Source organism: Mycobacterium sp. SMC-17 (assembly GCF_045310915.1).
Lineage (GTDB): Bacteria > Actinomycetota > Actinomycetes > Mycobacteriales > Mycobacteriaceae > Mycobacterium.
The window spans coordinates 56,840-99,859 of record NZ_JBJIAK010000021.1 but is presented as its reverse complement, the minus strand read 5'-3'; the positions used below and the strand labels follow the sequence as shown (position 1 = coordinate 99,859).

Annotated in this window: 44 protein-coding genes and 1 pseudogene (1 of these 45 running past the window's edge); 25 read left to right on the top strand and 20 right to left on the bottom strand. The window is 66.0% G+C overall.

Going from position 1 to position 43,020, the window contains the following annotated elements; translation table 11 throughout:
* Positions 1 to 64: 64 nt before the first annotated feature.
* Entirely contained in the window at positions 65 to 373 is a 309-nt protein-coding gene (locus tag ACJH7A_RS15710) for an HNH endonuclease (RefSeq protein WP_406802303.1), read from the top strand.
* A 28-nt stretch (positions 374 to 401) separates the two neighbouring features.
* Here ACJH7A_RS15710 and ACJH7A_RS15705 read toward each other — a convergent pair whose 3' ends face one another.
* The 3 genes from ACJH7A_RS15705 to ACJH7A_RS15695 all read right to left on the bottom strand — a co-directional run bounded on the left by ACJH7A_RS15705 (position 402) and on the right by ACJH7A_RS15695 (position 2,867).
* The gene (locus tag ACJH7A_RS15705; protein ID WP_406802299.1) at positions 402 to 1,424 is read right to left on the bottom strand and encodes a hypothetical protein; all 1,023 of its coding nucleotides are present in this window, start codon (positions 1,422 to 1,424) and stop codon (positions 402 to 404) included.
* Complete coding sequence (locus tag ACJH7A_RS15700) at positions 1,421 to 2,647, bottom strand: AAA family ATPase (protein ID WP_406802298.1); 1,227 nt, start codon at positions 2,645 to 2,647, stop codon at positions 1,421 to 1,423. Before ACJH7A_RS15700 ends, ACJH7A_RS15705 begins: the two co-directional genes overlap by 4 nt.
* 76 nt (positions 2,648 to 2,723) lie before the next feature.
* Positions 2,724 to 2,867: a hypothetical protein gene (locus ACJH7A_RS15695; RefSeq protein WP_212808174.1), complete on the bottom strand. Its 144-nt coding sequence runs from the start codon at positions 2,865 to 2,867 to the stop codon at positions 2,724 to 2,726.
* A gap of 134 nt (positions 2,868 to 3,001) precedes the next feature.
* Here ACJH7A_RS15695 and ACJH7A_RS15690 point away from each other — a divergent pair, with 134 nt between their 5' ends.
* From ACJH7A_RS15690 to ACJH7A_RS15675, 4 genes are all read left to right on the top strand, one after another.
* Complete coding sequence (locus ACJH7A_RS15690) at positions 3,002 to 4,399, top strand: threonine/serine exporter ThrE family protein (protein WP_406802297.1); 1,398 nt, start codon at positions 3,002 to 3,004, stop codon at positions 4,397 to 4,399.
* Positions 4,400 to 4,405: 6 nt separating this feature from the next.
* On the top strand, positions 4,406 to 4,771 hold the full coding sequence (locus tag ACJH7A_RS15685) for a hypothetical protein (RefSeq protein ID WP_406802296.1): 366 nt from the start codon (positions 4,406 to 4,408) through the stop codon (positions 4,769 to 4,771).
* A 94-nt stretch (positions 4,772 to 4,865) separates the two neighbouring features.
* On the top strand, positions 4,866 to 6,908 hold the full coding sequence (locus ACJH7A_RS15680; RefSeq protein ID WP_406802295.1) for a DUF4185 domain-containing protein: 2,043 nt from the start codon (positions 4,866 to 4,868) through the stop codon (positions 6,906 to 6,908).
* A 2-nt stretch (positions 6,909 to 6,910) separates the two neighbouring features.
* Entirely contained in the window at positions 6,911 to 7,402 is a 492-nt protein-coding gene (locus tag ACJH7A_RS15675; RefSeq protein WP_212808170.1) for a hypothetical protein, read from the top strand.
* A gap of 4 nt (positions 7,403 to 7,406) precedes the next feature.
* Here the strand turns inward: ACJH7A_RS15675 and ACJH7A_RS15670 are convergent, their stop codons facing one another.
* Positions 7,407 to 8,405 (bottom strand): AraC family transcriptional regulator, encoded by a 999-nt coding sequence (locus ACJH7A_RS15670; protein ID WP_406802294.1) that lies wholly within the window; start codon positions 8,403 to 8,405, stop codon positions 7,407 to 7,409.
* Between the two features lie 150 nt (positions 8,406 to 8,555).
* Here ACJH7A_RS15670 and ACJH7A_RS15665 point away from each other — a divergent pair, with 150 nt between their 5' ends.
* From ACJH7A_RS15665 to ACJH7A_RS15655, 3 genes are all read left to right on the top strand, one after another.
* Positions 8,556 to 9,986, top strand: coding sequence for a DUF1254 domain-containing protein (locus ACJH7A_RS15665; RefSeq protein ID WP_406802293.1), 1,431 nt, complete (start codon positions 8,556 to 8,558; stop codon positions 9,984 to 9,986).
* Positions 9,987 to 10,042: 56 nt separating this feature from the next.
* Complete coding sequence (locus tag ACJH7A_RS15660; protein ID WP_212808167.1) at positions 10,043 to 10,315, top strand: hypothetical protein; 273 nt, start codon at positions 10,043 to 10,045, stop codon at positions 10,313 to 10,315.
* Positions 10,316 to 10,473: 158 nt separating this feature from the next.
* A complete protein-coding gene (locus tag ACJH7A_RS15655) occupies positions 10,474 to 10,998 on the top strand; it encodes a DUF1254 domain-containing protein (RefSeq protein ID WP_318984653.1) in 525 nt (174 codons plus the stop codon).
* Here ACJH7A_RS15655 and ACJH7A_RS15650 read toward each other — a convergent pair.
* Entirely contained in the window at positions 10,995 to 12,902 is a 1,908-nt protein-coding gene (locus ACJH7A_RS15650) for an acyl-CoA dehydrogenase (protein ID WP_318984654.1), read from the bottom strand. The two genes, ACJH7A_RS15655 and ACJH7A_RS15650, sit on opposite strands and share 4 nt — an antisense overlap.
* 66 nt (positions 12,903 to 12,968) lie before the next feature.
* Between ACJH7A_RS15650 and ACJH7A_RS15645 the strand changes: the two genes are divergently transcribed.
* Together ACJH7A_RS15645 and ACJH7A_RS15640 are read left to right on the top strand one after the other, a co-directional pair.
* On the top strand, positions 12,969 to 13,601 hold the full coding sequence (locus ACJH7A_RS15645; protein WP_318984655.1) for a TetR/AcrR family transcriptional regulator: 633 nt from the start codon (positions 12,969 to 12,971) through the stop codon (positions 13,599 to 13,601).
* A gap of 17 nt (positions 13,602 to 13,618) precedes the next feature.
* The gene (locus ACJH7A_RS15640; RefSeq protein ID WP_318984656.1) at positions 13,619 to 14,668 is read left to right on the top strand and encodes an oxygenase MpaB family protein; all 1,050 of its coding nucleotides are present in this window, start codon (positions 13,619 to 13,621) and stop codon (positions 14,666 to 14,668) included.
* Here ACJH7A_RS15640 and arsB read toward each other — a convergent pair.
* Together arsB and ACJH7A_RS15630 are read right to left on the bottom strand one after the other, a co-directional pair.
* Positions 14,665 to 16,133, bottom strand: a pseudogene (gene arsB, locus ACJH7A_RS15635) (ACR3 family arsenite efflux transporter). The gene ACJH7A_RS15640 and the pseudogene arsB sit on opposite strands and share 4 nt — an antisense overlap.
* Complete coding sequence (locus tag ACJH7A_RS15630) at positions 16,130 to 16,555, bottom strand: ArsI/CadI family heavy metal resistance metalloenzyme (RefSeq protein ID WP_212808161.1); 426 nt, start codon at positions 16,553 to 16,555, stop codon at positions 16,130 to 16,132. Before ACJH7A_RS15630 ends, arsB begins: the two are co-directional and overlap by 4 nt.
* A 101-nt stretch (positions 16,556 to 16,656) precedes the next feature.
* On the opposite strand from ACJH7A_RS15630, the gene ACJH7A_RS15625 reads away from it, so the two are divergent.
* Positions 16,657 to 17,010 (top strand): Rv2640c family ArsR-like transcriptional regulator, encoded by a 354-nt coding sequence (locus tag ACJH7A_RS15625; RefSeq protein WP_318984658.1) that lies wholly within the window; start codon positions 16,657 to 16,659, stop codon positions 17,008 to 17,010.
* Positions 17,011 to 17,048: 38 nt separating this feature from the next.
* On the opposite strand, the gene chrA is transcribed toward ACJH7A_RS15625, so the two are convergent.
* The 3 genes from chrA to ACJH7A_RS15610 form a co-directional block, all read right to left on the bottom strand.
* Positions 17,049 to 18,206 (bottom strand): chromate efflux transporter, encoded by a 1,158-nt coding sequence (gene chrA, locus ACJH7A_RS15620; RefSeq protein ID WP_406802292.1) that lies wholly within the window; start codon positions 18,204 to 18,206, stop codon positions 17,049 to 17,051.
* 38 nt (positions 18,207 to 18,244) lie between these two features.
* Positions 18,245 to 18,670 carry a lipoprotein LpqH gene (locus tag ACJH7A_RS15615; protein ID WP_406802302.1) on the bottom strand — a complete coding sequence of 142 codons (426 nt, stop codon included), beginning with the start codon at positions 18,668 to 18,670 and terminating at the stop codon, positions 18,245 to 18,247.
* A 131-nt stretch (positions 18,671 to 18,801) separates the two neighbouring features.
* On the bottom strand, positions 18,802 to 19,086 hold the full coding sequence (locus ACJH7A_RS15610; RefSeq protein WP_212808158.1) for a hypothetical protein: 285 nt from the start codon (positions 19,084 to 19,086) through the stop codon (positions 18,802 to 18,804).
* A 165-nt stretch (positions 19,087 to 19,251) separates the two neighbouring features.
* Between ACJH7A_RS15610 and ACJH7A_RS15605 the strand changes: the two genes are divergently transcribed.
* A complete protein-coding gene (locus tag ACJH7A_RS15605; RefSeq protein ID WP_212808157.1) occupies positions 19,252 to 19,572 on the top strand; it encodes a DUF732 domain-containing protein in 321 nt (106 codons plus the stop codon).
* Between the two features lies 1 nt (position 19,573).
* Here the strand turns inward: ACJH7A_RS15605 and ACJH7A_RS15600 are convergent, their stop codons facing one another.
* The 5 genes from ACJH7A_RS15600 to ACJH7A_RS15580 all read right to left on the bottom strand — a co-directional run bounded on the left by ACJH7A_RS15600 (position 19,574) and on the right by ACJH7A_RS15580 (position 23,811).
* Complete coding sequence (locus ACJH7A_RS15600) at positions 19,574 to 20,716, bottom strand: glycoside hydrolase family 76 protein (RefSeq protein WP_212808156.1); 1,143 nt, start codon at positions 20,714 to 20,716, stop codon at positions 19,574 to 19,576.
* A 15-nt stretch (positions 20,717 to 20,731) separates the two neighbouring features.
* Positions 20,732 to 21,418, bottom strand: coding sequence for an RNA methyltransferase (locus ACJH7A_RS15595; RefSeq protein ID WP_212808155.1), 687 nt, complete (start codon positions 21,416 to 21,418; stop codon positions 20,732 to 20,734).
* Positions 21,390 to 22,301, bottom strand: coding sequence for a hypothetical protein (locus ACJH7A_RS15590; RefSeq protein ID WP_212808154.1), 912 nt, complete (start codon positions 22,299 to 22,301; stop codon positions 21,390 to 21,392). Before ACJH7A_RS15590 ends, ACJH7A_RS15595 begins: the two co-directional genes overlap by 29 nt.
* A gap of 25 nt (positions 22,302 to 22,326) precedes the next feature.
* The gene (gene ttfA / locus ACJH7A_RS15585; RefSeq protein ID WP_212808153.1) at positions 22,327 to 23,139 is read right to left on the bottom strand and encodes a trehalose monomycolate transport factor TtfA; all 813 of its coding nucleotides are present in this window, start codon (positions 23,137 to 23,139) and stop codon (positions 22,327 to 22,329) included.
* Between the two features lie 66 nt (positions 23,140 to 23,205).
* Positions 23,206 to 23,811 (bottom strand): TetR/AcrR family transcriptional regulator, encoded by a 606-nt coding sequence (locus ACJH7A_RS15580; RefSeq protein ID WP_212808152.1) that lies wholly within the window; start codon positions 23,809 to 23,811, stop codon positions 23,206 to 23,208.
* Positions 23,812 to 23,880: 69 nt separating this feature from the next.
* Here ACJH7A_RS15580 and ACJH7A_RS15575 point away from each other — a divergent pair, with 69 nt between their 5' ends.
* Both ACJH7A_RS15575 and ACJH7A_RS15570 read left to right on the top strand, forming a co-directional pair.
* Positions 23,881 to 24,870: a Rieske 2Fe-2S domain-containing protein gene (locus ACJH7A_RS15575; protein ID WP_212808151.1), complete on the top strand. Its 990-nt coding sequence runs from the start codon at positions 23,881 to 23,883 to the stop codon at positions 24,868 to 24,870.
* Positions 24,871 to 24,874: 4 nt separating this feature from the next.
* Complete coding sequence (locus tag ACJH7A_RS15570) at positions 24,875 to 25,951, top strand: dihydrodipicolinate reductase (protein ID WP_212808150.1); 1,077 nt, start codon at positions 24,875 to 24,877, stop codon at positions 25,949 to 25,951.
* 230 nt (positions 25,952 to 26,181) lie between these two features.
* Here the strand turns inward: ACJH7A_RS15570 and clpB are convergent, their stop codons facing one another.
* The gene (gene clpB / locus ACJH7A_RS15565; RefSeq protein ID WP_406802290.1) at positions 26,182 to 28,728 is read right to left on the bottom strand and encodes an ATP-dependent chaperone ClpB; all 2,547 of its coding nucleotides are present in this window, start codon (positions 28,726 to 28,728) and stop codon (positions 26,182 to 26,184) included.
* Positions 28,729 to 28,915: 187 nt separating this feature from the next.
* Between clpB and ACJH7A_RS15560 the strand changes: the two genes are divergently transcribed.
* Genes ACJH7A_RS15560 through ACJH7A_RS15540 form a run of 5 tightly spaced genes read left to right on the top strand, consistent with a single transcriptional unit; the run spans position 28,916 to position 33,081 of the window.
* Positions 28,916 to 29,581, top strand: coding sequence for a GAP family protein (locus ACJH7A_RS15560; protein ID WP_212808148.1), 666 nt, complete (start codon positions 28,916 to 28,918; stop codon positions 29,579 to 29,581).
* A gap of 15 nt (positions 29,582 to 29,596) precedes the next feature.
* Positions 29,597 to 30,220 carry a CYTH domain-containing protein gene (locus tag ACJH7A_RS15555; protein ID WP_212808147.1) on the top strand — a complete coding sequence of 208 codons (624 nt, stop codon included), beginning with the start codon at positions 29,597 to 29,599 and terminating at the stop codon, positions 30,218 to 30,220.
* Positions 30,220 to 31,386 carry an FAD-binding oxidoreductase gene (locus tag ACJH7A_RS15550; RefSeq protein ID WP_212808146.1) on the top strand — a complete coding sequence of 389 codons (1,167 nt, stop codon included), beginning with the start codon at positions 30,220 to 30,222 and terminating at the stop codon, positions 31,384 to 31,386. The genes ACJH7A_RS15555 and ACJH7A_RS15550 overlap by 1 nt, the downstream gene beginning before the upstream one ends.
* Before the next feature lie 14 nt (positions 31,387 to 31,400).
* Positions 31,401 to 32,300 (top strand): aldose 1-epimerase, encoded by a 900-nt coding sequence (locus ACJH7A_RS15545; RefSeq protein WP_212808145.1) that lies wholly within the window; start codon positions 31,401 to 31,403, stop codon positions 32,298 to 32,300.
* A 37-nt stretch (positions 32,301 to 32,337) separates the two neighbouring features.
* A complete protein-coding gene (locus tag ACJH7A_RS15540; protein ID WP_406802289.1) occupies positions 32,338 to 33,081 on the top strand; it encodes a potassium channel family protein in 744 nt (247 codons plus the stop codon).
* Between the two features lie 150 nt (positions 33,082 to 33,231).
* Here ACJH7A_RS15540 and ACJH7A_RS15535 read toward each other — a convergent pair whose 3' ends face one another.
* Positions 33,232 to 34,011, bottom strand: coding sequence for a hypothetical protein (locus ACJH7A_RS15535; RefSeq protein ID WP_406802288.1), 780 nt, complete (start codon positions 34,009 to 34,011; stop codon positions 33,232 to 33,234).
* The gene (locus ACJH7A_RS15530; RefSeq protein ID WP_406802287.1) at positions 34,008 to 35,564 is read right to left on the bottom strand and encodes a helix-hairpin-helix domain-containing protein; all 1,557 of its coding nucleotides are present in this window, start codon (positions 35,562 to 35,564) and stop codon (positions 34,008 to 34,010) included. Before ACJH7A_RS15530 ends, ACJH7A_RS15535 begins: the two co-directional genes overlap by 4 nt.
* Before the next feature lie 281 nt (positions 35,565 to 35,845).
* Here ACJH7A_RS15530 and ACJH7A_RS15525 point away from each other — a divergent pair, with 281 nt between their 5' ends.
* From ACJH7A_RS15525 to ACJH7A_RS15500, 6 genes are all read left to right on the top strand, one after another.
* Complete coding sequence (locus ACJH7A_RS15525; RefSeq protein ID WP_162563296.1) at positions 35,846 to 36,151, top strand: WXG100 family type VII secretion target; 306 nt, start codon at positions 35,846 to 35,848, stop codon at positions 36,149 to 36,151.
* Between the two features lie 10 nt (positions 36,152 to 36,161).
* Complete coding sequence (locus tag ACJH7A_RS15520; protein ID WP_060999431.1) at positions 36,162 to 36,452, top strand: WXG100 family type VII secretion target; 291 nt, start codon at positions 36,162 to 36,164, stop codon at positions 36,450 to 36,452.
* Between the two features lie 75 nt (positions 36,453 to 36,527).
* Positions 36,528 to 37,373, top strand: a complete 846-nt coding sequence (locus ACJH7A_RS15515) for a hypothetical protein (RefSeq protein ID WP_406802286.1) — start codon at positions 36,528 to 36,530, stop codon at positions 37,371 to 37,373.
* Positions 37,370 to 38,524, top strand: coding sequence for a hypothetical protein (locus tag ACJH7A_RS15510; RefSeq protein ID WP_406802285.1), 1,155 nt, complete (start codon positions 37,370 to 37,372; stop codon positions 38,522 to 38,524). The genes ACJH7A_RS15515 and ACJH7A_RS15510 overlap by 4 nt, the downstream gene beginning before the upstream one ends.
* 1,397 nt (positions 38,525 to 39,921) lie before the next feature.
* On the top strand, positions 39,922 to 40,866 hold the full coding sequence (locus ACJH7A_RS15505) for a secretion protein EccK (RefSeq protein WP_406802284.1): 945 nt from the start codon (positions 39,922 to 39,924) through the stop codon (positions 40,864 to 40,866).
* Entirely contained in the window at positions 40,863 to 41,609 is a 747-nt protein-coding gene (locus ACJH7A_RS15500) for a hypothetical protein (protein ID WP_406802283.1), read from the top strand. The genes ACJH7A_RS15505 and ACJH7A_RS15500 overlap by 4 nt, the downstream gene beginning before the upstream one ends.
* Before the next feature lie 11 nt (positions 41,610 to 41,620).
* Here ACJH7A_RS15500 and ACJH7A_RS15495 read toward each other — a convergent pair whose 3' ends face one another.
* Both ACJH7A_RS15495 and dnaJ read right to left on the bottom strand, forming a co-directional pair.
* Entirely contained in the window at positions 41,621 to 41,992 is a 372-nt protein-coding gene (locus ACJH7A_RS15495) for a heat shock protein transcriptional repressor HspR (RefSeq protein ID WP_226520508.1), read from the bottom strand.
* A protein-coding gene (gene dnaJ, locus ACJH7A_RS15490) for a molecular chaperone DnaJ (RefSeq protein WP_133428483.1) crosses the window boundary here: on the bottom strand, positions 41,989 to 43,020 show its 3' portion. Its footprint extends 153 nt past the window's final position; only the last 1,032 of its 1,185 coding nucleotides appear in the window; the start codon falls outside the window, past its right edge; it ends in the stop codon at positions 41,989 to 41,991. The genes ACJH7A_RS15495 and dnaJ overlap by 4 nt, the downstream gene beginning before the upstream one ends.

Sequence of the window (43,020 nt, the reverse complement as noted above, 5' to 3'; positions counted from 1 at the left end):
TGTGATCATCCCCGGGAAGGCGCGCCCACATTCACGCCGCCCTACCAAGGCTCATCCACAGGTTCTGATCATTGCTCGGCTTGAAACGGGCGTCGGGCGAATCGACAGCCATCAAGGTCATTACATCCGGGATTATCTTCTCGGCGCTCAATCCGGCTGCTGCGCGATCTGCGGTGGAGACACAACCTGGCAGGACCTGCCGCTGGCGTTGGTCCTGGACCACATCGACGGCGACCCGACGAACAACCGTCGCGAGAACCTGCGGCTGATCTGCCCGAACTGCGACTCCCAGTTGCCGACGTACAAGAGCCGCAACCGCGGCAACGGCCGCCACTTCCGGCGCGAGCGGTACGCCAACGGCCAGTCGTACTAACGCAAAACGACGCGACCCTCGTACCTGCCTACTGCCGCGTGAAGCGACCTACCCAGGCCAGCACGAGGGTCATGATGAGCAGCATCGGCGCACCGATCTGCACCACCTCCAACTGGTGGGGGCTGACGACGGTGAGAGCTCCCAAGATCACCGCGACAACGACGACGACAAGGCGCACCGCCAGCAGTGGCCCGCTCTTCAGCGCCGAGGCCAAGGTCCGGCGCCCGACGGTGACAACGAGCTTTCCCAGCGCGGCGCCGAGACCGACAGTCGCCACAGCGATACCGATCCGTGGTCCCATACCCAGCGTGTTACCCGGAGCTGCTGTGACGAGCAGCAGCCACAGGAGGAACAACACTCCGGCAGTGCACCACCGCAGCCACCGGGCCATCGCGAGTGCGATGTTGCTGCGCGCCAAACCGCCGAGGGCCGGGTCCAGCGTGCCGGCGCCGAGGAAACCCCGCAGCGCACCCAACAGCCGGCCCCGCGACATCCGGTTGACCGCCAGGTTGTGTGTCGCTACCGCGTGATCGGGTTGCAGCTGCAGCGCGGCAGTGTATTCCGCATCGGACTCGGCGGTTCGCGACATCTTCCGAAAGATGTTCCCTCGTAGGACAAACAGCGAAGGATCGGTGGGTTCCAGGCGGATCGCTTCGGTGGCCTCCGCCAGTGCGGCATCCAGCCAGCCTTCGTCCGACAGGATCTGGGCGTACACCAGGTGGGTCCGGTACTCGTTCGGATCGACGCAGACGGCCCGCCATGCCATCCACTTCGCCTCGTTGAGTCGGCCCTGCCCTCGAAGTGCCAACGCGTACAAGCGAAGCGCGTGCTCGTCATCAGGGGCTGATTTCAGTGCCGCATAGAGCCGGCGCTCGGCACCGATGTAGTCGCCGAGCCCGACGGCGGCCTGGGCATCGAGGGTCAACAGCACCGGGTCATCCGGCGCCGTCGAAAGCGCGGCGGCCAGCACCTCGCGGGCGCGCTGATGGTTGTCGACGTCGAGGTACAGCCGCGCCTGCTGCAGCGCGGCCTCGACACTTTCGGCGGTCACCGAATCTTGTTGCGACGCAGGTACTTCGCCAGCTCGTCGTAGGTACCGTCCCGATTGCCGAATTCGACGACGTTGCGGGCCGTATCGAACCAGGGACCGGTAGACGGGCGGACCTGCCGCAGCGCCGCCTCCACATCGGACATCCGCACCGGCCGCACCTGCCCGGTGTGCAGCGAGTCCGCCATCGCCAATTGCGTTGCGGTGTCACAGACATGAGCCAGATCCGCGCCGGAGAATCCTGCCGTCCGGGCCGCCAATGCGGACAGGTCGATTCCCTCGATCGGGCGATCCTGCAGATGCAGCCGCCCGATGCTGGCCCGGGCCTCGGTGTCGGGCAGACCGACGAAGACCATCCGGTCAAAACGTCCCGGTCGGCGCAGCGCCGCGTCGACATCCCACGGCGCGTTGGTGGCGCCCAGGATGTACACACCGTCGTTGCTGGCCGATGCCGAATCCAGTTCTTCCAGAAGCGTGTTGACGATGGTCCGGATGCCGGACGTACCGCTCAACGCGGACCGGCGGTGGCCCAGTGCGTCGACCTCGTCGAAGAACAGCACACAGGGCGCGTTGCGCCGCGCGGTATCGAAGACCGAGCGGATGCTGCGCTCGCTCTCACCGAACCACCGGTGCAACACGTCCGCGATGCCGACCTGATAGAAGTTCGCGCCCAACTCGCCCGACACCGCCTTGGCGATGAACGACTTCCCGCACCCGGGCGGTCCGTAGAGCAGCAGACCGCCGCGCGCCGACATCTTGTAGGCCTTCATCAACTCGGGGTTGCGCAGCGGCCCGAGCAGCGAGAGCTCGAGTTGTTTCTTGACAGCGTCCATGCCACCGACGTCGGCGAGCCGGACTTCGCTGCGGGTAACCGCCTCGAAGTCGTCCTCACCCACTGCCTGAGTGGGTTCGTCGACGAACGCCGGCTTGATGATGTCGGATACCTGGTCCTCCGCCGCTTCCCAGTCGAACGATGGCTTTGGTTGCGGTGCAACAGATTCCGGCGGTGGTGCCGGGGCAGCAAGCGCCGCGGTGCATTGCTGCAACAAGCCCTGCGCCGTGGTGTCGGTCGGGTCGACGGCCAGCACCGCACCGCAGTGCGTCAACGCCTCGGCGTGCCGGCCCCGTTCCGCCAGCAGTCCTGCCAGGTGCAGGCGCAGAGCCAGTGCGTCCGGACTCTGCTCGACCGCTTGCAACAACTGCGCGATCACCGGATCGTCGGTCACCTTCATCCCCCTCGCCCCACGCTGACCTCAATCCTAGGTCGGCGGTTCCTGCACATGCCCGGTGATGCGGCGGGCATCACTTCAGCCGGTGACCGGCGAGGACCGCCAACCAATGCTCGCCGGCGATCGCGAGGGCGACCGTGACCAACAACGCCACCACCACCGGCCACCAGCGGGCCGACCGCCGCCACCATCGGCCGCCCGGCCGAAAGTCCCTCACGCCGACTCCCCTCTGAACGCGTTCGCAAGGTGTAGTCGGCGGACCGACGGCCAACCGAACGTCGCCCGGCCGTGATCTGGCACACGGCACCGCGCAAATGCTGGCGGTTCACACCTGGGACCTACGATTCTGTTGTGACACTGCGTGATCGCGTCGCCTCCGCGCGGCGGCGAATTCTCGGTGACCGGCCGTCCACCGCCGACACCGCGGGACTGCCCGTCATCGCACCGGCACAGCCCGTCGACCTGAGCGACGAGCGCGCCGTCACCGAAGTGGTCGAGCTGGCGATGAACGTCGGCGAGGTGCTGCTGGACTCCGGTACCGGTGCCATCGACACCAGTAAGCAGATCGCGTTCGTCGCCGCCACCTACGGGCTGCCGGACTGCGCCGTCGACGTCACCTACAACGCCATCCACGTCTCGGCCCGCCGCGGTCCGGGACTGCCGCCGACCAACTACATGCGCACGGTGAAGTACCGCTCGCTGGACTACACCCGGCTCGAGCAGGTGGACACGCTGCTGCGGCAGATCGGCCGCGGACACCTCGGCCTCAAGCCCGCCCGCGCGGCCTTGGACCACATTGTCGCCGCCGACCATCCGTATTCACGCAAGGTCGCGCTGTCGGGTTGGGCGCTGATGGCAGCCGCGGTGACGCTCATGCTCGGCGGCAGCCCGACGCTCGCCATCGTCTCGTTCGTCACCACCGCCGCGATCTACGGAACCAACGTCTCTCTCGGCAAGCTCGGGCTGCCCTACTTCTTCCAGCAGGTCATGGGCGGTTTCATGGCGACGGTCCCGGCCGCGTTCATCTACAAGCTGGCCATCGAGCACAGCGCCGTCGTCGCGCCGTACCGCATCATCGTGTCCGGCATCATCGTGCTCATGGCCGGGCTGTCGCTCGTCGGTTCGGTGCAGGACGCCATCACGGGTGCGCCCGTCACAGCGGCCGGCCGGTTCATCGAGGTGATGGTCTACACCGCAGGCCTGGTCGGCGGCGTGGGCATCGCGCTGCGACTGACCAGCACCCTCGGCGCGAGCCTGCCGCCGATGCAGCAGGAGGTGCTCCCCTATGCGCCGCTGCCGATCATGGTGCTCACCGGCGGCCTGGCGTCAGCGGCCTTCGCGCTCGCCAGCTACGCGTCGCTGAAGGCGCTCACCACCTCGTTCGCGTCGGGCGCGGTCGGCGCGGGTCTGGTCGGGTCGATCCTGAACGCGGGGCTCGGCCCGATCGTGGCCTCCGCGGTCGCCGCCACCGTCGTCGGTCTGGCCGGCGGCCTGCTGGCGCGGCGCGCCGTCGTCCCGCCGATCATCGTCGCCGTCGCCGGCATCACTCCGCTGGTGCCAGGTCTCGCCGTCTACCGCGGGCTGTCCGAGATCATGGCCGGACAGACCCTGGCGGCCATCTCCAATCTGTTCACCGCTGTCATGGTCGGTTGCACGCTGGCCGCCGGGGTGACCCTCGGCGAATGGGTGGCGCGCACCATGCGGCGTCCGCGTCTTCCCCGCCGACTGCTCGGCTCGCGCGTAGCGTAGGGCGCCATGTCCGAGACCGGAATCTGGATTGCCTGGGGACTGCCCACCCCGGGACGGGAACTGCAGGCCCTCGCGGCGCTGCGCGACGCCCGCGGCTACCTGCAGGCCCTCGTCGACGACGGCCGGATCGAAGGCTTCGACGTCACGGTGCTGCGTCCGCAGACTACCGAGCTGGGCGGGTTCATCCACATCAAGGGCACCCGCGTCCAGATCGACATCCTGCGCCGCACTGGGGATTTCGAGCGCTGGGCCACCGGAATCCAGCTGATCGCCGACCGGGTGGCCTTCGTCGACAGCTGGGTCGATCGCGGCATCGACCACGCCATCGAGTTGTACGAAGACGCACTCCGCGAGGCCGGGCTGCTTCGCTGACGGTGTCGAAACCGAAACAACCGTCCAAAAGTCTCCCGCGGTTCGGGCCGATGTTGTTCCATTAGTTAATTAGCTGGAACAGCAGGGAGACACGATGAGCGCCGCACGCTACGTCGGCCGGGTCGGAAGGCTCGCCGTCGCACTCGGCATCGGAACCGCGATCGCATCGGGCCAAGGCGTCGCATGGGCCGACCAGACTGAATCAGGAACGCCCGCCGGCCCGGCGGCCACGTCCACGACAGGCGAGAACGCCGGCGCGTCCGGCACTTCGGGCAGCCCCACCAAGCCGCGTCGCGACAAGCCCCGGCCCAAGAAGGGCGGCGACAAGACCGAGACTCCGGCCGCGGGCAGCACCGGCGACAGCTCGTCCGCCCCCAAGGCCGATCCCAAAGCTGACCCTGAGACCGAGACCACGCCTGACCCCAAGACCGACAAACCCACCAAGGCACCGGCCAAGGGCCGTGAGCGCACGAACAAGCCGAAGAACGACAACCCGAGCGACACCGCGACGGTCCCGAAAACCCCGAAACGTCCACAGCTGACTCCGGACAAGCCCGCCGCCAAGCCGCTGGCCGCCCAGCAGACCGCGGAGCCCAAGCCGGTCAGCGTGGCGGCCGTCGCACCCACGGTCATGAAGGTCACCACCAGTGCGGTCACGGCGTCGCCGAACCCGGTGTCGGCGACGACGAACCTGCTCACCCCCAACGTCACCGCACCCACGGTCAAGCCGACCAACCCGGTGGCCGCCGTGATGAAAGCCGTGTCCGGCGCGCTGAATTGGGCGTTCAATCCGTTCGGCAGCCCGGCCCAGCCGACGCTGGCGTGGACCGTGCTGGCGTTCGCGCGCAAAGAGATCGACAACCTCCTGACAGCGATCAAGCCGCAGAACGTCGTCAGCGCACTCACCACCACCGGCCAGGTGCTGAGCAATCCCATGGCCGCGCTCACCACGGTCATGAACCCGCGGCCGGCCTGGCCCACACCGGGTCAACAGCTCAGTCCCTCGACGAGTTTCGTCGACTGGGTGACGGGCAACTTCGCGCCCAACGACACCTACAACCGGTTCGGCGTCTGGGGCACCGACGTCGGCACCGCGTGGGACAACGGCATCGCCGACGATCCCAGCACCCCGATCAACGAGCACCAGGTGCTGATGGCGTTCGGCGACACCTTCAGCGGCCCCAACATGACCGGGAACTGGCTCAACAACATCCTGTTCCGCTCGTCGGATGCCAACCTCGCCGACGGCATCTCGATCCCGGCCGGTCAGTGGTTCAACGGCAACATGTTCGGCGGTACGCCGCTGTCGTCGCCGACGACAGCACGCCAGATCATCCTGCCCGCCAAACTCCCGGCGGGTCTACCGTCCGGGGTGACGCTGATCCCGACCTCCGGCATCTCGGTGCCGACACCGGGCACCCAGTTCGGCGCCACCCAGTACCTGAGCTTCATGTCGGTCAAGCAGTGGGGCGCGCCCGGGCAGTGGACGACGAATTACTCGGCCATGGCCTACTCGACCGACAACGGCGAGAACTGGACCATCGCACCGCAGAGCGTCCGCCAGAACTGGGGCGGCAACGCCAATTTCCAGCAGGCGGCCCTGGTTCGTCCGGGGGACGGCTACGTCTACTCGTATGGCACCCCGAACGGCCGCGGCGGAGCGGCCTACATCTCGCGAGTGGCCGAAGCCGACATCCTCGACGTGTCGAAGTACGAGTACTACAACAAGGGCAGCGCAGGCGGCTGGTTCGGCATCGGTGCGATCAAACAGGGCTGGTACAAGGACCCGTCGAAGGCCGGCGTGGTGTTCGGCAGGGACACCGGCGCGTGTGGCATCGGCAAGCCGGGCAACCAGGTCAGCGAGATGTCGGTGCAGTACAACCCGACGCTCGGCAAGTACGTGACGCTCTACGCCGACCAGTTCAACAACGTCGTGCTGCGCACCGCCGACGCCCCACAGGGCACGTGGTCGGCGGCCACCGTGCTGATACCGCAACAGAACGGCGGCATCTACGCGCCCATGATGCAACCCTGGTCGCCGTCGACCCTGGGCACGGGTACCGACTTGTACTGGAACCTGTCACTGTGGAGTGAGTACAACGTCATGCTGATGAAGACCGATCTGACGAAGCTGTAGCCATGATTCGCACGACCGTCGCGATGGCCGCAGTCGCCCTGGCGACCGCGGTCGCGCCCCTCTGCGCGGCTGATCCCGTTGCGCCACAACAGGATCAGCCGTGTCCGCCGACGGCGGACGAAGCCACCACCATGCCGACGACGCCGGCGCCCAGGTCGGGCGCCAACACCCCGCTGCAGTGCCACGAAGGGCGCTGGCAGCCCGTCGCACTACCCGCGGAACCCAGCGACCGTTGGTGGAGCACCGGCCCCGTCATCGCCCTGCACGGTCAGGGCATGCGTAATCCAAACCTGATGTCCGGCAAGTGGAGTGGCACGCCGCTCGGTCCTGGGAACCGATGCCATGTCGAGCAGCGCGCGGTGATCAGCGCCGGTGTGGTCAGCGCGCCCGTGGCGACCGACGGCGGACCGGACCAAACGCTGCACTTCGACGTGGCGCCCACCGCGTCCTCGGTCGAGTTCTCCGGCTATTGCCTCTGGACGCGGCTCGGCTGAGTCGTCAGCGCCGGCCGTTCCGGTAGGCCGTGGGCGTCGTGCCGAACCACCGCTTGCACGACCGCGTGAGCACGCTCTGTTCGGCATAGCCGAGATTCCGGCAGAGCTGGTCGAGGGTCAGTTCGGTATCGAGCAGTAACCGCTGCGCGGTCTCGCGGCGCGTCTGATCGACCAGGTCACCGAACGTCGCGCCCTCGGCCGACAGGCGTCGCTGCAGCGTCTTTGGGTGCAGGCCGACATGCCGGGCGATGTCCTGCAGCCCCACGGCTCCACCGGGCAGCAACTGACGGACCAGGGTGCGGACCAATTGCGTTGTGGCAGGCTCGGATTCACCGATGGTGTTCATGAGGTAGTCCATGGCCGTCTGATGCGCGATGCGGTCGGTGGGCAACGGCCGCTCCAAGTCGGCGGCGCGCAGTGTGAAGCCGGCGACCGGTTCACCGAACGACGGCGGGCAGCCGAAGTAGGACTGGTACTCGCCGGCCGGGGTGCGCGCCGAATGCGGCAGGTGCACCGCGAGCGGGCGGTAGTCCGGGCCCAGGAAAAGTCGCAGCACCTGCAGCGTGACACCGAGTGACAACTCGATGGCCTGCGCCTGCGGCGGCGCCGGGTCCAGAAGGTACTCGAACTCGAAGCGGCGCAGGTCGGTTCCGACGGGGACGGTGATCCGGGCACTGATCGCGGGGCTGTAGGCGGCCATGAACTTGTCGAAGATGACGAACGCATCGGCGACCGTTTCGGCGTTGCGGGCCGCCAGCCCGACGGGTCCGAGGATGTCGATGTTCTGGCGCAATGCAAGTCGACGTCCGAAATCGGGAGTGCGCAGTGCCACCGCCGCGGACTCGAGCGCCTGGGCGCCGCTGGGCAGGGAGATGAACCGATCGTGACGGCCGATGTCCGCGCTCGCGATATGCGCCGCGGCCAGCAGCGCGTCACCGTCGCCGCCGAGTTCAGCAACCAACTCGGGAAAGCACGTGAGCGCCGTACCCCGGATCATCGCCATGTCTCTAACTGTCAAAAATTTGTCGCGAAATGTCAAGACACAAACCGGTATGGTGCAGCACAGTCGAATCCCACGATCAGCCGGTGCAGCGTCGCGCCGCAGGTACAGGCAATGTGTCCTGCACAACAACGAAATAGGAGCACTTCCCGTATGCTGCACAGACATCGCCGGTGGACCCGGACGCTGGCTGCCCTGACCATCACAGCGCTGGCGGCCACAGCCGCCGGCTGTTCCACATCCAGCAAACCGTCGAAGCTGTCCGCCGACGAGGCCAAGGCCATCGCGGTCGACGCGTACGTCTACGGCTACGCCCTCAACACCGTCGAGATGACGCGGCGGGTCATGACGAACGTCGCCCAGGTGCAGGCGCCCCGGGCCCCGATGGGCCAGTTGATGCGTATGCGGGAGTACCCGAACGCCGCGTTCCGCGACGTCACCGCGCCCAACGCCGACACGCTGTACACAAACGGGTTCATCGACGTCAAAGACGAGCCGTGGATCCTGACGCTGCCCGACGCCCACGACCGGTACTACCTTTTCCCGATGCTGTCGGGCTGGACAGATGTGTTCCAGGTTCCCGGCAAACGCACGACGGGCACCGGCCCGCAGACCTACGCCATCACCGGCCCGAACTGGAAGGGCACGCTGCCCGCGGGCGTGACTGAGTACAAGTCGCCGACGTCGACGGTGTGGCTGATGGGCCGCATCTACTGCGATGGCACGCCTGCGGACTATGCCGCCGTGCACGCGATGCAGGACCAGATTTCGCTGGTGCCGCTGAGTTCATACGGAAAGCCCTACACCCCGCCGGCCGGGAAGGTCGACCCCAGCATCGACATGAAGACCCCGGTCCGTGACCAGGTTGAAAACCTCAGTACCGAAGCCTATTTCGACATGCTTGCCGCCCTGCTGAAGGACAACCCGCCCGCCGCGGCCGACAAGCCGATCATCGAGAAGATGGCCCGCATCGGCATCGTGCCCGGCGAGAAATTCGACATCACCAAGCTCGATGCCGATGTGGCTGCCGCGCTGAAGTCCGTACCCAAGGACGGCGTCGCGAAGATCATGGGCCACTACGGCACTCTCAACACCATCAACGGGTGGCAATTCACCACCAAGACAGGCGAATACGGCACCGATTACCTGCAGCGCGCCTTGATCACCGCCATCGGGCTGGGCGCGAACCGGCCCCAGGACGCGGTCTACCCGACATCGAAAACCGATGCCGCGGGCCAGCCGTACAACGGCGCCAACAAGTACGTGATGCACTTCGCCAAGGACCAGCTGCCTCCCGCCGAGGGCTTCTGGTCGCTGACGATGTACGACGAGGGCTACTTCTTCGTCGCCAATCCGCTCAACCGCTTCACGCTCAGCCAGCGCGACAACCTGGCCCGCAACCCCGATGGATCCGTGGATCTGTATCTGCAGCACGACAATCCGGGACCGGAGAAGCAGGCCAACTGGTTGCCCGCACCCGCCGGCGCCTTCAACCTCATGCTGCGCCTCTACTGGCCGAAGCAGAACCCGCCGTCGATCATCGATGGCACCTGGCAGCCACCGGCCGTGACAAAACTCCCGTAAGCCACGAAACGTACTCGACGCGAGCCGATTTCGCCTTGATCAACCCAAGGAGCACCATGACACCACGCATCACCGCACTGGTTTCCGTCCCACTGATGGGCGTGGCCCTGGCCGTGGCACCGTTGACGGTGGCCCCCACCGCCGCCGCGGATGTCTGCGCCAGCGCGGGCGGCCGGCACTTCTCCGCCGGCGGCTGCACCAACATCGCGGGCGACGTCGCCGTCGGCACTGCCATTGCGGCGGCGCACGTCCCGTATGTCGCGGGTGAAGTTCCCTGCTACACAGACGAAGGCGTGCCGTACTACACGCCGCCCGGCGCCCCTTGCTGATACTCGGCTGTTGCCCTGGATGGCGCTGTCCCGAACTGTCAAGAATCAGTCTCTAGATGTCAAGACTTCGGGCAGCGCCGTCCTGCACAGTGGGATGAGCGGACCGAACCCGGCCCGCGACCAACCATGGGCCACACCCGGATTGGAGCACGGCCGTCATGTCAGCAGCCGATGTCCTGCCGTGGTGCGGCACGTTGTCCATCGCCATGGCTGCACTGGTGATCCTGGCCGGCCCCACGGCTCGCCGGGCCTATCGCGCCGAAGGTGCGACCGCACCCCGCCGCTGCCCACTGCAGCAACTCATGCGGACGAGCATCACCGACGCCATGTACGTCGACCGGTTCCTCGACGTGAACGCCGAGCCCTGGGTGCTGACACTGCCGGACGCCGCCGATCGCAGATACCTGTTCCAGGTGCTCTCCGGCCGGGCCGACGTGTTCGATGACGCCGACGAGCACGTCGCCTGGACGACGCCGCAGACCTATGCCATCACCGGGCCGAGCTGGAACGGCGAACTGCCTGCCGGTGTCACCGAACACCGCTCGCTCGCCCCGATCATCTGGCTGCTGGGCCGCATCGAGTGCACGGGCACGGCCGAGGACCGCGCCGCCGCACAGGAGCTGCTGGACCGGATTTCGCTGGTTCCGTTGAGTGCCTACGTCACTCAGTTCGTGTCCGACTAGGGCGCCATCTCGTACCGACCTGCCAGGTCCCGCACCGTACGGACCATGCGCTCCAGGCGTTCCGGGTCGCCCACCGGTTCCGCGATCAGATCCAGCGCGAGCTTCTTCTGCGCCGCGGTGGCGGTCGGCTTGCAATGCAGCGTGGTGGCGTGCCGGGAGAAGTCGGTGACCAGAACCTCGAACAGCTGGTCCAGCACGTCGTCGTCGGTGTGGTCGATGATGGCCTGCTCGAGGATCAGCTGCGCGTAGGGCAGCAGCGTGAACAGCTCACCGATCGCGAACAGGAAGTCGACGTCGTTCTGCTGCTGCGCGTTCGGTGTGGCCGCGGCCAGCAGGGTCTGGAACCCGTTGGCCTGGTTGAGGAACACCGCGACGTTGGGGATGTGCACGAACTTCTCCAGGATGCCGCGCCAGTCCGCGAATGCCACCCGCCCGAGGCCGCGGCTGGGGCCCTGCCGGAACAGGAAGTCGTCGTTGGTGAAGTCGCGGCGGCGGCGCACCGCCGGCAGACGGTCGGATCGCAATGCCGCCGGCGCCACCGGAATCCGCGCCACCCGCGGGATGAGTGCCGAGCCGGCCGCACGTAGGCCGGTGGCCAGCGCCCGCGTCGCCACGTTGGGTGAGTACTCGACGGGAAGCTGTTGCAGCACCAGCAGTCCGGCGTCGGCGGGACGGAACATGAAGTTCTGCATGAACTTCAGCGACAGCGCCATGTTGACGTGGACGGTGCCCTCAAGGCGGGGCAGGCCGACCGAGCCGAGCAAGGCCATCGGGAAGAACATGTCGTTCTCGAAGCCGCGCGCGGCGATGGTGTCCGACAACAGCGTGATGATCTTCTCGCACTCGCGGGTGACGGTCATCTTCTCGATGGCGTTGAACAGCAGGTAGCGCCGATCCGTTGACGACGCCGACCGCATGTAGTCGACGGCGCGCTCGCTGTAGAGCTTCATACCGACCAGCCGGGCGTAGGCCTCGGTGAGCATGCGGCGAATCTGCGGGAACTCGGTGACGTGCTGTCCGAACAGGATTCGATTCTCGGCGTGCGTGATCGCCTCGTACATGGCGTGCTCACACGTGCCGATGGAGCCGAACCCGAGGTTGAACTTGCCGATGTTGACGGTGTTGATCGCGGCGTGGAACGCGCCCTTGCCGGCGTGCAGGATGTCGTCGGCGGCGACCGGGTAGTTCTCCAGATCGAAAGCGGCGACGTACATCTGGCCGTTGACGACGTTCTTGCGCAGCTTGTAGTCGGCATGCTGGCTGTCGGCCGCGAAGAAGAGATACCCCTCGAAATCCTCGTCGGGCTTGCCGCCGTCCAGCGCGGTCGAGCTGTCCAGGATCGGCTTGTCTGCCCGGCGGCCGAATACCGACACCATGCGGGCCAGGTTGCCGTTGCCGATGTAGTACTTGCCGCCGTTCGCCCGGTAGCCGTCGTCGACCGGCGTCAGCACCATGTCCGTCGAGTACACGTCCGCGCCGTGCTCCTTCTCCGATAGGCCGAACGCGAAGATCTCGCCGGCCTCGAGCAGCTGGGCGGCGCGCTTGCGGGCCGCGGTGTTGGATGACTGCCAGATGGGGCCGAGTCCCAGGATCGTGACCTGCCAGACGTACCAGTACTGCATGCCGTAGAAGCCCAGGATCTCACTGAACATCGCGTTGCGAGCGGTGTCCCAGCGCTTGTCGGGGTCACCGTCGGCTTCCGATGCCGGCGTCAGGAACGTCGCGAAAACCCTTTCCTTCTTGAGGAATTCGATGAACTCCGCGTACCAGACGCGGTCGCGGTCCTGCTGCGTCAGCCAGGCCTTGCCGTGGCTCTCGAAGAACTCGATGGTGGCGATGAAGATCTGCTGGGTCCGCTCGTCGAAGTCGGCGAAGTCCGGCTTGTGCGGGTTGAGCATGGTCATGGCGAGCAATCCTACAAGGATGAAGAAAAATTATTCAAACAAGAATAATCCTGCTACATTCAGTTCATGGCCACCGACGCCGCAACGAAGCCCCGCGAGCGGGCCGCCCACCTGGGCCCGGAGCGCCGCCGTCCGCAGATCCTCGATGCCGCACTACAGATCGCTGCGGAATTCGGCACCGCGGCGGTGACCATCGGTGCCGTTGCCACCCACCTCGGCGTCACCCGGCCGGTTGTCTATTCGTGCTTCAAGGACCGCGTGGAACTCCTTGCCGCCCTGCTGGATCGCGAAGGCGAGTCGTTGCGCGAAACCCTGTTGGCGGCGCTGCACACCGGCCGCGGCGACGACCCGGAGGCGGCGTTCATCGACGGCTATCGCGCGCTGCTGCACGCCGTCGAGGACCAGCCGGATACCTGGCGTTTCGTCTACCTGGCGCACGCCGACCCGGCGGTCGCCGACATGGTCGCGGAGACCCGCCGCGCACTCGCGAGCAGCTCGTCGCGCTGGATCGCACCGGCACTGACTACGTGGTGGCAGACCACCGACCTCAATCGCAAGATGCCGGTTCTGACCGAACTGTTCGTGTCGTCCAGCGAGGCGGCGGTCCGGTCCCTGCTCGACCCCGAGAACGACTGGGACGCAGACAATCTCGGTGAGTTTTACGGACGACTCATGTGCCGCGCGTTCGCCGCGGCCTGACGATCAAGGAGTAAGTCGTGCCCCAGCCAGTGCAACCCCTCGCCGACTACGGCTTCTTCGGCCCCGGCACCGTCACCTGGAAGGTGTGGGGACACACCACGACTCCAGTCACCGGCCTCCAGCGGGCCGTTGTGGTCGAGGAACTCGACCCGTCGCTGATCGCGGCCGTCGACGCCACACAGGCCAACTACGACCGACCGCGCACCCGCTATGACCGCACCGTCCGGTATTTCGCAACCGTCGCGTTCGGCGACAGCGAGTCGGTGGTCAAGGCCGCGGACGTGCTCGTGAAGGTGCATTCGAAAGCGATTGGCACAGAGCCGGTCAGCGGCAACAAGTACGACGCCAACAACCCGCACTCACAGCTGTGGATCCTGCTGACCGGATGGCATTCGGTCCTGACCGCCTACGAGATGTACGGCGGCGGCAAGCTCACCCCAGAGGAAGAGAACCAGTACTGGGAAGAGTGCGCCGTCGCGGCCGAATTCCAGACCTGCGACCCGGCCGACGTACCGCGTACCAGCGCCGGTGTTCGCGCGTACTTCGACGAGATGCGCCCACATCTGGCGGTCAGTGAAGCGGCCCGCGCCATGATGGACCACCTGCTCAATGCCAAAGTCGTGCTGCCTCCGGCGCCGTGGGTACTGAAGCCGGTCGTCGAGCTCATCAACCTCGTCCTGCGCGCGGGCACGATTGCCACCATGCCGCGTTGGATGCGCAAGCTCAGCGGTTTCGACCAGCCCCGCGTCGTCGACATCGCCGTGCGCCCGGTACTCAAGGTTGCCTACGGCATCGTCGATCGCAGCCCACGGCTGAAACTCGCAGTGGCGCAGCTGATCGCGCCGTCGGTGAGCCAGGTGGCCGCGCCGTACATCCTCGGTATCCCGGCGATCACCGATGCCGTGTTCACTCCCGAAGAGGCGCGCCGCCGCTACGGATTCGTCAAACCCGCTGACGCACACCACGATCTGCGGGCCAAGCAACAGCAACGGGTGTTCGGCGAAGGCCAGGCTCCCAGCGACGAGGGCTTGATCGAGTCGCAGGCGTACCTCGGGAGTCTCGCCTAGCGCGGCAGCAGTTCGGCGACCAGGTCCCGGACCCGCTCGGCAATGGCATCGCGGATGGGCCGGACGGCCTCAATGGGTTGCCCCGCCGGGTCATCGAGTTTCCAGTCCCGGTAGGACACCCCCGGAAAGTACGGGCAGGTGTCGCCGCAGCCCATGGTGATCACCACGTCGCTCGCTTCCACCGTGTCAGCCGTCAGCACCTTGGGCGCTTCAGCCGTGATGTCGATGCCGAGTTCAGCCATGGCCGCGACCGCGACCGGGTTGATCGCATCGGCGGGAGCCGTTCCCGCAGAACGTACTTCGATCTGCCCGTCGGACAGCTCAGTCAACAGCGCGGCCGCCATCTGCGACCGGCCGGCGTTGTGGACGCAGACGAACAGCACGCTGGGTTTGGGGCTCATGCGGGCACACTCCTCAGCCGCGGCCGCAGCGCCAGCGACAGATACACCAGCGCTACCAGAACCGGCACTTCGATCAGCGGCCCGACGACGCCGGCCAGGGCCTGCCCAGAGGTCGCGCCCCACGTCGCGATGGCGACGGCGATGGCCAGTTCGAAGTTGTTACCCGCCGCGGTGAACGCCAGCGTCGTGGTGCGTTCGTAGCCGAGTCCGAGGGCGGCTCCCAGCACGTAACCACCGACCCACATGATCGCGAAGTAGACCAGCAGCGGGAGCGCGATACGGGCGACGTCCCATGGGCGAGTGGTGATCTGATGCCCTTGCAGCGCAAAGAGGATCACGATGGTGAACAGCAACCCGTACAGTGCCCACGGCCCGATCCTGGGCAGGAACGTCGACTCGTACCAGGCGCGGCCCTTGGCCTTTTCGCCGAGCCGGCGCGACAGGTAGCCGGCAGCCAGCGGGATGCCGAGGAAGATCAGCACCGACTTCGCGATCTGCCACGGGGACGTCGCAATCGCGGTCTGCGGCAGGTGCAGCCAGCCCGGCAGCACCGACAGGTAGAACCAGCCGAGCACCGCGAACATCAGTACCTGGAACACCGAATTGAGCGCCACCAGAACAGCTGCAGCCTCCCGGTCGCCGCACGCCAGGTCGTTCCAGATGATCACCATGGCGATGCAGCGAGCCAGGCCGACAACGATGAGTCCGGTCCGATACTCGGGCAGGTCCGCGAGGAACAGCCAGGCCAGCGCGAACATCAGCGCCGGCCCGAGCACCCAGTTCAACACCAGTGAGGACAGCAGCAGCTTGCGGTCGGACGTGACGGTGTCGAGCCGGTCGTACCGGACCTTGGCCAGCACCGGGTACATCATGATCAGCAGGCCCAGCGCGATCGGCAACGAAATGCCGTCCACCTGAACCTTTTCCAGCACGACGTCCAGTCCGGGGACCCAGCGGCCGAGCAAGAGCCCGGCCGCCATCGCCAACCCGATCCAGACCGGCAGATACCGGTCGAGCGTCGAGAGTCGAGCTGTCGCCGGAGCGGCGTCAGCGGTCTGCGTCATGCCTGCGCCCCGCAGCACACCGCATCGTCCGATCCACTCGGGGCCGCGCCGAAGGTGTCACTGTCGGCGAGGACGGTGTAGACCTCCCAGCGTTCCCCGCCGGGGGCGGTCACCCACACCTTGTCCTGCGTGGCAAAGCAACAGGTGGTGCCGATCTCCTCTTCGGTGAACATCCCTGCGTCGGTGAGGCGGGCGATCTCCGCGTGCACGGCGTCGCTGGATTCGACCTCCACGCCCAGGTGGTTGACCGACCCGCCGTGTCCCGGGTTCTCGAGCAGCACCAGTTTGAGCGGCGGATTCGCGATCGCAAAGTTGGCGTAGCCGGGCTTCACCTTGGCCGGCTCGGCGCCGAAGAGGTTGCGGTAGAAGGCGATCGACTCGTCGAGGTTGTCGACGTTCAGAGCCAGCTGCACACGAGACATTGCAGACCTCCTGGGGTATGTGACGTATGTCGAATCTGCGCGCAAGACTGTTCTACGCACCTTTTCGATATATGTCAACAAGCTGGGGTATCATCGGCGCCATGCCCAAGGCACTGCCCGTGATCGACATGTCGGCGCCGTTGTGCTGCGCCCCGGTAGCCGCGAGCCCGACGGATGACGCCGCGGCCCTCGACCTGGCCATGCGGCTCAAGGCACTCGCCGACCCCGCGCGCGTGAAACTGATGTCGCTGCTGTTCACGTGTGACGAGCCCTGTACCACCGGCTCCCTCGCCGCCGCCGTGGGCCTGGCCGAATCGACGGTCAGTCACCACCTCGGCCAGCTACGCGCCGCCGGGTTCGTCATATCCGAACGTCAGGGCATGAACGTGCACCACACCCCGCGGCGCGACGCACTCGCCGCGCTGTGCCGGGTGCTCGACCCGAATTGCTGCTGACAGCCCTCGCAGGCCCTGCGGGCTTCCGACCGGGCAGATCAGCCCGGTAAGGGCAGGCCGAATGCGGTGGCGAGGACGCCGGCCCCGGCGGCCAGCAGCAAGGTGATCACGACGTTGACCCGGCTGAACACCGCGACCACCGCCACCGCCAGCACGACGTACTGCCAGGTCTGGCTGATCGACATGGCCAGTGGCACCGCCGAGCCGAGGATGGCACCGACAGCGGCCGGACCCGCGCCGTCCAGGAAGGCCCGCACGTATCCATTGCTGCGAATCCGGTCGAAGTGCCTGGCGCCCAACAGGATGAACAGGAACGACGGGCTGAAGGCCACCACCGAGGCCAGCACCCCGCCGAGCAGTCCCGCGGCGGCATAGCCGACGACGGCGACGGTCTGCACCACCGGTCCCGGCGTGATCTGGCCCAGCGCAACGGCATTGAGGAACTGAGCCCCGGTCATCCAGTGGTAGTGGTCAACGGCATCGGCCTGCATGAGCGGAATGATGACGAAGCCGCCGCCGTACGACAGTGCGCCGACCTTCAACGCCACCCAGCACAGCGAACCCAGCGTGCCCAGTGTCAGGGAGTGCAGCGCCAAGACCGGCATGCTGCGAGCACCGGACCGGGGCAGCGTCGTCGTCCGCACCAATTCGATTGCGCCACAGGCCAACAACACCACTACCAGCCACGGGCCCAGCAGCGCCGCCGCGGCCGCGCCGCATGTGACATACACCAGCCACCGGATGGAGCTGGTGCGCCGCTGCCAGCTCGCGGGGATCAATGCGGCCCCGGCATGGACGGCGACGGCGGCCACCGCCGCGCCCGCGCCGGCCCCGGCGGCCAGCACCCACCGTGGTGGGGAACCGACCAGGAACAAGGCCGCCAGGCCGAGGATGACGATGAGCCCCGGAATGATGAATGCGGCGCCACCGACCAGCGCACCCAGGCGGCCACGGACGCGCCAGGCGCAGTAGATCGACAGCTGCGTCGACGCCGGCCCCGGTAACAGGTTGCAGGTGGCGATCGCGTCTTCGAACTCGGTGGCACCGATCCAGCGGCGCCGCTCCACGCACAGGCTGCGCAACAGCTTGATGTGCGTGGGCGGCCCACCGAAACCGATGCATCCGATGGTGCCCCACTCACGCAGTACGGTGCCCAGGGACACTCGGGGCGATGCATCCTCTGCCGGGGTGGTCACGACCAATCATCCTGGCGGGTCACGCCGTATCGCGCACCTTACGGGCAGGCGACATCCATCTCGAAGCTCTTGCTCACCTGCTGCGGCGACCGCGGATTGCTCAGGTCGCTACCGCTGGCGGTGCCCTTGATCGCGTACGACTTGCCCCGCACGGCGGCGACGGCCTGATCCGCCTCGCCGGGCTCGGAGCTCGTGAACCCCAGCGCGACACCGTCGACGGTGCCGAGCCCGACGGTACGAACCTGTGGCGGGTCGCTCGTCGTCACCACCGCGCCGACCCCGCTGGAGATGTCGCCGATCCCGATCGTGACGTTGTCACCCGCCTGGTGGCAGGTCACCCCACCGCTCACCGGCCGCTGCTGTCCGTCAACGATGACCTGCGGCGCGCGCAAGCCCGAATTCGGTGAGCCGGCAGTCGGTTTGGAGTTCTCCGTGGAACAACCGGCCAGTCCTAGCGCGACCACACCGATCACGAGAGTCTTGCGTACCAACGTTCTCCTCCTTCGCGTCCGGGATATCTGGCGGTACAGGCCAGGGGTTCCCCAGAGCGAAGGAGCCGAATCGTCAGCGGCAGAGAATCGTCAGCGGCAAAAAGCTACGGGCAAACGGTCACGATGCCGGCGGGGCCGGTCACGCAGGGCAGGTTGACGTAGACCTCAGGGCCATCCCAGCCCGGACCACGCCAGCCGGGTGCACCCCAACCGCGGCCGGGGTGTCCGTCCCAGTCGTCGTGGCCGTGGCCCCAGCCGCGGTCCAGCGGGATCGTGGCGGGGTCGTGCGCCGGAGCAGCGCTCGCGATTCCGGCACCGACACCCAAAAGCGCAGCTCCCAGGCTTGCGGCAAGGGCTGTAGTCGACGCAATCTTCTTCATCGTGGCCATGGCCATCCTCCGAAATAAGCAAAAAATCAAAATGCAATATGCGGTCTAAGTATATGACGCTGACGCTGCTGAAGAAATTCCGGTGGTCGCACGCAAGCGACTCCACCCGGGATCGCCGAGCCTCGCGTAGCCTGTCAGCAAACCGATCTTGCATGGGGGATCCCAATGAAGCGCACACGCACAGCAGCTCTGTTCGCGGCGGTCTCGTCGGCGGCCGCCATCGTGATGGCCGTACCCGCCCACGCCGACGACCAGATCGACCCGATGTTCCTGCAGGCCGTGCATGACAAGGGCATCCTGATGCCGAACAGCACCGCCATCAAGCTCGCGCACGGCACCTGTAGTGCGATGCGCAGCGGCGGCGTCAACTCGGCACTGAGCTACCTGAAGAAGAACGCCGGCAACCTGTCCAATGACGACGCCGTCAAGTTCGGCGGGCTGGCCATCTACGCGTACTGCCGCGAGTTGACGCCGAAGGGGCAGTAGGTCAGGACTCCCCGGCCTCAGCGGTCAACGTGTGGGCCGCTTCCATCAGCATCCAGCCGGCCACCTGTACCGACAGGTCGCGTTCCGGGATATCAGACGAATTCACCGCGCCGTCAACGGATTTCGCCTGCTCGCCGGTGTCCTTCGGCAGCTCGGCCGCACGGTTCCAGAACGCGCCGAACAGCGGGATGCCGTTGACGGACTGCCGGTAGTCCCACGCCGATTCCGCTGATTTGAGCACCAGCTCGCGCGCGGTCGTCCTGGCCGCGTCGTCCGCCTCGGTATCCCCCGGCAAGGTCGTGGCCACCAGCGTCAGGTAGCGGGCCAGGATGGCGCCGAACAGGCCACCGTCGCCGCCTCCCGCGCCCCTGATCACGCCGTCGTCCAGCATGTGGTCCTTGACCGCTGCCACCAGGCGGTGCACCCGCTCCGCGTGCCGCGGATCGCCGGTACGCACGGCCAGCTCCACTTCCAGGCCCAGCACCACGCCCTGGCAGTACGTGTACTGGGCGCGCACCATGGAACCGCCCTTGATGCCGTCGAACACCAGGTGCGTATCGGGGTCGATCAGCGTGCCGTCGATCCAGTCGGCCATCTGCTGCGCCCGCCGCAGGCGGTCGTGGCGGGCCAGGAAGATGCCGGCCGGACCGTTCGCCGGTGCGTTGAAGAACTGGTCCTGTTTGCGCCACGGGATACCGCCGCCGTCCTCGGGCACCCACGCGTTGAGGAACTGGTCGGCAAACGTCTTGAGCGCCTTGGGCCGGGCCACCCCGACCAGCCGGCCGGACCGCTCCAGTGCGAGCGCCAGCCACGCCATGTCGTCGTAGTAGTTGTTGGTCCAGGACCCGTTGTTGCGCAGGCGATGTCCGCGGATCTGACGGCTGATGCGGGCAACGCGGTACTCCTGGGGGTCGCGCAGCTGCGCATCGACCATGCAGTCCAGCAGGTGCGCCTGCCACCAGTAGTCCCAGCTCTTGAACAGCCGGTCGGCACGCGTCGACGGCCAGGCCACCACGCCCAGCTGGGTGCCGGGTATCCCCCAGAGCCGCCGGATATGCCGGTTGAACACCGCCGTCTCGGCGCTGGCCGCACGGTTCGCCCAGACTGCATCCCCGTCGCTCCGCTCCACCGGACGCTGATCCATGCGTTCCATCCTGCCCTACCAGGCCCGATCCAGTCCTGCGTGTTGAGTGATCCAGGTGTGCATGACGATCCCGGCGGCCACCCCGGCGTTGATGCTTCGGGTCGAGCCGAATTGCGCGATGGACACCGTCATCATCGACCCCGTCTTGGCGTCGTCGGTGATGCCCGGCCCCTCCTGCCCGAAGATCAGCAGGCACGCGCGGGGCAGCGTCGTCTCTTCCAGCCGCACCGAGCCGGGCACGTTGTCGACGGCCACCGGCGTCAGCCCCTTGGTTTCGGCGAACGCCAGCAATTCCGCTGTGGTGGCGTGGTGCATGAGTCGCTGGTAGCGGTCAGTCACCATGGCGCCCCGGCGATTCCACCGCCGCCGGCCGACGATGTGCACGGTGTCCACCGCGAACGCGTTGGCGGTGCGGACCACCGCGCCGATGTTGGCGTCGTTGCCGAAGTTCTCGATCGCGATGTGCAGCGGGTGCCGGCGCTGGTCGATGTCGGCGATGATCGCCTCCCGCGTCCAGTACCGGTAGGCATCGACGACGTTGCGAGAGTCGCCCTCACGCAACAACTCCGGGTCGTAGCGCGGATCGTCGGGCAGCTCGCCCGGCCACGGGCCGACGCCGGGTCCAGCTCCCCATTCGGTGGGGCCGGGCACATCGGCGTGGTCGACGATCTGGTCAGTCACGCGAAATCCACACCGCCGCATGCGTTCCCACCACGGTGACGGTGGCGTACAGCAGCGCCTGGTTGATGTCACCCTGCGTACACAACGACGCGCGGGTGTTGATCGCCCCGACCTTCGAGTCGGGCAGCACCAGCAGCGTCGCACCGTAGACGTCGCACATGTGCGACAGGCCGGGCGGTGGCAACGTCGGCGCCACCGCGATCATCAGCGGCCCGCCGCGCTTGGCCGAGTCATCTTTGTACCTGCTTGCCAGGCCGCCGATTTCGAGGCCGAGCAGCATGTAGCCCTTGCCGGTGAACGCCGTCGGATCCCCCAGCGCCGCCGGGATCAGCTGCCCACCGTCGGCCCGGAACCCGTCGACGCTGGTGGCTTTGAGGGTCAATCCGGTGTCGGACTCATTGGTCGGCGTCAGCCCGACGGGGTACGCCGCACCGTAGGCGACGGTGGTGTCCTTGATCCGGTCCGCGGGCGAGTACAGGTAGACGCCACGCACCTGGGTCTGATCGCGCATCGGGCCCAAACAGACTGTGCCCGTGACCTTGTCCGGGTTCTGCACGACGGCCGGGTTGATCTTGAGGTTGGGGACGCCGACGCAGCCACCGATCAGGTTCGATTCGAGGGGGTGCGCCAATGCGCCGTACAGGCCGAAGCGCAGCGTCTCGGGCTTGGCGTGTTCACCGCCGGCCTTCGCGGCGGCCAGATCGACGTCGATCAGCACCTGATCGTCTTGAAAGCGCAGGTTGGACACCGAGACGTTCCAGCCCAGCAGCGCCTGCGACTCTCCGACTTTGGCGCTGGGCGCACCGAAGACGACAGAGCTGGCGGAACCATCGCTCGAACACGCGACCAGCACGCCGGCCAGCAGCACAGTCAGCAGCCGCGAGGCCAACCTGCGAAAAGACATGCGGCCAAGGTTAGCCGCAGGCGAATCAGCGCTGATAATTCGGCGCGGGACGGCCGTTACGGGCCGGCGCGAACTGCGTGTAGCGCCCGACGTCGGCGCGGCCGGGGGCCTGGTTGCTGCGGCCGGTGGGCAGTTCGTTCTGACGCATCGGGCCGGCGCTGAGCGGGCGGCTCGGCGAACCGCTGCGACGGGCGACGGCCTGACCGGCGACACTGTTCTGGCCGGACGGCACCGGCGGCAGCACCCGCAGCAGGTCGTTGAACTGGCGGACGGTGCGCAGACCCTCGTCCCACTGAGCGCGGGTGCTGGTGATCGGCATGGACACCAGCGTCCAGTTCTGCTCGTTCCACATGATCTCGGCGCAATCCGGGGCGGTGTGCGAGAACGTCACCATGCGGCGGTCACAGGCGCGACGGGCGGCATCGAGGTTCGTGGAGTAGACCATGCGGGGCCCGATGGCGCCGAGCAGCCAGATGTCGTTTTCCCGCGGCTCCGGGATGTCCTTGAGGCGGACGTCCATGGCCACGTTGGTGCCGACCTTGCGGTGCAGGGCGATGACGGTGGCCACGTCGTCGAGGTCGAAGATGAACACGGCCTCGCCGCGGATCTGTCCGAGGACGACATTGCGGGCGTGCACGTTCTCACCGACGGTCGACATGATGCCGCGGCTCCACCGCTTGACCAGGTCGGGAGTCTCGTGTTCGTAGTCGAACCCGTGCGACTTCGCCCATGACTTGCGGCGCCGGCCGAGGCCACGTCGACGGTCGATGTCGACATACAGCAGCACTGCCGCACCCACGAAGCAGAGTGCGGAAAGCGTGAACCAGAGCGGGACCATCGGACCAAGCCTACTGGTTGGTACCCGAAATGCTCGAACTCGAATTGGTTACAAGCTGGTCACGTGCTATTTGAGGTAGGCCACGATCGCGCTCGTGAGCCCCCGCCGGGCCACGTCGAGGTCGGTGTAGGTACCGAGCTGGCGTTCGGAGGCGATACCGCGCATCGCGCCGGGGATGAACGAGGCCACCTCGCGCACCCGCTCGGGGTCGACGTCCAGGTCGGCGAAGGCCTGTTGGCAGGTCTGCAGCCAGCTCTGCCCCCATGACGACAGTTCGGCGGCGGTCTTCGGGTACAGCCGTTCCAGCTCGGCGTGGTCTCGTGGCAGCGCCGCGCGCAGGTTCTCGATGGCCCGCGAATCGCCGATGGTCAGGCCGTCGTAGAGCAGGTCGATGATGGTCGCGACGCGTTGGTGCAGCGTAGTGGCGCTGTCGTGGTGGCTCAGCATGCCCGCGCGGCGCTCGGCGGTCCGGCGCAGGACGGCGGCCCAGAAGCCGTCGATATCGCCGAACTGGTACTTCACGGCACCCCAGGTGACGCCGATCTCCTTGGCGATCCGGTTGGCCGATACCGCGCCCGGATCGCCGGTGGCCAGCGCCTTGCGCGCGGCCTCCAACATGCTCTCCCGGGTGGCGTCACCGCGCTTGTTGGTTCGTCGTGCCGCCGCGGTCATCGTCCGAGATTAGCGCAGTTTCGCAGAACCCTCTTTCAAAGTTTCACAGAACCTCCTACGATTCGGCTCATGGCCAAACCCACGCTGCCCATGAAGCCGACGGGATGGTTCCAGGTCGCCTGGTCGGACGAGGTCGAAGTCGGCGTGGTGCACGCCATGAAGTACTTCGGCGAGGAGATGGTCGCCTGGCGCGCCGAATCCGGCGCCGTCACCGTCATGAACGCCTACTGCGAGCATCTCGGCGCACACCTCGGCTTCGGCGGCCACGTCGTCGGCGAGACCATCCAGTGCCCGTTCCACGGCTGGCAGTGGAACGCCGAAGGCCGCAACGTCTGCATCCCGTACCAGGACCGGCCCAACCGCGGCCGCCGGATTCGTACCTACCCCGTCACCGAGCGCAACGAGGCCATCTACATCTGGCACGACGTCGAGGGCCGGGAGCCGTTCTTCGAGGCGCCCGACGTGTTCGCATCGTTCAACGACGGCAGCAGCGCCGCCGACTACTACCCCCAGCAGCGACTGTTCCGCGAAACCCTCGAGCTGCATCCGCAGTACGTCCTGGAGAACGGCGTCGACTTCGCGCACTTCAAGTTCGTGCACCAGACGCCGATCGTGCCGGTGTTCACCCGGCACGACTTCGCGGCACCGGTCTCCTACGTCGACTTCACGATCACCTTCGAGGGCAGCGACCAGCAGTCGATCGAGGATGTCCGCAGCGGCGTCGAGGCGATCAACGGCGGTCTCGGCATCGCCGTCACCAAGAGCTGGGGCATGATCGACAACCGCACCATCTCGGCCGTCACCCCCGTCGACGAGTGCACCTCCGACGTGCGATTCATGGTCTACATCGGGCGGACACCGGGCAAGGACAGCCCCCGGGCCGCCGAGCGCGCCGCCGCCTTCGGCGACGAGGTGATCCGGCAGTTCACCCAGGACATCCACATCTGGTCGCATCAGCGCTATGCGGATCCGCCGGCGCTGGCCACCGCCGAATACGAGGGCTTCACCGCAATCCGCAAGTGGGCCATGCAGTTCTATCCCGAAACCCCGAAGGGCTGACCAGATGTCCAAGATTCGCGTCTTCCAGGTGGCAACCGGCAACGTCGGTACCGAGATGATCAGGCGCATCGGCAAGCGTCCCGACCTCGAGTTGGTCGGATTGCATTGCTATACAACGGAAAAAGTGGGACGCGATGCCGGCGAGATCGCGGGTATCGGGCCGATCGGCGTCATCGCCACCGGCTCGGTCGACGACATCATCGCCGCGAAACCCGATGTCCTCACCTTTCACGGCGTCTTCCCCGACGAGGATCTCTACGTGAAAGTCCTTGAGGCCGGGATCAATATCGTGACGACGGCCGACTGGATCACCGGCTGGCACCGCGACACCAACCACCCGCACCCCTCGGGCAGGCCGGTGTCGCAGCTGCTGGCCGAGGCCTGTGCCAAGGGCGGGTCGACGTTCTACGGCACCGGGATGAACCCCGGCGTCAACCAGATCCTGGGCGTGGTGTGTTCGGCGGACGTCGCCGAGATCGAGAACGTCACCACCATCGAATCCGTCGACGTGTCGTGCCATCACAGCAAGGACACCTGGATCGAGGTGGGATACGGCCTGCCCGTTGACGATCCGTCGATCCCGGCGAAACTGGAGAAGTACACACGGGTGTTCGCCGACAGTGTGCTGATGATGGCCGACTGCTTCGGGCTCGAGCTCGACGAGGTGACATTCAGCGCGGAACTCGGCGCCTGCACCAAGGATGTCGACCTGGGCTGGTACACGCTGCCGAAGGGCTCCCTTGGCGGCAACTACATCAAGTACCAGGGCATGGTCGACGGGGTGCCGCGCATCGAGACGCACCTGGAATGGCAGATGACGCCGCACACCGACCCGAGCTGGAACATCAAGGGCTGCTACATCACTCAGATCAAGGGTGACCCGTGCGTCTACAACAAGCACATGATCTACCCGAAACCCGGTGTGGACCTGTCGAATCCGGACAATTTCGCCTCGATCGGCATGACCGTGACGGGGCTGCCCGCACTCAACGTCATCGCCTCGGTGGTCAAGGCCCCGCCGGGACTGTTGACGAGCGCCGACGTGCCGCTGCGTGGTTTCGCGGGCCGCTTCAACATCTGACGCCCAGCGAAAAGTACGTAGCTTCAATCACTAGGCACTTGCATCCGGCCCGACAGAAGCCAGGGACCGTTCTGGGCCCTCAGACGTCCCTCAGTTCAATCTCCAACTGGAGATGGCAGTCCGGTTGAACTCATGCACTTTTCGTCGGCACTGTTGCGCACCCCAAGCGAAAACCCCCTATTTCCAAAGAAATAGGGGGTTTTCACGTCTACTCGGGAACTACCTGAGACTCAGCCGAGCACCAGGCTCTCGCCGTCTTCGCTGACGTTCACCGGGACGGTGTCGCCGTCGTGCACCTCGCCGGCCAGCAGCTTCTTGGCCAACTGGTCGCCGATCGCCTGCTGCACCAGCCGGCGCAGCGGGCGCGCACCGTACAGCGGGTCGAAGCCACGGTCGCCCAGCCACTTCTTGGCGTCCAGCGAGACCTCCAGCTGGAGGCGCCGCTGAGCCAGCCGCTTCTGCAGCTGCTGCAGCTGGATGTCGACGATGGACACCAGCTGGTCCGGGTTCAGCGCGTCGAAGATCAGCACGTCGTCGAGCCGGTTGATGAACTCCGGCTTGAACTTGGCACGCACCGCCGCCATCACCTGATCCGGAGTACCTCCGGCGCCCAGGTTGGACGTCAGGATCAGGATGGTGTTGCGGAAGTCGACCGTGCGGCCCTGACCGTCGGTCAGCCGTCCTTCGTCGAGCACCTGCAGCAGCACGTCGAAGACGTCCGGGTGGGCCTTCTCGACCTCGTCGAACAGCACCACCGTGTACGGGCGTCGCCGCACCGCCTCGGTCAGCTGACCGCCGGCGTCGTAGCCGACGTAGCCGGGAGGGGCACCGACCAGACGAGCCACCGAGTGCTTCTCGCCGTACTCGCTCATGTCGATGCGGACCATCGCGCGTTCGTCGTCGAACAGGAACTCCGCCAACGCCTTTGCCAGCTCGGTCTTACCGACACCGGTCGGGCCCAGGAACAGGAACGAACCCGTCGGGCGGTTGGGGTCGGCGACCCCGGCCCGGGCCCGGCGCACGGCGTCGGACACCGCAACCACCGCTTCGGCCTGGCCGATGACGCGCTTGCCCAGCTCGCTCTCCATCCGCAGCAGCTTGGCCGTCTCACCCTCGAGCATGCGGCCGGCCGGGATGCCTGTCCACGCCGACACCACGTCGGCGATGTCGTCGGGGCTGACCTCTTCCTTGAGCATGACGTTCTCGCGGGCCTCGGCAACGGGCAGCGCCGCGTCGAGTTGCTTCTCGACCGCGGGGATCCGGCCGTACCGCAGCTCGGCGGCCTTGGCCAGATCGCCGTCGCGCTCGGCCCGGTCGGCCTCACCGCGCAACGTCTCCAGCTGTTCCTTGAGCTCGCGGACGATGTCGATGGCGTTCTTCTCGTTCTGCCACCGGGTGGTCAGCTCGGAGAGCTTCTCCTTGTAGTCGGCCAACTCCGAGCGCAGCTTCTCGAGCCGCTCCTTCGACGCGTCGTCCTCTTCCTTGGACAGCGCCATCTCCTCGATCTCGAGGCGACGGACCAGTCGCTCGACCTCGTCGATCTCGACAGGCCGCGAGTCGATCTCCATGCGCAGCCGGGACGCGGCCTCGTCGACCAGGTCGATGGCCTTGTCCGGCAGGAAGCGGCTCGTGATGTAGCGATCGGAAAGGGTCGCCGCGGCCACCAGAGCCGAGTCCGTGATGCGCACACCGTGGTGTACCTCGTAGCGGTCCTTGAGGCCGCGCAGGATGCCGACGGTGTCCTCGACCGACGGCTCACCGACCAGCACCTGCTGGAAGCGGCGCTCCAGGGCGGCGTCCTTCTCGATGTACTTGCGGTACTCCTCGAGCGTGGTCGCACCCACCAGCCGCAGCTCGCCACGGGCCAGCATGGGCTTGATCATGTTGCCGGCGTCCATCGCGGATTCGCCGGTCGCGCCGGCACCCACGATGGTGTGCAACTCGTCGATGAAGGTGATGACCTGACCGGCCGAGTTCTTGATGTCATCCAGGACGGCCTTGAGCCGCTCTTCGAACTCGCCGCGGTACTTGGCGCCGGCCACCATCGAGCCGAGGTCCAGGGAGATGACGGTCTTGTCCCGCAGGCTCTCCGGCACGTCACCTTGGGCGATGCGCTGGGCCAGGCCCTCGACGATCGCGGTCTTACCGACGCCGGGCTCACCGATCAGCACGGGGTTGTTCTTCGTGCGCCGGCTCAGGACCTGCACGACACGACGAATCTCGTTGTCGCGACCGATGACCGGGTCGAGCTTGCCGTCCCGGGCGCGTGCTGTCAGGTCGGTGGAGTACTTCTCCAGCGCCTGGTAGCTGCCCTCGGGGTCGGGGCTGGTGACGCGGGCGCTGCCGCGGACCTTCACGAACGCCTCGCGCAGGGTCTGCGGCGCGGCGCCGTGGTTGACCAGCAGCTTGGCGACGTCGGAGTCGCCACTGGCCAGGCCGTACAGCAGGTGCTCGGTGGAGACGTATTCGTCGTCCATCTCGGTGGCCAGGTGCTGGGCAGCCGTCAGGGCTGCCACCGACTCACGAGACAGTTGCGGCGTCGAGTTGGCGCCACTGGCACTCGGCAGCTGGTCGATCAGCCGCTGGGCTTCGGCCCGGATGGCGGCGGGCTCGACACCGACGGCCTCCAGCAGAGGCGCGGCGATGCCGTCATTCTGGGTCAGCAGAGCCATCAACAAGTGCGCCGGACGGATCTCCGGGTTTCCGGCGGCAGTCGCCGCCTGCAACGCTGAGGTCAGCGCCGCCTGAGTCTTCGTGGTCGGGTTGAACGAGTCCACGACACCTCCCTTTCGTCTACAGAAAAATGCTTGTCGCTGAGTTCAACGTCGTCAAGGTTGAGTCTGTTCCGCTCAAGTCTAGAAAATTCCGACCAATTTTCAATACCGCCACAAGTCCTTTTCCACGCTGTCCGAATGCCCCTTGTCGGTGAAGGCATACTTGTCGCGACCGCGAAGGGGTGCACGCATGACAGATTGGGCTTCGGTCCTGACCGAACTGATTCCCCTCGCCTTGGTGATCGCCCTTTCTCCACTGTCGATCATTCCCGCGGTCCTGGTGCTGCAATCCCCCCACGCCCGCATCACCGGCCTGACGTTTCTCGCGGGCTGGCTCGTGGCCATCGGCGTACTCACCGGGGTTTTCGTCCAGCTGTCCGGCCTCATGCCCGAGGCCGGCCATCCGTCGACGACGGCGTCGTGGGTGCGCATCGTGATCGGCGTCCTGCTGGTCGTCTTCGGCATCTACCGCTGGGCCAACCGCAACCACGACGCTCCCGAGCCGGCCTGGATGCGGAAGCTGACCAGTGTCACCCCCGGCCGGGGCTTCGTGACCGCCGCGGTGCTCGCGGTCGTGAACCCGAAAGTGCTGTTCATGTGCGTCGCCGCCGGTCTGGCGATCAGCACCGACGAACTCCCCCACGCGGCTGCCTTGGCATCGGTGCTGTGTTTCACCGTGGTGGCGGGCAGCTCGGTCGCCATCCCGATCCTGACCTACGCCGCCGCCGGCGAACGGCTGGACCCGGCCATGGCCCGCCTCGGCGCCTGGCTGCACCGCCAGCACGCGGTGCTGGTCGCCGGAATCCTGATCGTCATCGGACTTCTCGTGGCATACAAGGGCCTGAGCCACCTCTAGGACTACCGTTTAACCATGTCCGAGTCCGGCTTCGGCGATTTCGAGTTCGAACGAAAGTTCCTCGTCCGCGACCTGCCCGCTGTCACAGCGTCCGACCCGAGCCCTGCCCTGATCGTGCAGGCCTACCTGTTCGCGTCCGATGGCTATGCCGTCCGGGTGCGCGTCCAGGGCCCCGCTCCGGCCGATCTCAGTGATCCGGCGCTGGACCTCATCGACGCCATCGGCAGCGACTCGATCGGCACCATGACCGCCAAGGGCCCGGCCACCGGCGGCACCCGCTATGAGGCCGAACGCGAACTCGATCCGTTGGTGGCCGGCGAAATCGTCCGTCGCGCCGAGCACGTCGTCACCAAGGTGCGGTATTCGGTGTGGCTGGGTGAGGACGGCTGGATCATCGACCGATTCACCGGCGGCAATGCCCCGCTCCTGCTGGCCGAGGTCGAGCGCGGCGGACCGGTGGTCGACCTGGCGATCCCGACGTTCTGTGTCACCGAGGTGTCCGAGGACGACCGGTTCCGCAACGAGTACCTGGCCCACCAGCCGTACGGCACGTGGGCCGACGCACACCGGCGCGAACTCGACCGGCTGGGCCCCAGCTTCGTCAACACGTTGGGGCAGAACCACTTCGACGATGCCTGATGGGACTTGACGACCGCGAAGCGCTGATGACGGTGCGGGCCGTGGTCGACCCTGCGCGCGGCGGGGACGACGTGATCGGCCGCTTCTACACCCGGTGGTTCGCCGGCGACCTGTCGGCGCGCGACCTCTTCCCACCCGACCTGGCCGGCCAGCGCACCGCCTTCAGCCAGGCGCTGTTCTGGGTGCTGGGCGAGTTCATCGAGCAGCGCGCCGAGGAGCCGGTGGCATTCCTGGCCCAGCTCGGCCGGGATCACCGCAAATACGGTGTGGGACATCAGCATTACGCGGCGCTGCAGGACGCGCTGCTGACCACCCTGCGCGATGAACTCGGCGACCGCTGGGATGCCCGGGTCGCCGAGGCCACCACGCATGCCGTGGACCTGATCGTCGGCGTCATGCGCGGCGCGGCCGATGCCGAACAGACGCCGCCCTATGTCGACGGCACCGTCGTCGAGCATCTGCGCGTCACCCGGGATGTCTCGGTGGTACGACTGCAGCTCGACCAGGCGCTGCCGTATCACGCCGGGCAGTACGTCGCGGTGCAGGTGCCGCAGTGGCCGCGACGCTGGCGACACCTGAGTCCCTCGATGCCGTCAGATGCCAGCGGCGCCATCGAGTTTCACGTCCGCTCCGTCAGCGGCGGCATGGTGAGCACCGCGATCGTCAACCAGACCGCGCCCGGCGACCGCTGGCGACTGTCCAATCCGCATGGCGGAATGCATGTTTCACGTTCCGACGGTGATGTGCTCATGGTGGCCGGCAGCACCGGACTCGCCCCGCTGCGGGCGCTGTTGATGAATCTGTGCCGCGAGGCCGAGAATCCGCGCGTGCACCTGTTCTTCGGCGGGCGCTACCCGTGCGACCTGTACGACCTGCGTGTCCTCTGGGAGATCGCGGCCACCAATCCGTGGCTGTCCGTCACGCCGGTGTCCGAGTACTCCACCGATCCGCCGTGGGCCGCCGACTATCCCGATGTGACGCCGCCGCGCGGGCTGCACGTCCGGCAGACGGGGCTGCTGGCAGACGTCGTGACGAGCTACGGCAGCTGGGGCGACCGGCAGATCCTGCTGTGCGGCGGGCCCGCGATGGTCACGGCGACCAAAGCCGCCCTGATCGCCAAAGGCGCACCACCAGAACGTATTCAGCACGACCCGTTGGCCCACTGACGCTGGAGGAATCGATGGCCGAACTCGACACCGTCGTCTTGCGCGACCCCGAGTCCGCGATGAGGGCGACGTTCGTCCCCGGTGCCGGCATGATCGGCACGTCGTTCGCCGAAGGCGATCTCGAGTTCCTCGGCCAGCGCCGCGGCCTCGACGCCTACCTGGCGAACGCCAAGACCATGGGTATCCCGCTGCTGTATCCGTGGGCGAACCGGTTGGGCGCCAACACATATGACGTCGACGGTGGCGTCGTCACGTTGACGCCCGGCTCCGGCGGTGTCCGTACCGACCCGCACGGCGCACCCATGCACGGTGTCCTGGCCGCGTACCCGGGTTGGGTGATCGTCGAGCAGTCCGCGAATTCGGTCACCGCCGCAGTCGATTTCAACCGGCCCGGCCTGTTGGCGTCGTTCCCGTTCCCGCATGTGCTGACGCAGCGGGCCACGTTGGTGGGTCGTGTCCTGTCGGTCGAGACGACCGTCCGGCCGTCGGCGTCCGCAGCGGTGCCGCTGTGCTTCGGGTACCACCCGTACCTGACGATTCCGGGTGTGCCCCGTGAGGATTGGGTACTGGAGACGCCGGCGATGCGGCACCTGCCGACCGATGATCGCGGATTGCCGTGCGGTGTTGTCGAACCGTGGCCGGCGCAGTCCGCGCCGCTCGGCGACACCGCCTACGACGACGGGTTCGACCAGGTGCCCGACGGCGCGCAGTTCATCCTCAGCGGTGGCGACCACCGGATCACGGTGACGTTCGAAACCGGCTACCCCGCCGCGCAGCTGTTCGCGCCGCCCGGCGACGCATTGGTGGCCATCGAGCCCATGGCCGCGCCCACCGACGCGCTGCGTCGTGGCGGCCACCGCGTCGCGGCGCCGGGTCGACCGGCGACAGCGCGGTTCTCGATCACGGTCAACTGAGTTCCGAAATCGCGGCCGGTGCCGCACACTTTCTGACGTGGATACGCAAGACCGCCTCGACCGGTGGGAACACCGCGCGGAGTGGCCCCTGGCCGCCGTCGCCGCCCTGTTCCTGGCCGCGTACAGCATCGAGGTCCTCGTCCAGCCGACGGGCCTGCTCGCCCGGCTTCTGACCCTGGTGACCTGGTTGGCGTGGGCGGTGTTCACGGCCGACTACGCGGCGCGGCTCTACCTGGCCCCCGACCGCAGGCAGTGGTTCTTCCGGCATCTGGTCGACCTCGCCGTCGTGCTGCTGCCGCTGCTGCGGCCGCTTCGTCTACTCCGGCTGGTCGTGCTCGTCGGTGCCCTGCAGAAGGCCATCGGCAACGCCATTCGCGGCAAGGTGATCATCTACACCATCTCGGGCGCCGTGCTGTTGGTGTACGTCGGGGCGCTGGCGGTGTACGAAGCCGAACGCGGTGCGCCGGACGCCCACATCACGAGCTTCGGCCTGGCGGTGTGGTGGGCGATGACCACCATCACCACCGTCGGCTACGGCGACATGTACCCCGTCACCACCACGGGTCGAGTCATGGCCAGCCTCATGATGATCGGCGGCATCAGCCTGGTCGGTTCGATCACGGCGACCATCGCGTCATGGATCGTGCAGAGCGTGTCGATCGACGATCAGAAACAAGACGCCGTGACGGCGGCGCACATCGAAGACCTGCGAGGTGAGATCGCGCAACTGCGGGAGTTGTTGCGTGACAAGGTGGCTGACCCTGCGGACGCCGGCCATTAGCGGACCAGTGAGGCGCCCCGCGATACCGTCAAGTTTGGTTGACGGTTCCAAACCGTTGCGCCACAACGGGAACGACATCGCGAATGTGCGTACAGCGCGTCGCTGAAGCCAGATCCATGATCTGTCCGCACAGTCGGTGATGCACGAGAATCATTCGACCTCGAATTGCTGCGCCCGTAGTCGTGCGACGGCTCGGCCATTAGTGAGTTCCTCCCGGTTCTCCGGATGCAGCCAGTAATGCCGGATAGCCCAGTAGAGCGCAGTTCCCTCCGGCTGGTAAGCCTGCAGTCCGTTGAGTACCTGCGGCGGAGCGTCTTTCATCACCATCACGGCCGGGCATCGCGATATCTTGCCTTTCGGCGCCTCGTCGATGACATCGACCACGTCACTCCAGGCTCCGCTGGAGGTCGTGCCGAGAACGCTCGAGACTTCAAATCCCTCGGGGGACAATTTCAGATGGCCCCAGCCTTTCGACCAGCCGCGCAGCAGACAATACGCAAGCGAACAAACCAGCCAGGCCACCCCAATGCTGTAACCGAGCCCTTCAAAGGGAACACCTAGCCGTCCGTTGGGGGCGTAGCAGACGAAGATGATCCCGCTCACGAGAGCTGCAGTAGTCGAAACCACGATGACGCATACCAGCGCTCGAGAAGGCCGGAAGAATGTCCCGTCTGCCTCGCTGACCACCTGCCGCAGCTTCCCGGGATTCAAGGCGACCATCGCAAACGCTGCTGTGAAAGTCGCGATGTATACCAGTAGTCCAGCCGCGAAACCGGTAGTCAAGTAGTCGCCTCGCACCAGCAGCTGCACGATCCAGCCCACACAGAGTCCGATGGCAATCACGCCTCCGACGATGTAAACCAGCACGAGATCGCGCGGATGCTTCCAGTGCTCAGGCGTCGGCAATCTCGCTTCAAACAATTGGCTCACCGATTTCGAACGCCGGCGACACGAAGCGCACCGCCGTCCGGGTCGAAGACCAGCACCAGAGAATCACCAAGCTGGGCTCCTGCGGAATGAGCGAGCGTTCGAACCGATCCCATGTTGGGCGCAGCAGGCTCAGATAAATCCCAGGCAATCGGCACCACTCCGTCGGCAGTTTTGAAGTCGCGACAGTGCCCCGGCAAAATGCCAATCGCTTCGGCGACAGCCGGTTCAATGGATAGCCCCGAACCGCGCAGAACCTGTGCTGTTACGGGGATTTCGACTCGAACGCAGCCGTCGGATTGACGAGATGCACCGGGAACCGTGTGCAACGAAGGTATGTTCGGCCACGGGTCATCCGGGCGCCGGCGACGCACCTCGCCATCTTCGACGACGAACGCGAGAGTCGCCAAGTAAGTACGAATCGAGCTTTCCTTGATGTCCGGAAAAGCGTCGACCATGTCGTCAAGCAAGGTTCTTACCGGACTGCGCCCGCCGGCAGCCTCGATACGGCTGATCAGCTCTTGCGCGATGCCGCCGTAAGCCGGGACGTTCCGGCTAGCCAGTGTCCATCGCGTTCGACTTGTTCGAACGAAGGTCGCTTTGCCGTGCAAGGCTTTCAGTACCGCGCGGGCAGACGTTTCGTCGCCCACGACGGCACAAATCTCTTCGGCAGTCATCGGTTCGGAGTTCGAGTGAAGCACGGCGGCGACTTTGTCGCTCAGACCTGCGCTCGACCGGACATATACCCCACCGATCTCTCGCAATGGGAGTGGGTCCAGATACGCCGGAACCGCGTCGCCCCGCACACCCGCAGCCGTCAGGACCGTCGTCAATTCGCCCAGCGTCGGAGCAGGCTCCGCGAGATAGCGCTCACGCACGGCGGTATCGACTCGCCGGCGTCCATCGTGTGAAACGTTCTCGAACCAGCCGTCACGCTCCCTGTATGGCCCGGCCACATAGAGCAACAACCAAGCAGGCTCAGTCATCGGCTCGAGGCCCAACTGACGTATCTCAGAATCGACTGTTGATCGCGGAACATAGATACCCAATCGACGCCCCAACGCCTCCGCTGACTGTCGCACCTGCGAATGAGCTGGCTCTCCGAGCGATTCGGCGAACCGCGACCGGATCCTGCTCTCGTTTCGCCACAGCCAAGTAGGATGCACACCGATCTCGGTCGCCAGGCGGTCCTGCGTGACCTTCTTCGGCGCCCATTCACGCGCCAAAAGAACCTTGCGGTTACGCCAGTCGAGACGTTCCAGCAATCGATTGACCGCCTCCGCAGCGGTTGCCATAGGTGGATCGGCTGCATCTTCGTGCTGTTTCACCGCTGCGCGAGCCGCCATCACGATCGACTCGACAGTTCGTACGCCGATCGATCGGTGCCGCAAGAGGTCCCCGACTGTCGCATCAGCGATGTCGGACCACGTGACGTAAGTGTGCTTATAGGCGCTCTGCGCACGAGCAGGCAACGTTCCATATGGAATAGGTTGAGCACCAAGGGCATCCAACCCAGCCACCAGCTCGCCCAACCGAACGTCAGCGGTGGGCCACATTCGGGCAGCGGTATGAGTCGAGGTCACCGGTCCAAATCGTTCTTGGGCGTGGATTGATGAGGCCGCAGCGGCGCGGCCGGCCGCGGCTCAACACAGCCCAACCATCCTATCGGCGGCGGGATGCGCCAGCTAAAACGACATGGCACCGACTAGCCGGGATTGCCGGTTGCGGGACAAATTGGCGCAGGTACCCCCTACGTCAGCCGACTATCCTAGTTGGGACGACCGATACGCCCCCGGGGCTAAAATCGTTCCGGGGTGTGCGTGCGAAGGGGGGCGGCGTGGCGGACGTAGTCAAGGTCGATACACAGATGCTGCGGCATCAGGTCGCGAAGCTTGAGGAGACGATCGGTCACCTCGAGTCACACGAGAAGACAGTCGGGCACACAATTGACTCATTTGGCGAGGCTCTGAAGGGCGAGACGGGCGACGCCGTCGCCGTGGCTCTGAACAGCTACCAGAAGGCGATGGCCGCGCTGCGCACTGAGCAACACGGGATTACCGAGAAGCTGCAGTCGGCGGTTGCGGCCTACGAATCGACGGACACTAATGCGGCCGCAGGCCTGACCCAAGCAATGCATCTGTAGGGGGACATCAATGGCCGAGCAGGAATGGCACTTTGCGAAGATCGAGCAGACGGTCGGCGACCTCAAGGATGAGCACAAGCGGTTGAACGACATTCTGGTCGAGGAGCGCGCTCGGATTCAGATGGTCAGCAGCGACATCTGGCACGGCACAGCTCGTGAGGGTTGGCAAAACGCTGAGCGCTCGTGGGGCGAGAAGGCCGACGCCGCGCTGGAAGCCTTGAACAAGCTGATCGGCGCCATCCAGGGCGGTCATGATTCGATGGAATCTGCCGAGGGGAAGCTCAAGGGCAAGTTCGGCTGACCGACGCAGGGAGGGGAATTCGGTGTCGAGTAGTCACCGTTCGCTAGGGGCAGCGCGCCACGGGGCGGGCATCAAATGACGCCCACGTTGAAGGTTGATACTGCCCAACTCGCCGCTGCCGGCCAGACGTTTCAGGCAGCGTCGGATGCAGTGCCTGCTGCGCCCGCGTTTTACGTTCCGCCAGCCACAGACAAATTGAGTTCTGCGGCGGCGACCAACGCCCCAAAGTTTGCAGATCCAATAACGACTGGCTTGCCCAAGCTGAAAACAGAGACCGCTGCCTACGCTGCCAACATCAAGGATGCGGCGTCTACCTACACCACGACCGATCAACAAGCTGCTGCTGAGGTGCTGAAGCAAAAGCTCGACGATCCGGCAGGCCAAGGATCGGGCGGCGGCGCCGGTGGCGTGCCAGGGGGAAGCAGCGGAGGCGGATCGGCCGGAGGCGGTGCCACCTCGGCCAAAGCCGGCGCAGCGTCTGCGGCAGCAGCAGGCGCGCCTGGCGCTGGCGGCGATCCAATGAGCCAGCTGAGCCAGCTCGGCCAGATGGGCGGTCAAATGCTGCAGATGCCCATGCAGATGGCCCAGGCAGCGGGGTCGATCCCGCAAGCGGCGATGCAGATGGCCCAGCAAGTAGGTCAGCAGATCGGACAAATGGCCGGCAAGAAGGGCGAGTCCGAGAAGGACAAGCCGGAAGATGCTGAGCAGAAGGCTGCCGAAGACAAGAAACGCGACGACGAGAAGAAGTCGGCCGAAGATAAGTCGCAAGCACAGCCGGAGAAAGACCAGCCAAAAGCCCCAGTCGAGGGCAAGCATGCTGCCGCCCCGATCCACGGTTCAAACGCTGCTCCCGTCCCCCCGTCCTCATCTGCACCGCGCCACGCGGCACCGACCCGACCCAATGTGGAGGAACAACTGTGACCCAGCCACCGCAGTCCGGCCCGTGGGGCGCTCAGCCCCCACAGCAGCCCGGAAACTGGCAGGGGTACCCCGGTGGACAACCGGGGCCGGGTCCGCAGGGGCAATGGAACCCGCAACAGCAGTGGCCGAGTCCCGCGCCCGCTCCGCAGAAAAAGGGCCCACTGAAGTGGATCCTTGGTGCGATCGCACTGATCGCCGTTATCGCGGTAACAGCTGTGGTGGCGGTGTCGTGCGCCGGCGGCAATGGCTCCAATAACGGCGGCGGTGGTACGACGACATCAGGATCGAAACCCGACATTGCCAGCGCTAACGACACCGGACCGGTCTCGGTGATCACCGAGGACCCCTCGTGTGCGCCGTGGCTACCTGTGAACAACATAGTCGGCGATGCAGAAAAGACCGACTGGGGGAAGCGGGACGTGTCAGTTCCTGCAAGCGCGTGGACCCCCGAAATACAGTCCCTATACAAGTCAGTCGGAGATGCGATGCGCACCGCCGCCGATCAAACTGTGCCGCTCGCCAAACTCACGCCCCACAGAGTGCTACGCGAGCTGTATCAGCAGTACATCGCTTATACGCGCATATTCGTCGATCACATTCCGACCTATACGCAAGCCGACAACAATGCTCACGCCGTCGCCGCAACTACCGCGTCAGTAATTAACGGAATTTGCACTGCGATAAGCTCCGGGTCGGCGGCGACTCGCGGTCCGCTGGTATCGCCAGCGGATAACCCAGGGCAAACAGCACCAATCGGTAGTCCGAGCAGCCCCGAGATATTCATGAAATCCCCGGACCTGCAATGCTTGGAATGGGGTCGCACATTAGACGAATTGACCTCCAATCCGATATTTGCAGATTGGCTCAAGATCGATTCCAACACTCCAGCCAGTGGTTGGTCACCTCAAGACAAGTCCACCAACGACGCCGTAAAGCCCATATTGTCACGCGCCATCGACACATATGAACAACTCACGCGGAAGGATTCAAACCCGACTGCAGCAGACTTTGGCACGTTGGCTGTGCAGTATGGACGCGCGTTCGTCCAGGGTATGCCCACTTACACGTCATCGGACCTCAATTTGTATATGGTCTTATTGCGCGCGCCCGCAATAATCACATCAGCATGCAAGGCTGCGGGTGCGAATTAATGGGCGATATTCCAAAGCCGAGTGGCGCCGACGGGATGTTGGACCCTGGGGGCTGGACCGACGCAAGCGAAAGCCGCTTTTATCAAGTTGCGCAAGATTGCCTCGGTGCCCTCAACAGCCTCGTCAATCGAGGACTTATCCCGTGGGACCGCAAGCACAAAGACACATTCACGAACGGTGGGGGAATTTGGTCGGGCGACGCAGCCGGCGCCGGCAACCTCAAGGGCAGCTCTCTGCTCCAGAATTTCACCGCATTACAGAAGCAACTTACTGCGGCCACGAACTGGAACTACGACCTATCACAGACCACCATAAGCGCGAAAACGACGATTACTAAAAATGTATCAGCAGCGCTCGATTACATTTCCAAACTGTCCCAAGATGACCCTGACTATGAAACCAAGGTGCGCGACAAGAAGGCCGAATGCTTAAAAGCTAACGTCGGCGTCATATCAGCAGCGGCCAACGGGGTCGCACCTCCGGAAACGTATAAACCGCAGCTGAGTGGGGACCAACTGCTAGCCAACGGCTTACCAACCGGGCCGCCCGCAGGCATGGTTCCTCCGGCCGGTAGTGGGCCGTCCGCGCCCCCGGCGGCACCCCCGGCGGCGCCGAAACCCGGACAAGGCCCCGCAGTCGACCAACCGTCGAAACCCGGAGGAACCCCGGCAGCCCCTCAGGGAGCACCGCAACAAGCGCCACAACTACCGAAACCCGGACAAGGCCCCGCAGTCGACCAACCGTCGAAACCCGGAGGAACGCCGGCAGCCCCTCAAGCAGCCCCTCAGGGAGCACCGCAACAGGCGCCACAACTACCGAAACCCGGACAAGGCCCCGCAGTCGACCAACCATCGAAACCCGGAGGAACATCGGCAGTCGCTCAAGCCCCCAACCCGTCTACCGCCAGCGGCGTTCCCGCGGCAGCGCCATCAGGACCCAGGTCGACAGCCGCCACGTCAAGTGGCGGAGGCTCGCCATCCACGAGCGCCAGCAGCGGAAGCCCCAGCTCAGCCAGTAGCCTCGGAACCGGCGGTGGCTCCGGCACACCCCAGTCAGGCAACCCCAGCGGGCAGCCCACCGGGGCGCAGACCCCGACCGGCCAACCGAACAACCCTCTGCAGCAGGGGTTGCAACAGTTCGGCCAAGGTCTGCAGAACAGCGCGGCGAATGCACAGCAGCCACTGGCCGCAGCCCAGCCAGCGACGCAGCAACCCACGACGCCGCCTCCGGCAACACCAACTGGTGCGGCCGGCGGCACATCCGGAACGAGCGCGGCTCCTGTCGGTGCCGCGTCGGCGGCAGGCGGTGGCGGTCCCGTCGGTGGCCCAGCTGCTGCAACGCCGGCTGCGCCCGCAGCGCCGCTAGGCCCAGCGCCGACACCTTCGCCGGCAGCACCAGTGGCGCAACCCGGGCCAACGGCGCCTGCAGGTCCAGGTGTCGCCGCAGCCGGCACAAGCAACCAGCAGGCTGCTGCCGCAGCCGCGCCGATCCCCGTCAGCCCGGCGCGCGCAGAGCGCGACGCCATGGCAGCAGCAGCCAAAGCCGGTCTTCTGCAACGGAAGTCAGCAGGAAACACCGACGCAGACATCGAGATCGCGCGGCGCATTTCCGCGGCATTGCATGCGCCGCCGTCTATTCCGGCGGCGAGTTATCAGTTCACGTGGGCGGTTGGGGTCACGTCCGAGGGCCAAATTCTCGCGGCCAATTCGTACGGCATCGGCTACATCCCAGATGGCGTGAAACTGCCGGGTCAGGTGACGCTGGTCAGCGCAGACGAGGCAATCCCACCGGCTGAACGCGGCCGGTGGGTGAATGTCCCATTCCTGGCGCTGCAAGGGTGGGCACAGTTCCACGGCAAGACGCTACGCGCGATCATCGGCACGCCAGAAGAGGTCAAGCCATACAAGTCGAGCATGCATGCCGAAGAGCTGGCGCCTGACGACATCCCCGCCGATGGCACCATGCAGGGTCGGTCCCGGCTGCAAGTGATCGCGCCCGAAGCCGCTGCGCGACTGGAGGAATGGTCTGACGTCACGCTGTACGAGGCGCTGCCGCCTCGCCCGGTGCAGGATGCCCCACCCGACGCCAAACAGACGATGAAGCTCTGGGTCGAGACCATCAAGCCACTACTGCGCACCACTGGCACCAACGGTCCGATCGACCATCTGATCAAGCTCATCGCTTACGCCGACCATATGCAAAGCATCGAGCTGTATAAGGCGTACACCGCACCGCATGTGGCCGCGCAGCGCGAGGCCATGTCGGATTGGATTTACTGGCAACATGTTTCGTCGATCTGTCAGGACGCCACGAATCCTGTTCTTGGCAGTGTTCAAGCGTGAACGACCACAGTGAGGGATGGGAGCGGACTGCCGTCCGGCCGTTCGAAGTCTTCCCTGAGCTGTATCAGCACATGGACACGCAATTGCTGTCGGCCATCGCCAGCGACGACGATGTCAGCCGAGCAGCTGCGGTCGGCGCTGCCAGCCGTGAGGTAGTCGGTCGAATAGCTCATCTACGTGAACCGTGGGTGCTGAACGTCGAGGCAGACAGCACGATCGAGTCGATCGACCGGCACGCCCTAAAGCTGTTCGAGCGCGGTGCGCCAGAGATCGGAGAATGGGTCCAGCGCATTCTCGGTCATTGGCGGCGGCAGCGGTCCTGGTTCAACGTAACTGTCGACGTCGTCGCCGCGGCTGACAACAAGGACCTGAGCCGCGTCACCATCGCGTCTGCCGACTGCATCAGACGCGCCACATTTGCGTTCTTGGACGTCGATTTTGGCCCTATCCCACCGCTGTCGAACGACCCGTTCTACGGGGTATTGCTTGCCGCTGGCGAAATTTTCACAACCCACCGCGACCAGATTCCTCTTCGGGTGCAATTCGATTGCGTCGGCGGGCTGGCTGCCACACCCGAGCACAACCCCTGGGTGGCAGCGCTTATCGATCAAGAACTCGTGATCTACCGTCGGCTCTATCGAGTGTTTTTCCAACTCTTGGAACAAGCCGGCATGTTCGACGACCGTGACGACGACCGCGAGTTCTTCTACACACCTGACGAGGTGGACCGCCAAACCCGTTGAACCGCTGGGGTTCAGCTCCGCTGCGAATTCCCCCGCCGCCGCGGTTCCCACAGCACCAACGCCGTGCTGGGCTTGCGGACGCGTTCGAGTTCGGCGGTCACCTCGGCGAGCCGGGCCTGCAACGCCTCGACCTGATTCGTCAGCTCGATGATGCGCTTGATGCCGGCCAGGTTGACGCCCTCGTCCTGGGACAGGCGCTGCACCTCGCGCAGCAGGTCGACGTCGTGCTGCGAATAGCGCCGACCGCCGCCCGAGGTGCGTTGGGGGCTGACCAGGCCGAGCCGGTCGTATGTCCGCAACGTCTGTGCGTGCATACCGGCCAGCTCGGCGGCCACCGAAATCAGGAAGGTCCGCGCTTCCTCTGTCTTACGCCGGGCACTCATAGCGACCCCGCCCAACCGGCCCGCGGATCAAATCCACTGGCCCGCTCTGCTTTTGCGTACGCCTCAAGCGCCTCCGCCGCTTCACCCTCGAGGTTCGGCGGCACAGCCACCTTGACGGTGACCAGCAGGTCGCCATGACCGCCGTCGCTGCCGCGCTTGGGCACACCGCGCCCACGCACGCGCAGGATGCGGCCGTCGGACGTGCCCTTGGGCACCCTGACGCCAACCTTGCCTTCCAGCGTCGGCACGGAAAGCGTTGTCCCCAATGCCAATTCATGGAAGCTCACCGGAACGGTGACGGTGAGATCGTCGCCGTCACGGCCGAACACCTTGTCGGGCCGGACGTGCACGGTGACATACAGGTCGCCCGAGGGCGCCCCGCGTAGACCCGCTTCGCCCTGCCCGGCCAGCCGGATGCGCTGACCGTCGGTGACACCCGGAGGGATGCGCACGTTGATGGTGCGCGTCCGGGTGGAGACGCCGGTGCCTTTGCACTCGTCACACGGGTGCTCGATGATCGAGCCCGTGCCGCGGCATTCGGTGCACGGCTCCGAGAAGCCGAACGCACCCTGGTTGCGGTTGATGACGCCGGCGCCGTTGCAGTTGGGGCACACCTTCGGGCTGGTGCCCGGGCGCGCGCCACTGCCGTGGCAGTTGGTGCAGGGTGCCGGGCTGGTCAGGCGCAGCGGCATGGCCACGCCCTTGGTCGCTTCCAGGAAGCTCAGCTCGGTTTCGGTTTCCAGGTCGTTGCCGCGGCGCGGACGGCTGGGGCGCGGCTGCTGCGCGCCCCGGCCGAACAGGCCGCCGAACAGGTCACCGATGTTGGCGCCGCCGGTCTGCCCCGCCTGGTCGAACAGGTCGCCCAGGTTGAACTCCGACGCGTCGCCGCTGAAACCTCCGAAGCCGCCTCCGCCGCCGCTGAACCGGCGGCCGAATCCACCGTTGGCGAAAAGCCGCCGGGTTTCGTCGTATTCGGCACGCTTGGTGTCGTCGGTCAGGATCTCCTTGGCCTCGGTCGCCGCTTTGTA

What these genes read in the sequence shown, in the direction of transcription:
- ACJH7A_RS15685 (WP_406802296.1), top strand. Translation starts at nt 4,406, where the DNA reads ATGTCCGAGACCGGAATCTGGATTGCCTGGGGACTGCCCACCCCGGGA.
- ACJH7A_RS15680 (WP_406802295.1), top strand. Translation starts at nt 4,866, where the DNA reads ATGAGCGCCGCACGCTACGTCGGCCGGGTCGGAAGGCTCGCCGTCGCA.
- ACJH7A_RS15675 (WP_212808170.1), top strand. Translation starts at nt 6,911, where the DNA reads ATGATTCGCACGACCGTCGCGATGGCCGCAGTCGCCCTGGCGACCGCG.
- ACJH7A_RS15670 (WP_406802294.1), bottom strand. Translation starts at nt 8,405, where the DNA reads ATGGCGATGATCCGGGGTACGGCGCTCACGTGCTTTCCCGAGTTGGTT.
- ACJH7A_RS15665 (WP_406802293.1), top strand. Translation starts at nt 8,556, where the DNA reads ATGCTGCACAGACATCGCCGGTGGACCCGGACGCTGGCTGCCCTGACC.
- ACJH7A_RS15660 (WP_212808167.1), top strand. Translation starts at nt 10,043, where the DNA reads ATGACACCACGCATCACCGCACTGGTTTCCGTCCCACTGATGGGCGTG.
- ACJH7A_RS15655 (WP_318984653.1), top strand. Translation starts at nt 10,474, where the DNA reads ATGTCAGCAGCCGATGTCCTGCCGTGGTGCGGCACGTTGTCCATCGCC.
- ACJH7A_RS15650 (WP_318984654.1), bottom strand. Translation starts at nt 12,902, where the DNA reads ATGACCATGCTCAACCCGCACAAGCCGGACTTCGCCGACTTCGACGAG.
- ACJH7A_RS15645 (WP_318984655.1), top strand. Translation starts at nt 12,969, where the DNA reads ATGGCCACCGACGCCGCAACGAAGCCCCGCGAGCGGGCCGCCCACCTG.
- ACJH7A_RS15630 (WP_212808161.1), bottom strand. Translation starts at nt 16,555, where the DNA reads ATGTCTCGTGTGCAGCTGGCTCTGAACGTCGACAACCTCGACGAGTCG.
- ACJH7A_RS15625 (WP_318984658.1), top strand. Translation starts at nt 16,657, where the DNA reads ATGCCCAAGGCACTGCCCGTGATCGACATGTCGGCGCCGTTGTGCTGC.
- ACJH7A_RS15610 (WP_212808158.1), bottom strand. Translation starts at nt 19,086, where the DNA reads ATGGCCACGATGAAGAAGATTGCGTCGACTACAGCCCTTGCCGCAAGC.
- ACJH7A_RS15605 (WP_212808157.1), top strand. Translation starts at nt 19,252, where the DNA reads ATGAAGCGCACACGCACAGCAGCTCTGTTCGCGGCGGTCTCGTCGGCG.
- ACJH7A_RS15600 (WP_212808156.1), bottom strand. Translation starts at nt 20,716, where the DNA reads ATGGATCAGCGTCCGGTGGAGCGGAGCGACGGGGATGCAGTCTGGGCG.
- ACJH7A_RS15595 (WP_212808155.1), bottom strand. Translation starts at nt 21,418, where the DNA reads ATGCGGCGGTGTGGATTTCGCGTGACTGACCAGATCGTCGACCACGCC.
- ACJH7A_RS15590 (WP_212808154.1), bottom strand. Translation starts at nt 22,301, where the DNA reads ATGTCTTTTCGCAGGTTGGCCTCGCGGCTGCTGACTGTGCTGCTGGCC.
- ttfA (WP_212808153.1), bottom strand. Translation starts at nt 23,139, where the DNA reads ATGGTCCCGCTCTGGTTCACGCTTTCCGCACTCTGCTTCGTGGGTGCG.
- ACJH7A_RS15580 (WP_212808152.1), bottom strand. Translation starts at nt 23,811, where the DNA reads ATGACCGCGGCGGCACGACGAACCAACAAGCGCGGTGACGCCACCCGG.
- ACJH7A_RS15575 (WP_212808151.1), top strand. Translation starts at nt 23,881, where the DNA reads ATGGCCAAACCCACGCTGCCCATGAAGCCGACGGGATGGTTCCAGGTC.
- ACJH7A_RS15570 (WP_212808150.1), top strand. Translation starts at nt 24,875, where the DNA reads ATGTCCAAGATTCGCGTCTTCCAGGTGGCAACCGGCAACGTCGGTACC.
- ACJH7A_RS15560 (WP_212808148.1), top strand. Translation starts at nt 28,916, where the DNA reads ATGACAGATTGGGCTTCGGTCCTGACCGAACTGATTCCCCTCGCCTTG.
- ACJH7A_RS15555 (WP_212808147.1), top strand. Translation starts at nt 29,597, where the DNA reads ATGTCCGAGTCCGGCTTCGGCGATTTCGAGTTCGAACGAAAGTTCCTC.
- ACJH7A_RS15550 (WP_212808146.1), top strand. Translation starts at nt 30,220, where the DNA reads ATGGGACTTGACGACCGCGAAGCGCTGATGACGGTGCGGGCCGTGGTC.
- ACJH7A_RS15545 (WP_212808145.1), top strand. Translation starts at nt 31,401, where the DNA reads ATGGCCGAACTCGACACCGTCGTCTTGCGCGACCCCGAGTCCGCGATG.
- ACJH7A_RS15530 (WP_406802287.1), bottom strand. Translation starts at nt 35,564, where the DNA reads ATGTGGCCCACCGCTGACGTTCGGTTGGGCGAGCTGGTGGCTGGGTTG.
- ACJH7A_RS15520 (WP_060999431.1), top strand. Translation starts at nt 36,162, where the DNA reads ATGGCCGAGCAGGAATGGCACTTTGCGAAGATCGAGCAGACGGTCGGC.
- ACJH7A_RS15515 (WP_406802286.1), top strand. Translation starts at nt 36,528, where the DNA reads ATGACGCCCACGTTGAAGGTTGATACTGCCCAACTCGCCGCTGCCGGC.
- ACJH7A_RS15495 (WP_226520508.1), bottom strand. Translation starts at nt 41,992, where the DNA reads ATGAGTGCCCGGCGTAAGACAGAGGAAGCGCGGACCTTCCTGATTTCG.